The organism is Streptomyces sp. NPDC058457 (assembly GCF_042720695.1).
Taxonomy (GTDB): domain Bacteria; phylum Actinomycetota; class Actinomycetes; order Streptomycetales; family Streptomycetaceae; genus Streptomyces.
On the sequence record NZ_JBHXLU010000076.1, the window covers coordinates 1 to 57,671 of the forward strand.

A 57,671-nucleotide genomic window follows, 5' to 3' on the forward strand; every position below is an offset into this window, starting at 1 on the left:
CCGAGGCGTGCCGGGTCCAGTCGGTGCCGTCCGGTGCGTCCTGCGGCCGGGAGTGGACGGTCAGCGCGCGCCGGCCGCCCTCGCCGGGTCCGGTGACGGAGACCTGGATCCGGACGGCGCCCGTGGCGGGGAGGACGAGCGGGGTCTCGACGACCAGTTCGTCGACCGTGTCGCTGCCGGCCTCGTCGGCGGCCCGGAGAGCCAGTTCCAGCAGGGCGGTGCCCGGTACGACGGCCCGGTCGAGGACGGTGTGGTCGGTGAGCCAGGGCTGGGTCTGCGCGGACAGCCGGCCGGTGAGCAGCAGGCCGTCGCCCTCGGCGGGTCGCAGACTCGCGCCGAGCAGCGGGTGCCGTGCGGGACGCAGTCCGAGACCGGCCGCGTCCACCGCCGTACCGGCGGCCGGCGTGAGCCAGAAGCGCTGCCGCTGGAACGGGTACGTGGGCAGGTCCGCCACGGCCGTCCGGCCCCCGCCCAGCACCGGGCTCCAGTCCGTCTCGACGCCGTGGACGTGTGCCTCGGCGACGGAGGTCAGGAAGCGGAGCGGTCCGCCCTCGTCGCGGCGCAGCGACCCGGTGACGGAGACATGCCCGGCGCCCGCGGCCTCCGCGGTCTCCTGTACGGCGGTGGTCAGCACGGGATGCGGGCTGCTCTCGACGAAGACGTCGTGGCCCTCGGCGAACAGCTTCCGGACGGCCGGTTCGAACAGGACGGTGTGCCGGAGGTTCGTGTACCAGTAGGCGGCGTCCATCGGGGTGGCGCCGAGCCAGTCGCCGGTCACCGTGGACAGGAGGGGGATGCGCGCGGGTCGCGGGGTGACGGGGGCGAGGACGGTCAGCAGCTCGTCGCGGATGCGTTCGACCTGGGGCGAGTGGGAGGCGTAGTCGACCGCGATCCTGCGGGCGCGGGTGCCTTCCCGCTCGCACACGGCGAGCAGCTCGTCCAGGGCCGCCGGCTCTCCCGCGACCACCACCGCGGACGGGCCGTTGACCGTGGCCACCGATATCCGCTCCGCCCACGGGGCGATCGCGTCGGTGGCCTCCTTCAGAGGCAGCGCCAGCGACACCATTGCGCCGCCGCCCGACAGCGCGCCGAGCGCCCGGCTGCGCAGCGCCACCACCCGTGCCGCGTCGTCGAGCGACAGGACACCGGCCACGTGGGCGGCGGCGATCTCGCCCTGGCTGTGCCCGACCACCGCGTCCGGCCGTACCCCGTACGACTCCCACAGCCGCGCGAGGGACACCATCACCGCCCACAGCACGGGCTGTACGACGTCCACCCTGTCGTAGCCGGGTGCGTCCCCGGCGCCGCGCAGGACGTCCGCCAGGGACCAGTCCGTGTGGGGGGCCAGGGCGTCGGCGCAGGCGGCGACGGAGTCGGCGAACACCTTTGAGGTGTCGAGGAGTTCGCGGGCCATGCCGATCCACTGCGAGCCCTGGCCGGGGAAGACGAACACGGTACGCGGGTCGCTCCCGGCGCTTCCGCGCACCAGGCCGGGTGCGGGCTCGCCGGCGGCGAGGGCGTCCAGCCCGGTGAGCAGGGTGTCCGCGTCCGTGCCGACGGCCACCGCGCGCTCCTCGAACGAGGTCCGCCCGCGGACCAGTTCGGCGGCGACGGCCGCGAGGTCGGGGCGGTCGGCGGTGCGCAGGTAGGCGGCGAGCGCGGCCGCCCGGGCGGTGAGCGCGGCCGGGGTGCGGGCGGAGAGGGAGAGGACGAGCGGCGGCGCGGCGGTGTCGTCCGGGCCGTGGGCGGAGTCGTCCGGACCGGTGGAGCCGTCCCGGTCGGTGGAGCCGTCGGTGGCGGCGGGGTCGGGCTCGGGCGGGGCCTGTTCCAGGATGACGTGGGTGTTCGTGCCGCTCATGCCGAACGCGGACACCCCGGCCCTGCGGGGTTGTCCGGTCTGCGGCCAGGCCCGGTGGTCGGTCAGCAGGGAGACGGCGCCGGCGGCCCAGTCGACGTGCGGGGAGGGTTCGTCCACGTGCAGGGTCCTGGGCAGCAGGCCGTGCCGCATGGCCAGCACCATCTTGATGATGCCGGCCGCTCCGGCGGCGGCCTGGGTGTGCGCGATGTTCGACTTCACGGAGCCGAGCCAGAGCGGGCGCCCGTGCTCGCGGTCCTGTCCGTAGGTGGCGAGCAGCGCCTGCGCCTCGATGGGGTCGCCGAGGGTGGTGCCCGTGCCGTGCGCCTCCACGGCGTCGACCTGTGCGGCGGTCAGCCCGGCGTCGGCCAGGGCCTGCCGGATGACCCGTTGCTGGGCGCTGCCGTTCGGGGCGGTCAGACCGTGCGAGGCACCGTCCTGGTTGGCCGCCGTTCCCCTGATGACGGCAAGGACCCGGTGTCCGAGACGGCGGGCGTCGGAGAGCCGCTCGACGAGCAGCAGTCCGGCGCCCTCGGACCAGCCGGTGCCGTCGGCGGCGCGGGCGAAGGCCTTGCAGCGGCCGTCCGCCGACAGGCCGTGCTGCCGGGAGAACTCCACGAAGGTGGCCGGGGTGCTCATCACGGTCACCCCGCCCGCCAGGGCGAGGTCGCACTCCCCCGAGCGCAGCGACCGGACCGCCAGGTGCACGGCCACCGACGACGCGGAGCAGGCCGTGTCGACGGTGACGGCGGGCCCCTCGAACCCGAAGGTGTAGGAGATCCGTCCGGAGGCGACGCTCGCCGCGTTGCCGACGAGGATGTAGCCCTCCAGGTCCTCGGGGACTGCGCCGGGCGGGGGTGCGTAGTCGTTGCCGTTCGTGCCGACGAAGACACCGGTGCCGCTGCCGCGCAGGGTGTCGGGCCGGATGCCCGCTCGTTCGAAGGTCTCCCAGGCGGTCTCCAGGAGCAGCCGCTGCTGGGGGTCGACTGCCAGCGCCTCGCGGGGCGAGATACCGAAGAAGTCGGGGTCGAAGGCGCCGGGTTCGGCGAGGAAGGCGCCGCGCCGGGTGGCGGAGGTACCGGGCCGGTCCGGGTCGGCGTCGAACAGCGTGGACGTGTTCCAGCCCCGGTCGTCCGGGAAGTCGCCCACCACCTCGCCGCCCTCCTGGAGCAGCCGCCACAGATCCTCCGGCGAGTCGATGCCACCGGGGAAGCGGCAGGCCATCCCCACGATGGCGATGGGCTCCCGGCCGCCGTCCTCGGCCTCGCGCAGTTTCCTGCGGGTCTCGTGGAGTTCGGCGGTGACCCGTTCCAGGAGGTGCCGCATCCGGCTGTCGTTCATGAATCCGCCCTTCGTGCGCGTGCCCGGTCCCCCGGGTCAGGAGATGCCGAGTTCCTTGCCGATGAAGTCGATGAGTTCGTCGTCGGTCGCGGTGGACAGCGTCGCCGTGACGTCGTCGTCCGGCCCGGCGTGACCGGCCCTCGGGGCAGGAGCGCCGGCCGCCAGGTCGAGCAACCTGGCCGTGGCGTCCGCCCGTTCGGGGGCGTCGGGCGGCAACGCCGCCAACAGGGCCTCCAAGCGGTCGAGTTGGGCTGCCAGGTCCGCCCGGGCTCCCGCCGCCGGTCCTGGGGCGTCCGAGGCATCCGGCGCGTCCGCCGGGGCGAGCCGTTCATGGAGCAGGTCGGCCAGTGCCTGGGGCGTGGGATGGTCGAACACCACGGTGGTGGGCAGGGTGAGCCCGGTACGCCGGTTGAGCCGGTTGCGCAGTTCGACGGTGGTGAGGGAGTCGAAGCCCTGTTCCTTGAAGCCCCGGTGCACGTCCACGGTGTCGGCGGACCGGCCGCCCTGCACCTCGGCGACCTGCGTCCATACGAAGCGGAGCAGCAGCCGGCGCCGGTCGTGTTCGTTCGCCGCCTTCGCCAACTCCTGCCGGAGGCCGTTCGGTTGGTGGTCAGGGTCGGGAGCGGCGCGGTCGGCCGCGGTGGCGCCGGTGAGGGCTTCGAGGAGGGGGTGGGGCCGCAGTGCCGCCAGGGCGGCCCAGTCGGCGCGGCACACCACCAGCTGGTTCTCGTCCCGGTCGAGGGCCTGCCGCAGGGCGTCGACGGCGAGTTCCGGCGCCATGGGCAGCAGTCCGTGCCGCTCGACCGTACGGGCGGCCCCGTCTCCGGCGATGCCGTCGCCCGCCCACAGCCCCCAGGCGATGGAGGTGGCCGGCAGCCCGGCGGCCCGCCGCCGGCCGGCGAGGGCGTCCAGATAGGCGTTGCCGGGCGCGTAGTTGGCCTGCCCGGGTGCGCCGAGGACGGCGGTGGCCGAGGAGAATAGGACGAACGCGCTCAGGTCGAGATCACGCGTCAGCTCGTCCAGATGGTGTGCGCCGAGCGCCTTCACCCGCAGGACGCGTTCGATCTGCCGGGGTGTGAGCGCGTCCAGCAGGGCGTCGTCGAGGACGGCCGCGGTGTGCACGACGGCCGTCAGAGGGTGTTCCTCGGGCACCGAGGCGATCACCCGGGCGAGCGCCTCGCGGTCCCCGACGTCGCACGCGCTGAACGTCACGCGGGCGCCCAGCGCGGTCAGTTCGTCCCGCAGCGCCTGCGCGACCGGGGCATCGGCGCCGCTTCTGCTGAGCAGCAGCAGGTGGTCGGCGCCGGCGCGGGCCAGCCAGCGCGCGGTGTGCCGGGCCAGCGCTCCGGTCCCGCCGGTGACCAGGACCGTCCCCCGGGGCCTCCATCGGGGCGTCCGCTCCCCGGCGCCGGCCGGGGGCACGGGGGCAGGCACCAGGCGCCGGGCGAGCAGCCCTTCGGGCCGTACGGCCAGTTCGGCCTCCCGGTGGGGGCCGGTGACGGCGGTGAGCACCCGGGCGGCGGCGCCTGTGTCGGCCCGTTCGGGCAGGTCGACGACACCGCCCCAGCCGGACACCTCCGTGGCCGCCACCGCGGCGAGCCCCCAGACCAGCGCCGCGGCCGGGTCGGCGGGCCGGTCGCCGGTGCCGGTGGTCACCGCGCCGCGGGTGAGCACCCACAGCGGGGCGTCGGTGCCCGTGCCGCTCCAGGCCTGGACGAGCGCCGTGGCGGTGGCGAACGCGCCCGGGAGGGCGGGCGGTCCGGGCTCCTGGTCGTCGTCGAGCAACAGCAGGGACAGTGCGCCGGTCACAGGTTCGTCGAGTGCGTGCCCGACCGCCTCGGCGAGCAGGGCGGCGAGGGACGCGCGATCGAGGCGGCCGGCCGGCACGGGGACACGGTCGACCCGTACGCCGAGGTCCGTGAGGCCCGCCGCCAGCAGCAGCGCCCATGCTTCGTGGGGCCCTGCGTGGCTTGTGCCGTCTACACCGTGTGCGCCGTTCGCACCGTCATCGGTCCGCTCGGGCAGCAGGAGGAGCCAACGGCCGCCGCGGACGGTGCCGGGTTCCGGGACGGCCACCGGCTGCCAGCGCACCCGGTGGCGCCAGCTGTCGATCTCGGCAGCCCGGTTCCGCTCTCCGCGCCAGGACGCCAGCGCGGGCAGCACGGAGTCCAGGGCCGTGCGCTGGGCGGATTCGGTGATGCCGAGCGTGCCTGCGAGGGGGCCGGCGTCCCCGCGCTCCACCAGTTCCCAGAACCCGCCGTCGTCGGTCCGGGTCGCCGTGTCCGGCCGGGGTTCGGTCGTGGGCGTCCAGTGGCGGCGGCGCTGGAAGGCGTACGTGGGCAGCGCCACCCGGCCGGGGCCCGACAGGCCGATGACTGCGCTCCAGTCGACGTGGGCGCCCCGCGCATACACCGCGCCGACCGCGGTCAGTAGGGTCTCCGGTTCGGGACGGCCGCGGCGCAGCGTCGCCGCGAGGGCGGGCGCAGGGGTGTCCTCGTCCTCACCGCCGCCGCCCAGACCCTCCTGGGCCAGGGCGGTGAGCACGGCATCGGGGCCCAACTCCAGATACGCGGTGACCCCGACTGCCTCCAGCCGGCGTACGACGTCCAGGAAGCGCACGGTGCCCCGGGCGTGGGCCGCCCAGTGGCCGGGCGGGATCGGCCGCGCGGGGGTGAAGAGGGTGCCGTCGAGGGCGCTCAACAGGGGGATGTCCGGCGGGAGATGAGCGAGTCCGCCGGCGATCAGGTCCAGTTCGGCCGTCATCGGGTCCATGAGCGGGGAGTGGAAGGCGTGGCTGGTGCGGAGCCTGCCGGTCCTGCGGCCCCGGGCACGGAACCGCTCCGCCACCGCGAGGACGGCCGGTTCCGCGCCCGACAGCACCACCGCCGACGGGCCGTTGACGGCCGCTATGCCCACCGACCGTTCCAGTCCGCCGAGTTCGCCGCGCACCTCGTCCTCGGTCGCCTCGACGGCCACCATGGCTCCGCCCTCGGGCAGGGCCTGCATCAGCCGCCCCCGGGCCACCACCAGCGTGGCCGCGTCCGCGAGGCTCAGGACACCCGCGACATGCGCGGCGGCCAGTTCGCCGACGGAGTGTCCGGCCACGACGTCGGGGCGCACGCCCCAGGACTCCAGCAGCCGGAACAGCGCCACCTCCAAGGCGAACAGCGCCGGCTGGGTGTAGCGGGTGCGGCTCAGGTCGGAGTCGGGCGGGGACACCGTGTCCGCGTCCGTGCTCGCGAACACGATCTCCCGCAGCGGGGTGCCCAGGTGCTCGTCCAGTGCGGCGCAGGCCGTGTCGAAGGCGGCGGCGAACGCCGGGTGGGCGGCATACAACTCCCTTCCCATGCCGAGCCGTTGACTGCCCTGCCCGGTGAAGAGGAACGCCAGCCTGCCGAAGGCGGCGGACCGGCCGCGTACGACTGCTGCGGCTCCTGCGACCGCGTCGGCGGTCTCCCCCTGGGACAGGGACCGTACAGCGGCCTGCAGACCGGCCCGGGAACGGCCCACGAGCACGGCGCGGTGGTCGAAGAGCGTCCTGCGGGCGAGGGCGTGCCCCACCTCGGCCTGGTCGGGTTCTCCGGGCGCCGAGGCGTCGAGCGTCGCGGCCAGCCGGGCGGCCTGGTCCCGGAGTGCCCGCGGAGTACGTGCCGACAGGATCCATGGGACGGGGAGGTCCGCGGCGCGATCCGGTCGTTCGGGCCGGGCGGGCTCGGGTGGCGCCTCTTCGAGGATCAGGTGGGCGTTGGTGCCGCTGATGCCGAACGCGGACACGGCGGCGCGGCGCGGGCCGTCGGCGGCCGGCCACGGGGTGTCGCGGACGAGGAGTTCGACGGTGCCCCTGCTCCAGTCGACGTGCGGGGTGGGACGGTCCACGTGGAGGGTGGCGGGCAGCAGGCAGTGGCGCAGGGCCTCGGTCACCTTGATGACCGAGGAGACCCCGGCCGCGGCCTGGGTGTGGCCGATGTGGGACTTCAGGGAGCCGATCCGCAGCGGCTGTCCGGCGGGCCGGCCGCGCCCGTAGGTGTTGATCAGCGCCTGCGCCTCGATGGGGTCGCCGAGGGCGGTGCCCGTGCCGTGCGCCTCCACGGCGTCGATGTCACCCGGGGCCAGGCGGGCGTCCGCCAGTGCCTCGCGGATGACCCGTTCCTGGGCAGGGCCGCTGGGCGCGGTGAGGCCGTTGCTGGCACCGTCCGAGTTGACGGCGCTCCCCCGGATCAGGGCGAGCACCCGGTGGCCGGCCCGGCGGGCGTCCGAGAGCCGCTCAAGGAGCACCAGGCCGACGCCCTCCGACCATGCGGTGCCGTCGGCCGCGGCGGCGAACGGCTTGCACCGGCCGTCCGGGGCCAGTCCGCGCTGCCTGCTGAACTCCGTGAACATGCCGGGGGTCGCCATCACGGCCACGCCGCCGGCCAGCGCGAGGGCGCACTCGCCGGAGCGCACGGACCGGGCCGCGAGATGCAGCGCCACGAGCGACGAGGAGCAGGCGGTGTCCACGGTGAGCGTCGGCCCTTCGAGGCCGAGGGCGTAGGCGATCCGGCCGGAGGCGACGCTGACACCAGCGCCGGTGAGCCGGTACCCCGCCGCGTCGCCGGTGGCCTCGTGCAGCCGGGGCCCGTACTCCTGCTGGGTGGCGCCGACGAAGACACCGGTACGGCTGCCGCGCAGCGCCGCCGGGTCGATGCCGGCCCGCTCCAGCAGTTCCCAGGAGGTCTCCAGCAGCAGCCGCTGCTGCGGGTCCGTCGCCTCGGCCTCGCGGGGCGAGAGCCCGAAGAAGTCGGCGTCGAACCGGTCGGCTTCGTGCAGGAATCCGCCGCGGCGCACGTAGGAGCGGCCGGGCCGGCCCGGTTCGGGGTCGTAGAGGTCCTCGTCCCAGCCACGGTCGACCGGGAAGCCGCTGGTGGCGTCCGTCCCCGACGCCAGCAGGTCCCAGAGCCGCTCCGGCGTGTCGGCGCCGCCGGGCCAGCGGCCGGCCGTGGCGACGACGGCGACCGGGTCGTCCTCGGCCTCGGCCGTCCCCGTCGCCTTCGCCCTCGCCTTCGCCTTCGCCTTCGCCTTCGCCGACCAGGGGGCGGCAGCGCTTCCGGTGCTGGTGCCGGTGCTGGTGGCGCCGGTCTGTGCCGCCAGGTGCCGGGCGAGAGAGAGCGGGGTGGGATGGTCGTAGGTCAGCGTCGGCGGCAGCCATCGCCCGGTCGCCCGGGACAGCCGGTCCGCGAACTCCACCGCGCCCAGCGAGTCCAGACCCAGCTCCCTGAACGTCCGCCCGGGGTCGAGTTCCTGGCCCGGTGTGGCCCCGAGGACGTCGGCGGCGACGGCACGGACGAGCGCGAGCGGGTCGGCGTCCGCCGCCGCACCATCGGGAACGATCTCCGCCGTCGACGGCACGGTCTCCGGCCGAGGGCGGGGGGACCCGGCGCGGGTGGGGGGCGTGCTGTCTGTCGGGACGCTGTCGGCCTCGGGCTCTGCGGGCGGCCGGGCCCCGGCGGCACCGGATCCGACGGCCTCCGGCACTGCGGCCCCACCGCCCGCGGCCCCACCGCCCGTGGGCCCCTCCGCGGTGGCGAACCGGAAGGGCCGGCGCTGGAAGGCGTAGGTCGGCAGCGGCGCCCGCTCGCGGGGCCGTCCCGCGAGGGCGTCCGACCAGTCGATGTCGGCGCCCGCCACGTCGAGTTCGGCGAGTCCGGTGAGCAGGGAGAGCGGCTCGGGCGCCCCCGGGCGCAGCAGCGGGATCACCGCGGCGGGCCGGCCGGCGCTCGACCGGGTCAGAGCGGTGAGGACGTTGCCGGGGCCGAGTTCCGCGTAGGCGGTGACGCCCTGGGCGGCCAGCTGCCGTACCGCGTCGTGGAAGCGCACCGGGCGCCGGATGTGTTCGGCCCAGTAGTCGGGCGAGGTCAGCTCGTCCGGACCGGCGGGCAGGCCGGTGACGTCGGAGATCACGCCGAGGGCCGGGGGGTTGAAGGCGAGCGTCGCGGCGATCCGGCGGAACTCGGCCACAGCGCCGTCCATGTGCGGTGAGTGGAAGGCGTGGCTGACCTTCAGCCGACGCGTCCGGCGGCCACGGTCCGCGAACCGTTCGGCGGCCTCCTCCGCCGCCTCGGCATCGCCGGACACCACCACGGAGCGCGGGCCGTTGACGGCGGCGAGCGCCAGCCGGCCCGCGTAGTCGGCGAGCACTTCTTCCGCTTCACCTGCCGTCGCCTCCACGGCGATCATCGCGCCGCCCGCGCGGGCCTCGGCCATCAGCCGGCCCCTGGCCGCGACGAGGGCGACCGCGTCCGGGAGCGACAGCACACCGGCGACATGCGCGGCGGTGAGCCCGCCGATGGAGTGCCCGAGGACGAAGTCCGGTGCGGGGGCCTGCCGTTCGAGCAGACTGTAGAGCGCCGTGCCCAGCGCGAAGAGGCCCGCCTGGGTGTACTGGGTGCGGTCGAGGAGCTCGGCGTCGGGCGAGCCGGGCTTGGCGAAGAGGATCCCGTGCAGCGGCCGGTCGAGGTGGGCGTCGAACAACGTGCACACCTCGTCCAGCGCATCGGCGAACGCGGGGGCGGTGCGGTGGAGTTCGAGGCCGGCACCGGCTCGCTGGCTGCCCTGGCCGGGGAAGAGGAAGGCGACGGTGGCGGCGGTGCGCACCGGCGCGTGGCCCAGGACGACGCCTGGAGCGGGCGCACCGGCCGCAAGGGCGTCCAGCGTGCCCAGCAGGCTCTCCCGGTCGGCTCCGAGTGCCACTGCGCGGTGGGCGAACCGGGTCCGGGTGGTGGCGAGCGCGTGCCCGAGGGCGCCGGCATCGAGGTCGGGCCGGGCCCGGACGTGCTCCGCGAGCCGCTCGGCCTGCGCCCGCAGCGCGGCGGGCGTGGCACCGGACACGGGCCAGGGTACGACGGCGGCGGCCAACGCGGCACGGGTACGGGCGCGGGTGCTGCCGGCATCGACGGTGTCGGCGGTGCGGACGGCAGCAGTGTCGACGGCGGGCGGTTCGGCCAGCAGCACATGGCAGTTGGTGCCGCCCATGCCGAAGGAACTCACGCCCGCGACCAACCGCCGGTCGGGCCGCGGCCAGGGACCGAGATCGCGCTGTACCCGCAGGCGCAGCGCGTCCAGGGGGATCCGCGGATTGGGCGTCTCGTGGTTCAGGGTCGCGGGCAACTGCCGGTGGCGCAGGCTCAGCACCGTCTTGAAGACGCCCGCGACTCCCGCCGCTCCTTCCAGGTGTCCGACGTTGGCCTTCACCGACCCGACCAGCAGGGGTTCGTCGGCGGAGCGGGCCGCACCGTACGCGGCGCCGAGCGCCTCCGCCTCCACCGGGTCCCCTACCGGGGTTCCGGTGCCGTGCAGTTCGACGTACTGCACCTCGCGCGGGTCGATCCCGGCCTGCCGGGCCGCCCGGAGCAGGACGTCCCGCTGGGCGTCGGCGCTGGGTACGGTCAGTCCCGCGCCGCCTCCGTCGTTGTTGACCGCGCTGCCGAGGATCACGCTGTGCACGGGGTCGCCGTCGGCCAGCGCCCTGGCGAGCGGTTTGAGGAGCAGCAGGCCGGCGCCCTCCCCGCGCACATAGCCGTTGGCGCGGGCGTCGAACGGATACGAACGGCCGTCGGGCGACAGCCCGCCGAAGCGGGCCGCGGCCGAGGTGCTGTCGGGAGCGAGGTTGAGGTTCACCCCGCCGGCGAGCGCGAGCGCGCAGTCCCCGTCGCGCACCGCCCGGTAGGCGAGGTGCAGGGCGACCAGGGCCGACGACTGGGCGGAGTCGACGGTCAGGCTGGGGCCGCGCAGTCCGAGGGTGTAGGACACCCGGTTGGCGAGCAGTCCGCGGTTGAGGCCGGTGAGGGTGTGGCGGGTGAGCGGGGCGGTGTCCGGGCGGTGGCGCAGGGTCGCGTAGTCGTACGCCATGGCACCGACGTAGACGCCGACAGAGGTACCGGCGAGGCGGGCGGGGACGATGCCGGCCTCCTCCAGCGCCTCCCAGGCCAGTTCGAGGACGAGCCGCTGCTGCGGGTCCGCCTCGGCGGCCTCGTGCGGGGAGATCCCGAAGAAATCGGCGTCGAAGTGGTCGACGTCGTCGACGTATCCGCCCGGGAGACCGCTGGGACCGCCGAGACCGCCCGGGAGACCGGTCACACCGCCCGGAAGACCGCGGAGGCCGACCGGCAGATCCGTGGAACCGTCGGCGTGCTCCGTTGGGTCGTCGGCGTGCTCCGTGTCGCGCCGCGTGGGAGTCAGGGGCGGCCGACGGTCCGCGGGTGGCGGGCCGATCGCGCTGCCGCCCCTGCGCAGCAGGTCCCAGAAGGCGTCCGGATCGGGCGCGCCGGGCAGCCTGCACGCTAGTCCGATCACGGCGACGGGAGCGACCGCGTCGAGGCCCGTCCGGGCCGCGTGTGTGTCAGCCTGCCTTGTCATTGTATCCGCCGAACCCCTCTCGAATTCCTCACCGATATCCCTGCGGCACTCTGCACCCGGCGCCATTTCCCGGTTTCCGGGGACAGCAGGAAAGCGACTTGAATTTCCGTCCGCTACCGGCCGACCGCCTCTCACATCCTTGCCCGGCAACGCTTTCCAGACCGACCCCTACCCTCCCCCTAGAACCTCTCCGATCGCTCCCCACCTGCAACTTGAGCAAGCCGCCCGGACCCGGGACGCCGATATTCCGTTGCCCCCCTAGACCGCGGATTTAGGGGTTCCCCAGCGAAATTGACCCCCCATAGCGTTTGCCGTAAACGTTCGACTGTGCCTTGATTCGCATGATCCGAGGGGAATGACAGATGGATGCGTTGACCGATGCGGTTCTCCGCGGAGCCTCCGCGGACGAGCTGGAACGCGCTCCCGTTCCGGCGGATTTCGTCGCCGCGCACATCCGGCAGGAGGACGTCGGCCTCTTCGACGGCGAGGCCGACGCCGACGTCCGGCGCTCGCTGCGGGTGGGCCGGGTGCCGATGCCCGAACTCGCCCCGGACGAGGTGCTGGTGGCCGTGATGGCCAGCTCCGTCAACTACAACACGGTCTGGTCGGCGACCTTCAAGCCGGTGTCGACGTTCAACGCGCTCAAGCGCTTCGCCAGGAGCGGCGGTTACGCCGCCCGGCACGACCAGCCGTTCCAGGTCGTCGGTTCGGACGCGGCCGGAGTGGTCGTGCGGGTGGGGGCGGGCGTCCGCCGCTGGAAGGTCGGCGACCACGTGGCCGTCAACGCGGCCGTCGTGGACGACCAGGACCCCGTCACCCACCACGACGGCATGCTCGGCGCCGACCAGAAGGCCTGGGGGTACGAGACCAACTTCGGCGGCCTGGCGCACTACACCGTCGTGCGGGCCAGCCAGCTCCTGGCCAAACCCGGCCATCTGACCTGGGAGGAGGCCGCCTGTATACCCCTGTGCGGCGGTACCGCCTACCGGATGCTGGTCAGCGACCGGGGCGCCCGTATCAAGCAGGGTGACATCGTTCTGATCTGGGGCGCGACCGGTGGGCTCGGCGCCTTCGCCGTCCAGTTGGTCAAGAACGGCGGGGGCATACCCGTCGGCGTGGTCAACTCCGAGGCGAAGGCGAAGCTGCTGGCGCGGCTCGGCTGCGATGTGGTGATCAATCGCGAGGAGATCGGCATCGGCGGCGAACTCGCAGCCGGCGCGGACACGGTGGAGGCCGCGAAGCGGCTGGGACGGGCCGTCCGGTCACAGGTGGGCGAGGATCCGCACATCGTCTTCGACCACGTGGGCCGGGCCACCTTCGGGATCTCGGTCATCGTGGCACGCCGGGGCGGCACCGTCGTCACCTGCGGGTCGAGCACCGGGTACCAGCACACCTTCGACAACCGCTATTTCTGGATGAACCTCAAGCGCATCGTCGGCAGCCACGGCATGAACCTCAACGAGGCCGCGGAGATGATGCGGCTGCTCAAGCTCGGCAGCGTGGCCCCCGTCCTGTCCGAGGTGTATCCCCTCGCCGAGGTCGGCGAGGCGGCGCGCCTGGTGCAGACGAACGGCCACACCGGCAAGGTCGGTGTGCTCGCACTCGCCCCCACTCCCGGTCTCGGGGTGACGGACCCCCAGGCCCGCGCCGCGCTCGGCGAGGAATGGCTCAGCCCGCTGCGGTCCACCGACCAGCCTGCCCGCGTGGGATGAGCGGGCCGGACCGCCGAACCGCACCACAGCGAGAAGAGGACCGCCGCCCATGACCGCCACCGCCCTCGCCCCTCCGGCGACCGCGCTGCCCACCCTCCCCGAAGTGCTGCGGCTGCGCAGCAGGACCCAGCCCGACGCCGTCGCCTACGTCTTCCTGCACAACGGCGAGACCCCGGCGCAGACCCTGACCTACCGGCAGCTCGACGAGGCCGCGCGCGCCCGGGCCGCCGAGCTGGACGCGGCCGGGCTGCGCGGCGGCGCCGCCATCCTGCTCCACCCGTCCGGTCCCGCCTTCGTCATCACCCTGCTGGCCTGCATGTACGCGGGGATCGCCGCTGCTCCCGTGCAGGTGCCGACCCGGCTTCGGGGGCTGACCCGGCTGCGGCGCATCGCCGACAATGCCGGCACGACCACCGTCCTCACCACGGCGACCGTCCGACGCGACCTGCAGGAGCGCTTCGGCGCCACCCCCGAACTGGGCGGACTCACCCTGCTGGACACCGAGTCGCAGCCATCTCCCACGCCGGGCGCGGAGTGGACCGGCCCGTCGGCCGGGCCCGAGGACACCGCCCTGCTCCAGTACACCTCCGGCTCCACCGGCGACCCGAAGGGCGTGCGGGTCAGCCACGCCAACTTCCGTGCCAACGCGGCCGAGACGGATCTGCTGTGGCCCTGCCGCCCGGACAGTGCCGTGGTCAACTGGCTGCCCCTCTTCCACGACATGGGGATGCTGTTCGGCGTCGTCCTGCCGCTGTGGGCGGGTATCCCGGCCTACCTCATGGCGCCCGAGGCGTTCATCCGCCGGCCCGCCCGGTGGCTGGAGGCGATCTCCCGGTTCCGCGGCAGCCACACCGCGGCGCCGAGCTTCGCCTACGAGCTGTGCGTACGGGACGCGGCCGAGAACGGCGTGCCCGCGCGACTGGATCTGTCCAGCCTGCGGGTGGCCGCGAACGGGGCGGAACCCGTGCGGTGGAGCGTCGTGCGCGCGTTCACCCGGACGTTCGCGGGAGCCGGTTTCCGGCCCGAGGCGATGTGCCCCGGCTACGGGCTGGCGGAGAACACCCTCAAGGTCACCGGGAGCCCGGAGGACCGGGAACCCACCCTGCTCCGGCTCGACGCCGAGGCCCTGCGCGAGGGCCGCGTCGAACCGCTCCCGGCGGGGGAGGACCCTGCGGATCCGGTGGCCGACGTGCGGGTCGTGCACGCGGTCGGATGCGGTACGACGGCTGGCGACACCTCGGTGCGCATCGCCGACCCCGCGACGCTGACCGGGCTTCCGGACGGCAGGGTCGGCGAGATATGGGTCAACGGCCCGTGCGTCGCGGACGGTTACCACGGGCGGCCGGAGGAGAGCCGGGGCACGTTCGCCGTCCGCCTGGCCGGTGCGGAGGAGACCGCCACCTGGCTGCGCACCGGCGACCTCGGCTTCGTCCATGCCGGCGAGCTCTTCGTGACCGGTCGGCTCAAGGACGTCATCATCCGCAAGGGCCGCAACTTCTACCCACAGGACATCGAGGTCTCGGCGGAACACGCCGACCCGGCGCTGCGTCCCAACTGCGCGGCGGCGTTCTCCGTGGACGACGGGGCCGCCGAACGGCTGGTGGTGATCGTCGAGGCCGACGGGCGGGCACTGCGCGACGGCGGCGCCAAAGGCCTGCGCGAGCGGGTCCGGGAGGCGGTGCTGGACGGGCAGCGGCTGACGGCCGACGAGATCCTGGTGGTCAGGAGGGGGGCGCTGCCCAAGACGTCCAGCGGGAAGGTGCAGCGGCGGGAGACGCGCCGGCGCTTTCTGGCCGGTGAGTTCGGGACGCCTGTGGTGCCCGGCGCCGGGGGTCCGCGATGACCGGCGTGCCGGCGCAGACCCGGATGGAGGCCCGGGAGCCGACAGAGGCCCGGGAGCGGACGGAGGCCCGGGAGCGGACGGAGGTGCGGGAGCGGACGGAGGTGCGGGGGCTGCGCGGTCCCGCCGCGGTCCCCGGTTCGAGGATCCTGGGCGTCGGGGCCCACCGGCCCGCGCGGGTGGTGTCCAACGCCGAGGTCGCGGTGGCGATCGATTCCAGCGACGAGTGGATCCGGCGCAGGTCGGGCATCGCCACCCGGCGCTTCGCCGCGCCGGACGAGTCGGTCGTCGAGATGGCCACGGCCGCCTCGCTCAAGGCGCTCGCACAGGCGGGCGTCGCACCCGACGCGGTCGACACCGTGCTGCTCGCCTCCATGTCCCAGCTGGAGCAGTCGCCCCCGGCCGCTCCCCGGGTCGCCCACCGGATCGGAGCCCGTGCGGCCGGCGCGCTGGACGTGGGGGCCGCCTGTGCGGGCTTCGTCCACGCGCTCGCCACGGCGGACTCCCTGATCCGGTCGGGCAACAGCCGGCACGTCGTGGTGGTCGGATCGGAACGGATGTCCGACATCGTCGATCCCACGGACCGTGGCACGGCCTTCCTCTTCGGCGACGGTGCCGGCGCGGTGGTCGTCGGTCCGGCGACGGAGCCGGGGATGGGCCCGGTGGTCTGGGGCTCCGCCGGCGACCGCCACGAGGCCATCGCCCATTCCCGGCCCTGGCCAGTCCCGGGCGCGCCGGTCGCCGCGACGCCCACACTGCGCATGGACGGGCCCGCGGTGTTCCGGTGGGCGGTGGCCACGGTGCCGGCGGTGGCCCGCGCGGCCCTCGGCGCGGCGGGCGTGGCCGCCGCCGATCTCGCCGCGTTCGTCCCGCACCAGGCCAACCTGCGCATCGTCGACACGGCGGCGGCCGCGCTGCGGCTGCCGCCCCATGTGGTGGTGGCCCGTGACATCGTCCGTACGGCCAACACGTCGGCGGCGTCGATTCCGCTGGCCATGGAGGAGTTGCTGGCCCGGGGAGCGGTCCCGCGACGCGGCCTGGCCCTGCTGGTGGGCTTCGGCGCGGGCCTCGGCCACGCGGCCCAAGTGGTGGCGCTGCCTTGAACAGGACGGGCGGGCACGGGACCAGCGGGTACGGGACCGACGCGTCTGGGACCGACGGCCTGGAAACCGGCGATCGACGAGCCGATGGGTCCGGAGCGGACGGTCGAGGAACCGGCGATCGACGAACCAGCGGTCGACGAACCGGCCTGCCGGGGATCCGGTGTTCAGATGAGCCAGGGCCCCGTCACCGCCTGGACCGCCGAACCGTCCAGGTCGGCCAGTTTGATCCCGGCGAGCCCGCGCGCCAGGTCGGACGTCTGGACCCGGAAGGGCGGCTCCTCCGCGGTGAGCACGTCGACGACCGTGGCCGCCGCCTCGGCCGAACTCTGCGCCTGCTCGAAAAGGCCCGCGGTGGTGGCGAAGTACGCCTTGAACGCCGCCTCGTAGGGGCCGGCCTTCTCGATCAGGCCGGGGACGGACGGCTCCAGATGTGCGACGAACTCGCTGGCGACCGGCCCCGGTTCGACCACCGACACCCGTACTCCGGTGCTCGCGGCGACCGGGGCGAGCGACTCCAGAAAGCCTTCGAGGGCGAACTTGGCCGCGCAGTAGGCCTCGTTGAACGGCTGGCCGATGAGGCCGCCGAGACTGGACACGGCGATGAGCCTGCCGCCGACGGCACGCAGCTGCGGCAGCGCGGCCTTCGTCACCTCCACCGCTCCGAAGAAGTTGACCTCCAGCGCGGTCCGGAAGGCCTCGACGCCTATCTGCTCGACGGTGCCGAGCTGCCCGACACCGGCGTTGTTGATCACGGCGTCCAGGCGGCCGTACCCGGTGACCACTTCGGACACGGCGGTGGCGACGGACTCGGAGTCGGTGACGTCGAGGCGGGCCACGCGAAGGCGGTCGGTCACCCCGGCCGCCTCGGCGGCCGCGCGCAACGCGCCGTCGCGGCCGGGTTCGCGGAGGGTGGCGACGACATGCCAGCCGGCCTCGGCGGCCCGGACAGCGGTGGCCAGGCCGATGCCGGAGGAGGTGCCGGTGACAAGGACGGTGCGCAGGGCAGTCATGGGTGTCTCTTCCGGTGAGCGCGGTCGCGCGGGGGGGGCGGGAGCGGGAAGCCACTCCGGTCCCTCCACAAGGGGCGGAACCGGAACTGGCGTCCCGCCCACCGTGACATCGGCTCCGGAACCGGCCAACCCCTATGTTCCCGGCTCCCTTCCCTACCTTTCACGCGCCTGCGCGAACCACTTGACAACACGTCGGCCCGACCGCCCCGCAGTGCCGCCCGGCCCATTGACGCCCCACAGCCCGACAGCCTCACAGCCTCACAGCCCCACCGGACCACAACCCACAGCCTCAAAGCCCCAACAAGGAACAGCACTCCCAAATGATCTCAAATACTTATCAGTTGATGCTAGCGTGCGGTCATGAGACCAGTCTTTGACATCATCGCGCTGCGCAGTCTGGTCGCGGTCGCCGACGAGGGCGGGTTCCGCAGGGCGGCCGAGTCCCTGACGCTCAGCCAGTCGGCGGTGAGCCAGCACGTGCGGCGGCTGGAGAAGACACTCGGGCGGCCGGTGGTGGAGCGGGCCGGCCGCTCCGCCCGGTTCACCGCGGCGGGCAGACTCCTCCTCGACGAGGCCCGCCGGATCCTCGACGTGCACGACGAGGCGGCGCGCCGGCTGCTCGGCTCCGAGTCGGCCACCGTCGTGATCGGTTCCGCCGAGCACATAGCGGACCTGGTCCTGCCGAAGATCACCGCCGCGGTCCACGAGAGGATGCCGAACTGCCAGGTGAGGTTCCGCGTCGACCGCTCGGCCCGACTCGTCGAGGCCGTGGACCGCCGGTCGGTGGACCTGGCCGTGTACGTGACCGAGGCGGTCGCCGTCGAGGGCGTTCCGGTCGGCGGACTGCCCCTGAAGTGGTACGCGGCTCCGGGGTGGACACCGCCACCGGCTCCGGCGGCCTTACCGCTGGCGGCGATCGAGGAGCCGTGCGCGGTCCGCCGTCAGGCCCTGGAGGTGCTCGCCGCGCATGCCGTCCCCGCGTCGGTGATCTGCGAGGCCGGCTATCTGACCGGAGTACTGGAGGCCGCCCGTGCCGGACTCGGCGTGGCACTGCTCGCGGCCACGGGCCGGGGCCACGACGGACTGGTCGAGTACCCCGGTCTGCCGCCGGCTCCCCCCATCCGGATGAGCGCCCACGCCCGCCCGGGCACCGACCCGGCGATGGCCATGAACATCGTCGGCACAGTCCGCTCGCTCCTGGTCGACCTCACCGCGTCCACCCCCGAAGCCACGGCGGACACCGTCGCCGACGCCCATGGCACGGCGTGGGACAGCCTGACCGACGACCAGTGGAAGGCAGTCGTACCGCTGCTCCCGCTCGGCGAGCGCGGCCCGTATCCGGAGGGACTGCGCGATCAGTTCGACGGAGTCATGTGGCACTTCCGCACCGGCAGTTCATGGCGGAACATGCCCGCGCGCTACGGCGCCTGGCAGACCGTCCATCACCGTTTCCAGCAGTGGGCGCTGGCCGGAACCTTCGAGTCGCTGGTCCGTGCCTCCGGGACGACGGTGACCCGGCCGCACCTGCTCGCCCCGCTGCGCAAGGCGGCCGAGGAGGAACGCAGACTCCGCGTCCGCTCCGAACCGCCGGGTCCCGACGACCACGACTGACCGGCCCACCGCCGTCTTCGCACAGGTCGGTCACTCACGCACCGGCGCCCCCGGTCCGACTTGCCTCACAGGCAACCCGACGCATCGGGGCAATCACGCACAGTGAGATCTGCGTAACCCCCGTTTATTCCGGATGACTTCGACCGGAAATGCCGCCTGGCTGAAGTGGAGTCCACAAGCAGCGGCGAGGTGCCACACCTCGGTCCCTCGCATGGAGGACTTCATGCCTGAGCTGTATCTCGACATACCCCGGCCCGACGGCGAGACCCGACGCCGCCACTCCCCTTCCCCCTCCCCCGGGAGCCCGCGATGAGCCCGGCCGTGCGGCTGGCCGGAGCGCACTACCCGGTGGCCGTGATCGGCGGCGGACAGGCGGGGCTCTCCGTCAGCCACTGCCTGCGCGAGCGCGGTGTCGAGCACATCGTGGTCGAGGCGCACCGGGTCGGCCACGAATGGCGTGCGCGCCGCTGGGACTCGTTCTGCCTCGTCACCCCGAACTGGCAGTGCAGACTCCCTGGTCACCCCTATCAGGGGGACGACCCGGACGGCTTCATGGTCCGGGACGAGATCGTGCGCTACCTGGAGGAATACGTCGCCTTCTCCCGGCCCCCGTTGGTGGAGGGCGTCACGGTGACCGGGCTGCGCCGTGCGTCGCACGGGGTCTTCGAACTGTCCACCAGTCACGGCGAGTTCACCGCGGACCAGGTGGTGGTGGCCACCGGCCCGTACCACACCCCGGCGGTCCCGCGGATGGCCGAGCGGCTGCCCGCGCCGGTGGTGCAGGTGCACTCCTCCGGCTACCGCCGCCCGGACCGGCTCCCGCCGGGCGCGGTGCTGGTGGTGGGGTCCGGCCAGTCCGGCTGCCAGATCGCCGAGGACCTGCACCTGGCAGGCCGTCAGGTGCACCTCGCGGTCGGCGGTGCCCCGCGCGTGGCGCGTTTCTACCGGGGCCGGGACTGTGTGGCCTGGCTGGACGACATGGGGCACTACGCCAAGCCGATCGACGCCTTCGACGACGCAGGCGCCGTCCGGATGCGCGTCAACCACTACGTCACCGGCCGCGACGGCGGCCGCGACATCGACCTGCGTGCCTTCGCCCGGGACGGCATGCGCCTGCACGGGCGGCTGACCGGGATCGACGGCGGCAGGCTGGAGTTCGCCGACGACCTGAAAGCGAACCTGGACCATGCGGACGCGGTGGCCGAGGGCATCAAGGACGCCATCGACACGCACATCGCCGCGCACGGCATCACCGCCCCCGAGGAGCCCCGGTACGTGCCGGTCTGGGAGCCGTCCGAGCAGCCGTCCACCCTGGACCTGACGGCCGCCGGCATCACGTCCGTCGTCTGGTCGACCGGCTTCCGCCGTGACCACCGCTGGATCGAGGTGCCCGCCTTCGACGGCCGCGGCTATCCCATGCACTGGCGGGGCGCCAGCAGCGTCCCCGGCCTGTACTTCCTGGGGCTGCCCTGGCAGTACTCATGGGGCTCGGGCCGTTTCGAGGCGGTGGGCAGGGACGCCGAGTTCCTCGCGGGCCACATCGACGCCTCCCGCCGGCTGGCCGACGTGTGCGGCACGCTCACCGGCGCGCCCGCCGAACTCGCCGCCGCCCTCCCGATCGGCTGACGCCCATGGTCTTCGACGCGCACCGCCACATCGGCGTCCTCCCTGCGTACCCCTTCTACGGCGGCCCGCCGGTCCGTCCCGACACCACTTCCCGCGCCACGGTCAAGCAGCTGCTCGCCGACCTGGACGCCGAGGACACCGAACGGGCCCTGGTCATCCCGAACTACGGGGTCCCGGATCCCGCGGTGGCTTTCTCCTTCAACGAGCTGGCGATCGAGGCCGCGCAGACCGACGACCGGCTCCGCGCGGGGCTCTGGGTCTCGCCCCGGCCGGAGGACGCACAACGCACCGAGCAGGCACTGGCGTTGGCCGGTGAACGGGGCGTGAAGGCACTCAAGCTGAGCTTCCTGCTCGGCGGCCGCGCCACCGACCCCGCCTGCCGCCCGCTGCTCGACCGGATATTCGCCACGGCGGCCCGGCACGGCCTGGTGGTGCATGTGCACACCTCGCCCGGCGCCGCCTCCGACATCGACGAGGTCGGCCACCTCGTCGACTGGTACGCCGGCCAGGTGCCGCTCCACCTGGTGCACTTCGGCGGCGGGATGAGCGGTCACATCAAGCTCGCCGGCTCCCGGTTCTTCGACTGGATCGCCGCCGGCAAGCGCGTCTACACCGATCTCTCCTGGGCCATCGGCTTCCTGCCGTACTGGCTGGCCCGGGAGATCGAGCACCGCGGCCTCGGCCACGACCGGGTGCTCTTCGCCAGCGATGAGCCCTGGGGCGACTTCACCGGCGAGTACGCGCGGATGACCACCGCCATCGGCGGGGGCGAACTGGGCGGCCTGGTCTTCCGGGACACCTTCGCCGCGCTCTACGACTGACTCCCCCTCTTCCTCGTTCCTCCTCGTTCCCTCCCGTCAACGCCTCGCACAAGGAGACAGCCATGTCCGAAACCGTCGAACTCACCGAGGTCGAGCAGAAGTCCCTCGACGAGATCCCGCACCCGTCCCTCCCCGAGGGCTCCAGCATCTACGGCTCCACCAAGGTGTTCCCCGACTACCAGGCCGAGAACGGCGAGACCTACTTCACCCTCGTGCACGGGATCGCGCACGAGTCGTCCGTGTCCTTCGTCGCCGTCCTGCAGGCCACCCGCGCCCTGCGCAAGGGCTTCGAGACCGCCATCTACTTCTACGGCCCCGGCTCCCTCAACTGCCTGGCCACCCGCGGCTTCCCGACCACCGGGAACTCCGCGTTCCCCGGCGAGCACAACATCAACAACCAGCTCAAGACGTTCATCGCCGAGGGCGGCAAGGTCTACTGCTGCCGCTTCGGCCTCTCCCTGCACGGCGCCCGCGAGGAGGACCTCATCGAGGGCGTCATCCCGACCCACCCCCTCGACGTCCAGGACGCGTTGATCCACTACGCGCGCAAGGGCGCCATCATCAACTCCACCTACCAGCTGTAAGGGGACCGGCATGAGCGTGGACACCGGCCGCACGGCGGTGGATGTGCGCATCACGACCCGCGCCGAACTCGCCCTGCACGGCGTGGCGATGGACGCCCCCGTACGGCGCCCGGACGGTGCGGGACCCAGCGACGACGGCCATTTCCTGATAGGACACGGTCTCGTCGACGGAGCCGGTGCCGCGCTCCCCCGCAACCCGGACAGCCCCTACTCGGTCCGCGACGGCAGGGTCTGGCTCGGCGACGGGAGCGGACACCTCACGGACACCGGCCTCACCCTCACCGCGGTGCGCCGGCCCAGGTTCTACGACCTCACCACCGCCGACGGCGTCCCGTACGAGCACGTCGCCCGCCTGCACGGCGCCGACGTCCTGGCCACCACCGTCGTCCAGACGTGCATCCGCTACGCCGAGGCCGACCGCTGCCGCTTCTGCACCATCGAGGAGTCCCTGCGCTCCGGCGCCACGGTCGCGGCCAAGACCCCGGCACAGCTCGCCGAGGTCGCCGAGGCCGCCGTACGGCTGGACGGCATCCGGCAGATGGTGCTGACCACCGGCACCACCGCCGGTCCCGACCGGGGCGCCCGCGCCCTCGTCAGGTCCGTGCGCGCCGTGCTGGAGGCGGTGCCCGGCCTCCCCGTCCAGGTCCAGTGCGAGCCCCCCGGCGACCTCGCCTGGATCCGTGCCCTGTACGACGCCGGAGCCACCGCCGTCGGCATCCACGTCGAGTCCCTCGACGACGAGGTGCGCCGGCGCTGGATGCCCGGCAAGTCCACCGTCCAGCTGGCCGAGTACGAGGCCGCCTGGGACGAGGCGGTGCGGGTCTTCGGACCCAACCGGGTCTCCACCTACCTCCTCGTCGGGCTCGGCGAGGACCCGGACGAACTCGTCGCCGGTGCGGGCGGGTTGATCGACCGCGGGGTGTATCCCTTCGTGGTGCCCTTCCGGCCGATGGCCGGCACCCTCGCCGCCCGCGACGGAATCGGCGCCCCCGGTGCGGAGGTGCTGCGGTATGTCACCGAGGGCGTAGCCGCGAAGCTGCTCGCCGCCGGGATGCGCGGCGCCGACCAGAGGGCGGGCTGCGCGGCCTGCGGGGCGTGCAGTGTGCTGCGGACGGCGGGCGGCTGAGATGTATCTCGACGGATCCAAGCCCGGCTCGGTGGTGGCGGAGGCGATCCCCGACATCCTGGCCCTGCTCGGCGACCGCAGCACGCTGGAGCGCCGTGCGCCCGCCTTCCGGATCGAGGAGGCCTGCTCCCGGGCCGACATGACGGCCTACCGGCGGCTGCGCCGGGAGGTCTTCGTGTACGAGCAACGGCTCTTCGCCGGTCATGACCTCGACGACCGCGATGCCGACCCGCGGACGGTGGTGCTGGTCGCCAGGGACCCGGACGGCACGGTCGTCGGCGGGGTACGGCTCGGTCCGGTCACGGACGGCCCGGACATCGGGTGGTGGGCGGGCGGGCGGCTGGTCGTGGCGTCCGGGGCCCGGGGGCCGCAGGGCATCGGCGGGGCATTGGTGCGAGCGGCCTGCGCACGGGCCGAGAGCGAGGGCGCGCTGCGGTTCGACGCGACGGTGCAGACCCGCAACGAGCCGTTGTTCCGGCGGCTCGGCTGGCAACGGGTCCGGTCCGTCACGGTCGCGGACACCCCGCATGTCCTGATGCGCCGGCCGATCGGCCGCATCGAGGCACTCGCGGCAGGCACGAAGTCCCCACTGGGGCCGCTCCTCGCACCCTTCCGCGAACACGCGCTTCGTGCCTCCGCCGCGCACCCGCACGGCGGAGCCCCGGGCACCGGCGCCCGTGCCGTCCTCGGCGGCCCCGGCTTCGTCGGCGACGACGGCGCCCCGGTCCCCGGCACCGATGTGATAGCCGCCTGCGACGCGATCGTGCCCTCCATGGTCGAGCGGGATCCCGACTGGGCGGGCTGGTGCTCGGTACTGGTCAACGTCAACGACCTGGCCGCCATGGGCGCCGCACCGGTCGGACTGCTCGACGCGCTGGGCGCGCGGGACGCCTCGCACGCCGCCCGGGTTCTCACCGGACTGGCGCGTGCGGCCGGGGCGTACGGCGTTCCGGTGCTGGGCGGGCACACCCAACTCGGCGTCCCCGCCGCCCTGTCGGTCACCGCGCTGGGCCGCACCCGCCACCCGGTGCCGGGCGGTGGTGGCCGGCCCGGACACGCCGTCCGGCTCACGGCCGACCTGGGCGGCGGCTGGCGGCCGGGCTACCGGGGCCGCCAGTGGGACTCGACGACCCACCGTCGTACGGACGAACTGCGCGCCATGGCGGGCGCGGTGGCCGCCGCCCGGCCGGCCGCCGCCAAGGACGTGTCGATGGCGGGGATCGCCGGCACCGTCGGCATGCTCGCGGAGGCCGGTGGCTGCCGCGCGGTCCTGGACGTGGCCGCCGTGCCCCGGCCGCACACCGCGACCGCGGGCGACTGGCTGACCTGCTTCCCGGGCTTCGCGATGCTCACCGCCGACCGCCCGGACGCCCCGCCGCTTCCGGCGGGTCCCGCCACCGGTGCCGTGTGCGGCGAACTGACCACAGGAGAAGGCGTCGGGCTGCGCTGGCCCGACGGAGAGATCACCGAAGCGGTCACGTCCACGGTGACCGGGATGGGAGCCGCATGAGCGCCCTGCGCATGGCCGCGGTGGCCGCCGGGTTCGGCCGCGACCTGGAGGAGGACTTCCGGATCGCCGGACGTCTGATCGAGGAGGCCCGGGAACAGGGGGTACGGCTGCTCGCGCTGCCCGAGGCATGCCTGGGCGGGTACCTGCTGAGCCTCGACGACGACGCGGAGCTCGACGAGGGGCCGCCCGCACTCGCCCTGGACGGCCCCGAGATCCGCCGACTGGCCGCCCTGGCCGGGGAGATGACGGTCGTCGCCGGCTACTGCGAGGCCGCCGGAGGCACCCGGTACAACAGCGTCGTCTGCGTCACCGGCGACGGCGTCCTCGGCAACCACCGCAAGGTCCACCAGCCGTTGGGCGAGGACGCCAGCTACGCCTCCGGCGACCGCTTCCACGCCTTCGACACCCCGGTCGGCCGGATCGGCATGATGATCTGCTACGACAAGGCCTTCCCGGAGTCCGCGCGGGCGCTGGCCCTGGACGGCGCCGAGATCGGCGTGTGCGTCTCGGCGTGGCCGGGGGCGCGTACCAACGCGTCGGCCAACCTGGAGGAGGACCGCTGGAAGCGGCGCTTCGACCTGTTCGACCGGGCGCGCGCCCTGGAGAACCAGATCGTCTGGCTCTCCGCCAACCAGTCCGGCACCTTCGGGTCGCTACGCTTCGTCGGCAGTGCCAAGGTCGTCGACCCCGGCGGCGAGATCCTCGCCGACACGGGCGTCACGGCCGGCATCGCCGTCGCCGAACTCGACGTCGTACAGGCCCTTCTCACCGCCCGCCGGTCGATGGGGCACCTGCGCGACCGGCGGCCCGAGACCTACGACCTGTCACCGGGAGCAGTCACCGCATGAGCACGATCCGGATCGCGGCCGCGGCCGCCCACTTCGGCCGCGACCTGGAGTTCGACCTGGCCCGCATCGCCAAGCTGATCGACGACGCGCGCGCCTCCGGAGCCGGACTGCTCGTGCTGCCCGACGCCGCCCTCGGCGGCTACCTCGCCGACCTGCGCCACCCCGACCCCGAGGCCCTGCCGCCCGCGCTGAAGCCCGACGACCCGCTGATCCTCCAAGTGGCCCGCCTGGCCGCCGAGATGGTGGTCTGCCTGGGCTACTGCGAGGACGCCGGCGACGAACGCTACAACGCGGCCGCCTGCGTCAGCGGCGACGGGGTCCTGGGCCGCCACCGCAAGGTGCACCTGCCCGCCGGAGAGGTCGCCGCCTACTCCCCCGGCGACCGGTTCGACGCCTTCGACACCCCGGTGGGCCGCCTCGGCATGCTCATCGACTACGACAAGACCTTCCCCGAGTCCGCCCGCTCCCTGGCCCTGGACGGCGCCGAGGTCCTGGCGTGCCTGTCCGCCTGGCCCACCTCCATCACCAACCGGGCCCCGCGCATGGCCCAGGACCGCCAGGCCAGGCTCTTCGACCTGTACGACCAGGCGCGCGCCGCGGAGAACCAGATCGTGCTCGCCTCCTCCAACCAGACCGGCGCCATGGGCGGTATGCGCTTCCTCGGCCAGGCCAAGGTGGTCGGACCCGGCGGCGACATCCTCGCCCGCACCTGGTCCAAGGCCGGCCTGGCCGTGGCCGAGATCGACGTCGCCGCCGAGACCGACCGGGCCCGCCGGGTCCTGCGCCACCTGGACGAGCGCCGGCCCGGCGCCTACCGGGAGACCCCGTCGTGAAGATCGCGCTGCTCAGCTACTCCACCAAGCCCCGCGGTGGTGTCGTCCACACCCTCGCCCTCGCCGAGGCCCTGGCCGCGCTGGGCGAGGACGTCACCGTGTGGACCCTGGGCCGCGGCGGCGACGCGGGCTTCTTCCGCCCGGTCGCGCCCGCCGTACGGCTGCGGATCGTGCCGTTCCCGGACGGGCCGCCCGAGGAGAGCGTCGGCGCCCGCATCCTGCGCTCCATCGCCGTGCTCCGCGACGCCTTCGACCCGACGCCGTACGACGTCGTCCACGCCCAGGACTGCATCAGCGCCAACGCGGTCGACGGCCGCTGCGTCCGCACGGTCCACCACATCGACCACTTCACCACTCCCGAACTGGCCGCCTGCCACGAGCGGGCCCTCGTCGAGCCGCGGGCCCACATCTGTGTCTCGCGGGCGGTCGCGGACGAACTCGCCACGGGCTGGGGCCTGTCGGCGGAGGTCATCCCCAACGGCGTGGCGTACGACCGCTTCGCCGCCACGGATCCGGCGGCCCGTGCCAACTGGAGCTCCCTGCTGGGCCGTTACGTCCTGACGATCGGCGGCATCGAACCCCGCAAGGGCTCCCTCGACCTGCTGGAGGCCTACGCGCTGCTGCGCACCGCGCACCCGGGCGTACGCCTGGTGATCGCGGGCGGCGAGACCCTCTTCGACTACCGCGACTACCGGGCCCGCTGGGAGGCTCGGGCAGCCGAACTCGACGCACAGCCGGTGGTGTTGGGACAGGTACGTGATGCCGAGCTCCCGTCCCTGGTGGCCGCGGCCGCGGCCTTCGCCTTCCCCTCCGTCAAGGAGGGGTTCGGCCTCGCCGCCATGGAGGCCCTCGCGGCCGGGGTGCCCCTGGTCGTACGCGAACTCCCCGTGCTGCGGGAGGTGTTCGACGGGGCCGCCCGGTTCGCCGCCACCCCTCGGGATCTGGCCGGCGAACTCGACGCCGCCCTCACGCAGGAGAACCCCGCGCACCGGGCGGCGGGCCGGAACCTGGCCGCTCGCCACACCTGGACCTCCGCCGCCCGGCACCACCTGGCGTTCTACCGGTCCCTCGACTGACGGCCCGCCCTCGGCCGACGGACGACCGCCGACCGGGGACCGCCGACCGCCGACCGCCGACCGCCGACCGGGGACCGGATTCCGGGCTCCGGCGCGCGGCCCGGCAGCCGTCTGACGAGCCCGTTCGGCCCGCTAGACTCTGCCAGGTGGCGACGGCGGATGAAGGGTACGAGTTCGGGCTGCTGGGGCCACTGATCGGCCGCCATGACGGGCGTGAACTGGATCTGGGCAGTCCCCTCCAGCGTGCGGTCCTGGTGCGGCTCCTGCTCGGAGAGGGCCGCCAGTGCGGCCTCGACCACCTCGTCGACGCACTGTGGGAGGAGCCCCCCGGCAACGCGGCGCGCTCCGTGCAGACGTACGTCTACCGCATCCGCCTCTCGTTGGGCGAGGGACGTTCCCGGCTGGAGACCACGCAGGGCGGATACCAGCTCGGCGTCCCGGAGCAGGCCGTCGACGCCCTGCGTTTCGAGCAGCTCGTCCGCGAGGGCGAGGAGCTGCGGGCCGCGCGGCAGACCGGCCCCGCCCAGCGTGCGTTCGACGCCGCGCTGGCGCTGTGGTCGGGAGAGCCGCTGTCCGGTGTGCCCGGCCCCTACGCCCAGCGGCACCGCCGACGCTTCGTCGATCTGCGGCTGAACGCCCGGGTGGCACAGCTGGAGTGCGCCGACGAACTGGGCGAGCACGCCCGCGTGGCGACCGAACTGGTCTCACTGATCGCCGACCATCCGCTGCGCGAGGACCTGTACGCGCTGCGCATGCGTGCGCTGTACCAGGCCGGGCGGACGGCGGAGGCCCTGGCGGTCTACGCGGCGGCCCGCGAGACCATGGTGGCCGAACTGGGCATGGATCCGGGGCCCGAGCTGCGCGAGTTGCAGGGCCGCATCCTCAGCGGCGCCGAGCCCGTCCCCGTCGAGTCGCATGCCGGGGGAAGCCGCGCCGGTGCCGTGCCGTCGACCGGTGCCACGGCCTTGCCCCGTGCCACGGCGTCGACCGGTGCCGCGGCCCCAGCACGAGCCGCGGCCTCGACCGGCGCCATGGCGTCCGCCGGTGCTTCCGGTGACACCGCGACACGGTCGGGAGGCCGGGAACAGCGCATCGGACCAGGCGCCGCCGACGCGGCCGCCCGGTCCGCGCCGGCGCAGGCCGGGTCGGACCCGGCCGGCGTCCGCCCGCAGCAACTTCCCCCGGCGCCGGGCGACTTCGTCGGGCGGGAGCGGCTGCAGGAGCGGCTCCGGCTCGCGCTGCGGCCCAGCGGGGAATCGGTCGCGCTCGCGGTACTCAGCGGCATCGGCGGGGTGGGGAAGACAGCGCTCGCGTTGCGCGTCGCCCACGGCATCCGCGGTGACTATCCGGACGGGCAGCTCTATGTGGACCTGCGGGGTGACGGCGGCCAACCCGCCGATCCCGCGGACGTACTGGTCGACTTCCTCCTCGCGCTCGGCATGCCCGCCGCCGCGATCCCCGCGACGCCCACCGCCCGCGCCGGGGCCTATCGCACCCTGACCGCCGACCGCCGGATCCTGGTGCTCCTGGACAACGCGTCCGACACCGCCCAGGTGGCACCGCTGCTCCCGGGCACCCCCGGCAACGCCACGCTGATCACGTCCCGGCACCGGTCGCTCGTACCGCCGGGTGCGACGCGTTTCGAGGTGCCGGTGCCCGATCAGCAGGAGGCGGTGGCCATGCTGGGCCGGTTCACCGGCGACGCCGAGATCGCCGCCGCCCCGGAACTCGCGCTGGAACTGGTGCACGCCTGCGGGCAACTGCCGTTGGCGCTGCGCATCATCGGTGCCCGTACGGCGGCCCGTCCCGGACGCGGGCTCGGCGCGCAGTTGCTGCGGCTGCGCGCCGAGGAGCACCAGCTGGACGAGTTGCGGGCCGGCGGCATGTCGGTGGAGGCCACCTTCCAGGTCGGATACCGGGCCCTCGCGCCCGCTCAGGCGCGGGCGATGCGCCTGTGCGCGCTGCTCGACGCCGCCGACTTCCCGGTCGCGGTCGCGGCGGTGCTGCTCGACCGGCCCGAGCAGGAGACCGAGGAGCAACTCGAGCATCTGCTGGAGGCCGGTCTCCTCGAACCGCATTCGGCCGACCGCTACCGCTTCCACGATCTGGTACGGGCGTTCGCCGCCCGTCGTGCCCACCGCGAGGATCCCGTCGCGGATCGCGAGGCGGCGCTGGTACGGCTGACGATGTTCCTCCAAGCCACCCTGCTCCAGGCCATGAGCGCGACCGAGCGGGCCGGCTCGCTCACCACCCATCTCTTCTCCGTGCCGCTGACCGGACTGCGGTTCGCCGACGCCGCCGAGGCGCGCAACTGGCTGCTGGCCGAACACACGCTGCTGGTCTCGGTGTTCACCCGGGTGCTGCGCGACATCCCGGACGCCGCGCGGATCGTCGTCGCCGCACTCTCGGTCGTCGCGGCGAGCGGGCTGTTCGCCGGGCCCGCGCATCAGCGGGAGCTGGAACGCGTCACGGACCAGGCCGTCGCGGCGGCCGAACTGACCGAAGACCCGGCGTGGCAGGCGCAGACCCGGCACATCCGGGCCTGGCTCGCCTTCATCCGCGGTGATCTGACGGCGGCGGAGACCGATCTGCGCGAGGCGATCCGGCGGGAGCGCGCCGTCGACGACCCGGTGACGTTCTACATGTCGGCCCGGCTCCTGTCGGTCGTACTGGCGGACCAGAGGCGGACCGCGGAGGCCCTCGAGTTCTTCGCCGAGTCGGAGGCCGTCGCCGGCTCCGAGGACGATCCGAAGAGCCCGGCCTACTTCGGCCAGGAGGTGGGCCGCCTGTTCACCGCACTGAGCTCGGACCGGGCCGAGGTGAACATCTCCGCGGCCCAGCATGTGTACGAGGTGAGCGATCGCCTGCGGCAGGAGGCGGCGAGATCGAGAACCTTGCGGCGGAACTCGGGCGGATAGCTGCGGGGCATCACGGCCTCCGAAGGCTGCTGGATCGTCCATTGTCCAGCAACCCGACTCCATCAGAACCGGGGCATACCACCTCCGCCGATCCCGGAGCGGTTCACCCGTCTGCGTACGGCTCCAGGGATCAATCGGACCGTGGCCGGCGCCGAGATTGATCATGGTCCGGTGATGGCCGCAAGGGCGTTGATGCGGTTCGCGTATTCGCGGCGGGCCTTGCCCCCACCACTCGATGCGAGCGGTGGGGCGTGCCTCCTGGGCGGTCCTGCTCTGTCCCGTCCGTCTGTCCGTGGTTGCGTGTGCAGGGGCGGAGACACGACGTCGACTCCACCCCAGTGCGCGATCAGGACCTGACTGCCGTCGGCCTTGGCCAGGCCGCCTGAGGTGGCCGCAGCCGGGGCGGCATCCGCTCGGTCGCCTACAGGTTCTTGGTGAAGAACTCGGCGAGCTTGTCGACGACCTGCGGGACGTATTCGGGCTTCCAGTACAGGTCGATGTGGCTGGCACCGTCGAGGATGAAGAGTTCCTTGGGCTCCTGAGCCCTCTCGATGGCGTCCTGGCTCATGTAGAGCGTGTCGGCCTCGGAGCCGGCGATCAGCAGCAGCGGGCGCGGGGAGATCATCTCGATCCCCTCGAACGGGAAGAACGCCATCTGCTGGCCGAGGCTGGAAAGGGCGAACGTAGCCATGAACCGGGGGTTGGGGTCTATCTCGGAGTAGTACTTGTAGCCCTCCTGGTACATCAGGGGGATGGTGGACGGGTCGTTCATGTCGAACCCGGGGTTGTCAGCGATGAGAGAGAACATCTCGACCTCCCCGCCGGCCGCCTCGCGCGTGCGGGCCTGGGCTGAGCGCTTGAGCAGGTCGGTGCGGTATTCCGCCGACTGCTTGCCGAGGGGGCCGACGCCGTCGCGGCGCGCGGAGCCGATGTCGAAGGTGCTGACCCCCGCGACGGCCTTGATCCGCATCTCGGTCTGCGACACGTTGGCCGTGTAGCCGCCGCCCGCGCAGATACCGAGGGCGCCGATGCGCTCCTTGTCCACGTCAGGGTGGATGCTCAGGAAGTCCACCGCGCGGCGGATGTCCTCGACACGCGCCGAGGGGAACTCCGAGAAGTGCGGCTCGCCGCCGCTCTCCCCCTGGTACGAGGCGTCGAAGACCAGGGCGATGACGCCCTGTTCGGCCAGCAGCTTCGCGTACGTGGTGGGGACCTGCTCCTTGACCGCGCCGAAGGGGTGGGTCACCACGATCGCCGGGTGCTTGGTGCCCTGCGCGAAGCCGGCGGGCTTGAACAGGTTGCCGACTACAGTGTTGCCCTTGTTCTGGAAGGTCACTCGTTCCATGGTCGTTTCCTTGCGCTGTGGGGTGGTGGTGCGGAGCGCCCCGGGCGGGCGTTCCCGTGCTGGGGTGTCCTGGTCAGGGGCGGACGAGGACCTTGAGGGCCTCGCGGTCGTTCATCAGGCGGTAGCCCTCGGCGACGTCGTCCAGGGCCACGGTGCGGTCGAAGACCCGGCCGGGGTGGATGGCGCCGTTGAGGATGTGCGGCATGAGTTCCTCGATGTAGGCGCGGGAGGGGGCGACGCCGCCGGTGAGGGTGATGTTGCGCAGGAACTCGGGGAACCCGAGCGGCACCTCGGGGTACTGCGGGGCGCCGACCCGGCTGATGGTGCCGCCGTCGCGGACCACGCCGGCGGCCTGTACGAGGGCGTCCTTGAGGCCGACGCATTCCAGCACCCGGTCGGTGCCGGTGCCGCCGGTCAGCTCGCGCACGGCGGCGACGCCGTCCTGGCCGCGTCCGGCTACCACGTCACTGGCGCCGAAATCGCGCCCGAGGTCGGTGCGCTTCATGTGGTGGCCCATGAGGATGATCCGCTCGGCACCGAGCAGCTTCGCGGAGATGACCGCGGACAGGCCGACCGCGCCGTCGCCGATGACGGTGACACTGTCGCCTGCCTTCACTCCGGCGGTGCGGGCGGCGTGGTAGCCGGTGCACAGCACATCGGAGAGAGTCAGCAGGTCGGGCAGTAGTTCGGAGTCCTCGCCGACCGGGAGCCTGACCAGGGTGGCGTCGGCGAAGGGGATCCGGGCGGCCTCGCCCTGGCCGCCGTCGACACCACCGACCCCCCAGGGGCCGCCGTGGGCGCAGGAGGTCGTCAGGCCCCGGCGACAGTTCGCGCAGGTGCCGTCCGAGTAGGTGAACGGGGCCACGACCAAGTCACCGGGCTTGAAGCCCTTCACTTCGGTGCCGGTCTCCTCGACCACGCCAATGAACTCATGGCCCATCTGGCGGGGGGTGTCGGTGAGCGGCTGGGACTTGTAGGGCCACAGGTCGCTGCCGCAGATGCAGCCGGCCACGATGCGGATGACCGCGTCGGTGGGCTGCTGGATCCTGGGGTCGGCGATGTCTTCGACGCGGACGTCGCCGGCCTGGTAGAGCAGTGTTGCGCGCATGGGGGGTCTTTCCTTCGGTGCTTTCGGGGTGGTCAGCGGGTGGGGGTTCGCGGTGCCCGGTAGGTGTCATCGGTGACCTGCTCGGCCCAGTCGGTCAGGGGGCGTCGCTGGTGTCGCCCTCCATCAGGACCAAGTGGGCCGTGAAGCGGTCGGTGGCGGCGCCGTGCCAGTCCTCCTCGCCCGGCGCGGTACAGACGGTGTCGCCGGGGCGGGACTCGATGACTGTGCCGTCGCGGCTGCCCAGCAGGGCGATGCCCCCGACGATGTGCGGGGCCTGGCCCAAGCGGCGCACGTGCCAGTGCGAGCGGGCTCCGGGGGCGAACCGGACGACGGCCGGCCGGGCCCGGTCCGGCGCTGCATCGGCGCAGATCCCCTCGACCCACACGTCTCCGGTGAACGTGGTGGCCGGTCCCTTCGCGATGGGTGGTCGGTGGAAGATTTCCATGGTTCCTCGCCTGCTCAGCGGTGGTGGCCGCCTCACTCCTCGGCGATCCCTGTCGAAACCGTGCCCGCTGCGGCGGCCACGTGGCAGGGCGGGACACTCCAGGGAGCGCGAAGGGGGGTGTGGCACGGCCCCCCTCGCCCGCGGCAAGCGCGCCATGCGCGGGCCACACTGGTGTCATGGCACCCGAACGGCAGCAGGACGGCGGAGGTACGGAACTGGGGCGCTTCCTGCGCGCCCGGCGCACCCGGATCACCCCGGCCGAGGTCGGCTTCACCCCAGGCACCGGGGTGCGCCGCACCCCTGGGCTGCGCCGGGAAGAGGTCGCCGCGCTGGCCGGCGTCAGCATCGACTACTACACCAGGCTGGAGCGTGGCAGGGAGACCCGTCCCAGCCTGGCCGTTGTCGTGGCCCTCGGACGCGCGCTCAAGCTGGACGAGGACGAGCAGGGCCACCTGCGCGACCTCGCGATCCGCGCCGCCCACCACGCGCCCGTGCCCCCGGCCGCCCCCAGCCGCACCGTGAGCCCCAAGGTCAAACTGCTGCTGGAGAACCTGCGCCCGAGCCCGGCCTACGTCACCAGCCGCACCCTGGACCTGCTCGCAGCCAACCCCGGCGCGCTCGCGCTGTACGCAGGCATCGAGAAGTGGCGGGTCCGGCAGCGCAATCTCGCCCGCTACCTCTTCCTCCACCCCCAGTCACGTGACCTCTACGCCGACTGGGGCGCCCAGATCCGCGGCTGCGTCGCCCGCCTCCGCGCCCTGGCCGGGACCGACCCCGACGCCCCCGACCTGGCCGGGCTCATCGGCGAACTCCTCCTGAAAAGCCCCGACTTCGCCAAACTCTGGGAACGCTACGACGTCGCCCGAGCCGGCCATGCACAGAAGCCGAAGACCTTCCACCACCCCCAGGTCGGCGAGGTCACCCTTGCCTTCCAGGGCATGCAACTCGAAGGCACTCCCGGCCACCGCCTGGGCATCTACGTTGCCGAACCCGGCACCCCGGATCACGACGCCATGATCCTGCTCGACATGACCGCACCCCACGCCAGCGCACTTCCTCCGCCGGAAAGGCCCGCACCTAGACACGGTCATCCCTGAGGACAACGTAATCCGCCATAGCTCTCACAACAGCAGCCCTGCTCCGACTCGTCCTGATCGGGTGGGAAGGCCACCGGCATGCCGGGATGCGTGAACTGGCAGAACAGGATGCCGACGCCGTCCATCGCTCGCAGACAACCGTGCCCTGTCACACTCATCTGCCTGTTCTCCGGACAGGGTCTCGTGTCCCGGCGCCGGGCCGTGTATCGAAAGTGGATCTTGGGCTGTGAATGATCAGGGTTCATGGTGCGGGGAGATCTCACGGACGGGCAATGGGCGGTGCTGGAGCCGCCGTTACCGAAGGGTGCCAAGGCGGGGCGGCCGCCTGTCCGGCCTCGGCGGCAGCTGATCGACGGCATACGGTTCCGGGTCCGTACCGGTGTTCCGTGGCGGGATGTACCTGTCGAGTACGGGCCGTGGGGCCGGGTCTACGACCTGTTCCGCCGATGGCAGCGGAACGGCACCTGGCACCGGATTTTCACCAGGCTCCAGTCTCTGGCCGATGCGAAGGGTGCGATCACGTGGGACCTGAGCGTCGACTCCACGGTCTGCCGCGCCCACCAGCATGCGGCCGGAGCCCGCAAGCAGGGCGACCTGCAGAAGGAACCTCCAGGAGGCGTGTTCACCGAGCCCCGGAATCACTGGGAAGGCCGCGCGGCGGGTTCGTGCCCCGCCTCGGGCCGGGCCGGCCACGCGTCCGCCCCGATTGCGTGCGGGCGACTACCGCAAGCGCCATGCGGTCGAGTGCGGGATCAACCGCCTCAAGAGACACCACGCTGTCGCCACGCGCTACGACCAGCTCGCGGTCCGCTACGAGACGACCGTCCTCGTCGCTGCCATCAACGAGTGGCTGTGACCCTCGGCCGTCACGCGGTGGGATCCACGTTCCACGCCGCGGGCAGGTCGCTGCCGCAGAAGACGCAGACGAAGTCGTCCTCACGCACGATGTTGTGCTCCTGGCAGTCGGGGCACCGCCGGAACACCACCTCGTGGGTGAAGCCGGAAGGCCGCCGGAGCTCTACAGCGTCCAGAGCACGGGCAACCTCCGCCCAGGAGCTGACGTCCGGGCAGTACCCGGTGGACTGGTTGCTGACCTCGCTCACCGTCCACCGGTCTGCCTCGCGCATGAAGCTGATCTCGCCGGCACTCAGAACCATGTCTCCGCCGGCACAGGCCACGTGCTCGCTTCGCCTCGGCGCCAGCCGAAGCACACCATCCATACCGACCACGAAGGTGAACGGTTCGGCCAGCTCCGCCGCCGATTGCTCCACGATCCAGCCGCCGAAGTCAGCCGCCGAGCCGATCCGACGCCCGCCGTCACCAGGCCGGACCGCAGCCTTCAGCTCGACCGGTCCGACATATCGATAACTCCGCCCCCGCCCACTCACGGCAGCCAACCTAGAGCACTTCCGACACACGCCCTGGACGCCGGTGAACGCCGTACTTCTTCGACACGCCCGGTCCGACAGCTGCTGTTGCCAGTTGTCCCGGCGGATCCGGTCGAACAGCTCTTGCTTGGACAACGACATCCACAGCACCCACCCTCGGCGAACCACACCCACCGTCCCACCGCAAGACCCAGGGTCGGACCACTTCACTTCGCCACTACCCCCGCGTGCCTCCGAACGCCCTTCTCAGTTGGGCCAGTTGGAGTCGCCCCGGGTGGAGCCACATAGCGCCGCCCCAGCCACTGGGCGTCCTCGCCCGTCGAGTCGGCCCCGTTTTCACGCGCCGTCGACCGGATGTCGATCCGTGTGCGGCACGGTGATGCGAGAACGAACCGCAGCACACCCTCGAACAGGTGACAGACATGCTCAAGATCGGTCTGGGCGCTCCCCAGTACGGATTGTTCACCGGCCCCTCCGCGATCTCCGGGTTCGCCGCCTCGGTCGAAGCGATCGGCTTCGACAGCCTGTGGGTGGGCGACCGGGCCCTGGTACCGACGCGGCCCCGTGACCCCTGTCCCGGCGGTGGTCCCGTACCGGAGGGGTTCCGCAACTTCCTGGACCCCATCGCCACCCTGTCCTTCCTGGCCCACGCCACCCGGCGGCTGCGCCTCGGGACCAGCACGCTCAACGCTCCCTTCTACTCGCCGCTCCTGCTGGCCCGTTCCCTGGCGTCCGTCGACATCCTCAGTGAGGGGCGGCTCGACATCGGGTTCGGGCTCGGATGGTCGTCCGACGAGTACGAGGCCATCGGCGTGCCGTGGCGGGGGCGCGGGGCACGGCTGGAGGAGATCCTGGACGTCCTGGAACACGTCTGGTCCGGTTCGTCGGCCGGGTACGAGGGGGCGCTGTGGACGATCCCGGGTGCGCACCTCGAGACACTCCCCGTGCAGCGGCCCCGGCCGCCGGTGCTCCTTGGCGGTTTCACTCCGGCCACCCTGGAACGTGTCGGCCGTCGCGCGGACGGCTGGGCGGGAGTCGCGTTGCCGGTCCCGCAACTGGCCCATGTCATCAGCCAGATCCGGCAGATCGCGGAGGCCAACGGGCGTGACCCCGACGCCCTGCGCACCGTCGTCCGGGTGAACCCCGTGGTGACGGCCGAGGCCGCACCGGGCGACGCCGTTCCGCACCGGGGAACGGTCCTGCAGGTTTCCGACTACCTGCTCGCCGCCCATGCGGCAGGGGGCGACGAGGTGCTCGTCGACCTGCAGCAGACCGCGCGGAGTACGGAAGAGCTGACGGACCTGGCGCGCCGCTTCCACGAACTCCTGCGCAAGGGCTAGGGAGCCCCGGGACACCGCCGGCCGGTTGTCGGCGCAGGCATTCACAGTCGCCATCGCCGGGCTTTGCTGCCCGGCGGTCCCCCCTCGCACACGTCGAACACCCGAATGCCCGAACACGCAGATCAAGGAATACCCGGCCATGCCTGATGCAGTCGGCTCGAAGCCGGATGTCCACGACATGGTGGTGGTGCACCGCGGCTTCCGTCGATCGTGCGCGGATCTGCCGGATCTGGTGCGCGGGCTGCGGCCCGGTGACACCGCGCGGGCCGCGCTGGTCGTCGACGCGGTGCGGTTCATGCTCAGGGGTCTGGAAGCCCACCACGTCAGCGAGGACGAACTCCTCTGGCCCCGGCTCGCGGCACGGACGGCGGGGCAGGCCGAGACGATCGCGCGCATGGCGGAGCAGCACCACCGGCTGGAGAAGCGGGTCACGCAGGTGACGGACGCGCCGGACGAGCTGGCCGCCGATCCCCGGCAGCCGCTCTGTGAGCAGATGGCGGCGCAACTCCCGAGGAGCAGCGAACGCTGCTCGCCAAGGCGCCCCTGCCCGCTCGTCTCCTGTGGCGCCTGTCCGGCCGCCGCTCGCACGCCCGTTGGGAGGCCCGCCTGTACGGGGCGTGAGCCTCGGCGTCTTGACGCACGCCGAAACGGAGGGCACGCTGATCGCGATGGATTCTGATGTTGCGCAAGTCAGCGCCTGAGCATGTCGGTGCAAAGTAGAGACGGTATTTCTCCTTTAGACGGCACAGCGCGCTCACAGCAGAGGCACTGACCAAACGGAACGTCCTGGAACAGGCATCCCCCTTCGCAGGGTCCTCTGCCACGTGCTCGTTTCCCCATTTCCCTCAGGCACAGTGCTTGATAGCGCCGTTGTTCCGATGAGAAAACGTTGTCAGAGTATCTGGAGCGGGTCATGAAGGCGTCCGATGTCCTGATCAGCGGCCTGGGCGCCTTTCTGCCCGACCGGGTGCCCATGGGTTGGGCGGTCGAGCGGGGGCTGATCGACCCGGCCGCCGCGGAGGAATACGGAATCACGAGTGTCACCGTCGCGGGCGATGTTCCGGCGCCGGAGATGGCGGTGCGGGCATGCCGACAGGCGCTCGAAAGGGCCGGCCAGAATCCGGCGTCCTTGAGCTTATTACTCTATGTCAGCGTGTGGTATCAGGGCCCGCACGGCTGGTGTCCCCAGTATTACGTGCAGCGGCACACGGGCGCGGGCCGGGCCACCGCAGCCGAGGTCAGACAGGGCTGCATGGGAATGTTCTCCGCCCTGGAACTCGCGGCGGGTCATCTCATGGCCTCGGCCGAGCACGAAGCGGCGCTGGTCACCTCCGGGGACAACTTCACCTCGGAACTGCTGGAACGCTGGCGTTTCAGTCCGCATTTCGTCATGGGGGACGCGGGCTCCGCCGTCGTCCTGAGCCGGCGAGAGGGTTTCGCCCGGCTCAAGTCCGTCAACGCGGTCACGCTCCCCGAGTACGAGGCCATGCACCGCGGCCCCGAGCCCCTGTTCCCGCCGGGAGCCGGCCGGCCCGGGAAACTCGACTTCGGCGACTCCAAGGACCGCTGGCTGGACGGTCCGGACCGGGATCCGGCGGGCCCGCTGAAACTCGTGGCCGCGCAGGACGAACTCGTCGGCCGGACACTCGACGAGGCCGGCATCACGATGGACGACGTCTCCCGCGTCGCCTATGCCAACGGGTCCCGGGAACGCGTCGAGGGACGCGCGATGGTACCGCTCGGCCTGCCGATGTCCCTTTCGACATGGGAACAGGGGCGCACCGTCGGCCATATCGGCGCCAGTGACCAGGTGGTGGCGCTCGAACAGCTGCTGCTCTCCGGAGAGCTGCGCCGCGGGGACCATTTCCTGATGCTCGGTGTGGGGCCCGGACTGAACATCGCGTGCGCCGTGATCGAGATCATCGAGACTCCGCACTGGTCCTCCGCTCATCCGGCCACCGCTGCGTGAAAGGCGTCTCGTGGATTTCAGCCTGAGCGCTCGTCAGAAGGATCGGAATGCGCGGATGAAAGCTGCCGCGCACGGACTTCCGGCAGTTTCTTCCACCGCCGGAATCCACCGGGATCGCTGGAAGAAACTGGTCTGGAGGAAACTGGCCGGCCTCGGACTGCTCGGCGCGGCCGTCCCCGAGGAGTACGGCGGCGCCGGCCTCGGTGCTCTGGACACGGCCCTTCTGTACGAGGCCGCGAGCGAGGGCGGCGCGGACACCGGACTGCTCTTCGCCGCCGCGGCCCATCTCTTCGCCTGTGTCCGGCCGGTGCTGGAATTCGCGCTCCCGGAGACCCGGAAGGCGCTGCTGCCCGCCCTGTGCGCGGGAGAACTGGTCGCGGGGAACGCCATGACGGAACCGGAATCGGGATCGGATGTCACCCGATTGACGACCCGGGCGACCAAGGTGGACGGCGGATATCTCCTCGACGGGGTCAAGAGCTTCGTCAGCAACGGCCCGGTGGCCGATCTCTACGTCACCTATGCGACCACGGATCCGGAAGGCGGCTATTTCGGTTCCACCGCCTTCGCCGTCGACCGCGACTCCCCCGGTCTGGACGCCGGAGCGCCGCTGGAGAAGTCCGGGCTGACGGCCTGCCAGGCCGGCGAGGTGGTGTTCACCCGGTGCTTCGTGCCGGACGACCGGGTGCTGGGCAGTCCCGGTCAGGGGCAGCCGGTGTTCGGGACGTCGATGCAGTGGGAACGGTCCTGCCTGTTCGCGATCTACCTGGGCCAGCAGGAGCGGCTCGTCCGACGATGCGTGCAACACGTGCAAGAACGGCGGCAGTTCGGGAAGCGGCTCGCCGACCTCCAGCCGGTCGCGGACCGGATGGCGGACATGAAGGTGCGGCTGGAGAGCGGACGGCTCCTGCTCTACCGGGCCTGTGCCGAGATCGACGACGGCCAGGACCCCTCCCTGTGGGTCGCCATGGCGAAGCTGGCCGTGTCCGAGGCCGCGGTCGCCACCGCGCTGGACGCCGCCCGGATCTTCGGGGGCCGTGCCTTCCTGGCGGAGTACGGGATCGAGGAGCAGGTGCGCGACGCCCTTCCCGCCACGACCTTCTCCGGTACGTCCGAGATCCAGCGTCAGCTGATCGCGCGGGGGATGGGACTGTGAGCCTCTACAGCCTGGTGGTCGACGCCGCCGCCCGGACGCCGGACGCGCTCGCGGTCCACGACCTCGTCACCGGCCTCAGCTACGGCGCGCTCGACGCACGCGCGGACACCTACCTCGCGGCGCTGCGCGGACGCGGGGTCCGGCCGGGCGACCGCGTCCTGGTGTGGACGGACAAGACCGCCGAGGCGGTGGCCGTCGCCCAGGCGGTGTTACGGTGCGGCGCGATCCATGTACCCGTCCCGCGCGGCAATCCCCGGGAGCGGGTCGTCCGGATCGCCGCCGACGCCCGCCCGGCGCTCATCGTCACGGACCACGCCGATCACGTCCCCGGCACCGACTGCGTACCCTGCCCGGATCTCCTCCGGGAAGCGGATCTCCTCCGGGAGATGACGTACGGCCAGGCCACCGCGCATCATCCGGTCCGCCTGTCCGACCCGGCGTACATCCTCTACACCTCCGGGTCGACGGGGACGCCGAAGGGTGTCTGCCTGAGCCACGGGAACGCGCTCGCGTTCGTCGACTGGGCCTGCCGGGAGCTGGATCTCAGGGCGGCAGACCGGCTGGCGAACCACGCCGCGTTCGGCTTCGACCTGTCGGTCCTCGACCTCTACGGCGCCTTCCGGGCCGGCGCGTCGGTGCACCTCGTCGGCGAGACCCTCGCCCACGCCGCGGGACCACTGGTCGACTTCCTGCTGGAGCACCGGATCACGGTCTGGTATTCGGTGCCGTCCGCACTGGTGCTCATGGCCGAGTACGGCGAACTACTGGAGCGCGGACCGGGGGCGCTGCGCGTGTGCGTCTTCGCCGGCGAACCCTTTCCGCCGAAGCGGCTGAAGGACCTGCGCGGCGCGTGGCCCGGCGTCCGGCTGCTCAACTGGTACGGCCCGACGGAGACCAACGTGTGCACCTCGTACGAGGTGACGGCCGCCGACCTCGCGCGCACCACGCCCGTCCCGATCGGATCGCCCGTCGCCGGCGACGAGGTCTGGCTGGACGACGACGGCGAGATCCTGGTCAGCGGCCCGACCGTCATGCTCGGCTACTGGGGCGGGGAACCGCAGACCGGCCCGTACCGCACCGGTGATCTCGGCCGGTACGACACCGAAGGCCTGCTGGAGTACCGGGGCCGGGCCGACGACCTGGCCAAGGTCCGCGGCTACCGGATCGAACCGGCCGAGGTGGCCGGCGTGCTCGTCGCGCACGAGGCGGTGCGCGACGCGGTGGTGCTCGTCGCGGGCACCGGTCTGGACGCTCGATTACACGCCTTCGTGGTCCCCGAGCCCGGCCGGACACCCGAACTCGCGGAGCTGCGACGGCACTGCGCGGTCTTCCTGCCGTCGTACATGACCATCGATGCCCTACACGTGGTCGACGGCTTTCCCCGCACCCCGAACGGGAAGGTCGACCGCGCCGCGCTCGGCGGCCTGGTGACGCGGGGAGTCCGCGCATGACCGGGATGACCGGCGGCACGGCCTGGGACGCCTTCTGGTCGGCGCTCCCGGCCGAGCCCGGAGCGGCCCTGTGGGACTCGTCGCCCCGGCTGACCGCGGAGCGGCATCTGCCGCTGTTCCGTGACCATGCCGACCCCTCGCTGCCGCTGGTCGACATCGGGTGCGGCAGCGGCCGCCAGACGCAGTGGCTGGCGCGGCACTTCCGGCGGGTCGTCGGAGTCGACATCGCCGAGGCCGCGGTGGAGCTGGCCGCCGCGTCGCACCCGGCGCCCAACGTCGCCTACCGCCGCGCCGACCTGCTCGACCGGGACACCGCGGCGGCGCTGCACGCGGAACTCGGCGACGTCAACGTCTACATGCGCGGGGTACTGCACCAGCTCGCCCCGGCCGACCGCGGAAGGTTGCTGGCGACGATCAGGCGCCTGCTCGGCGGGTCCGGGGTCCTGTTCGCCCAGGAGCTGACCGAGCGCACCGGCTGGTACGTCGCCGAGTTGCTCGCCGGAGGTGCGCACCTGCCGAAGACGGCCGGTCTCGCGGCCCACTTCGACTTCGGCGCCCGGGTCGCCCCCGCGCACGACGGGCGGCTGCGGCTGCTGTTCGAAGGAGACGGATTCGACGTCGTCGCCGACGGCGACCTGCCCCTGCACACCACGGAGCGCACGTCCGACGGACGGCCGCTGGAACTGCCGACGAGGTACCTCGTGGCGCGCGCACCGGCACGGCTCTCACCCCCGGAGGAAACATGACGGACCTTGATCGCGCGGCGCTGCTCGACCAGTTGCTCCGCTATGTGCGCGAGGAGCTCGAAGCGGGCGTGCCCTCCGACCTGATCACCCCCGACAGCCCGCTGCTGGAGATGGGGGTGCTGGACTCGGTCCGCACCGCACGCCTGCTGGCACACATCCGGACCGCGTACGACGTCCGGGTGCCGCCCGTGCACATGACCGGTGCGCACTTCCGCACGCCAGGGACGATCACCGACCTGATCCTGCTGCTCCGCTCGCAGGCCGCCTCCCTCTGACTGGCTGACTGGAGAACAGATGATTCACGACTACGACATCGGCGTCATCGGCGGCGGCCCGGCCGGTTCCACCGCCGCGTCCTACCTGGCCAGGGCCGGTCTGTCGGTCGCGGTCTTCGAAAGCGAGTTCTTCCCGCGGGAGCACGTGGGCGAGTCGCTGGTGCCTGCCACCACGCCGGTGCTGCTGGAGATCGGCGCCATGGAGAAGATCGAGGCGGCGGGTTTTCCCCGTAAGTACGGCGCCGCGTGGACGTCGGCCAACGCGGACGGGGTGGACCCGCTCGGCTTCCAGGTCCACGACCACGGTCTGGGGGCGGCCGACGTGCTGTTCAACGAACGCGACCAGTTGGGCGTCGACCGCGACTACACCTTCCATGTCGACCGCGGCCGGTTCGACCACATCCTGCTCAAGCACGCGGAGAGCCTGGGGGCGAAGGTGTTCTCCGGGGTACGGGTGCGCGGCGTGGACTTCGCCGACCCCGCCCGCCCCGTGCTGCGGGTCGGACTCGGCGGGACGACCGCGGAGGTGGCGGTGCGGATGGTCGTCGACGCCAGCGGGCGCGGCACGCTGATGGGGCGGCAGCTCAAGGTCAAGGTGCCCGACCCGGTGTTCAACCAGTACGCCGTGCACAGCTGGTTCGAGGGACTCGACCGGGAGGCCCTGGCGAACGACGAGAACCAGGCCGAGTACATCTTCATCCACTTCCTGCCGCTCAGCGACACCTGGGTGTGGCAGATCCCGATCACCGACACGATCACGTCGGTCGGGGTGGTCACCCAGAAGGCGCGGTTCAGGGAGGGCAAGGACGATCTGGAGGGCTTCTTCTGGGACTCGGTGGCCAGCAGGCCCCTGCTGCACGACGCGCTGAAGAACACCGTGCGGGTCCGCCCGTTCAAGGCCGAGGGCGACTACAGCTACGGCATGACCAAGGTGTGCGGCGACGGCATGGTCATGATCGGCGACGCGGCCCGGTTCGTCGACCCCATCTTCTCCAGCGGTGTCAGCGTGGCCATGAACAGCGCCCGGCTGGCCTGCGCCGACATCATCGCCGCGGCGGAGGCCGGCGACTTCGGCGCCGCCCGGTTCGAGAACTACGTGACGAAGCTGCGGCGCGGCGTGTCCAGCTGGTACGAGTTCATCTCCATCTACTACCGCCTGAACATCCTGTTCACCGCCTTCGTCCAGGACCCCCGCTACCGGATCGACGTCCTGAAGCTGCTCCAGGGCGACGTCTACGACGAGCAGGAACCGGCCGCGCTGACGGCGATGCGCGAGTTCATCGCCGCCGTCGAGGCGGACCCCGGCCACCTCTGGCACCCGCTGCTGGGCAAGATGAAGGTGTCCCTCAGCTCCCGGGCGCTGTTCTGACCCCGCCGTGGGCGGTGCTGTTCGACATGGACGGCACCCTCGTCGACACCGAACCGCTCCTGCACGACGCCCTGCTGGCGGTGCTCGGCGCGGCGGGCGTGCCGGCCGCCGAGATCCGGCCCGAGGAACTGCGCGGGCGCGGCGTCGCCGAGAACCTGACCCGGCTCAGCGGCCTCGCGCGGCCCCCGATGAACACGCAGGAGCTGTACGCGCGCGTCAGCGGCCGCCTGCTCGACCGGCTGCGCCTCGGCATCGTTCCGCTGCCCGGAGCGGTCGGCCTGCTCCGGTCGCTGCGGCGGGCGCGGGTTCCGTGCGCGCTGGTCTCGTCCTCGTACCGGGCGCTGGTGGACGCCGTCCTGCCCTCGCTCGGCCGGGCGGAGTTCGCCGTGACCCTGGCGGGCGACGAGGTACGGCGCCCGAAACCGGATCCCGAGTCGTACCGCACCGCCGCGGCCCGGCTCGGCATGGCGCCAGGGCGCTGCGTGGTCGTCGAGGACTCGTCCGCCGGACTCCGTTCGGGGCATGCCGCGGGGTGTGTGACGGTCGCGGTCGCGCCGACACCGGAACCGGTGGCCCTCAGCGTACGGGGCCTGTCCGAGCTGACCGTCGAACGGCTGGTACGCCTGGTGGACACCGCCGTTCCCTTCCGACCCGCCACAGAAAGTGACGCATCGACATGAACGAGCCCCGGCCTCCGCACGTCGAACAGGGCAGGACGCCCATGAGTCCCGGCCAGGGACCGGCATGAAGCCGCCGAACGTGTTCCTCAGCGGCCTCGGTTGCTGGCTGCCGACCGCCTACGCCGCGTCCGAGGCGGTCGCCGCGGGCCTGTACGACGCCACGGTCTTCGCCGAGAGCGGTCTGCGCAGTGTGCTGATCGCCGGGTCGGAGTCGCCGCCCGAGATGGCCGTGCGGGCCGCGCGGACGGCACTGGACCGCTCCCCCGGCGGCGCCGCCGCGATCGGCACGGTGCTGCACGGCTCGACGTTCTACCAGGGGCCCGAGATGTGGTCGCCGTCGGCGTACATCATGCGGGAGCTCGGCATCTCGGGAGCCGGCAGCAGCGAGATCCGCAACGGGTGCAACAGCATGCTCACCGGTGTCGAGCTGGCCGCCGGCCTGCTGTCGTACCAGTCGGCCGAGCGGCCGGACATCCTGCTGACCACGGCGGACAACTTCAACTCGCCGTTGTTCAACCGGTGGGACAGCGGTCCGATGGGCGTGATCGCGGCCGACGCGGCCAGCTCCGTCGTGGTAAGCCCGACGGCGGGCTTCGCGCGCGTCGACGCGGTCGTCTCCCGGGTCTATCCGGAGTTCGAGGCGATGGCACGCGGCGACGAGCCGCTGTTCCCGCCCACCGGATCCGCGGGCCGGCGGATCGACACCGTCGAACGCGCCCAGCAGTTCAACGAGCGGGTGCGGGAGATCGGCGGGGTGAGCGTCGCCGACGGCATAGCGAAGGCCTGCTCCGAGACGGCGCTCGCGGCCGTGGACGAGGCCGGCATCGAAGCCGGTGACCTGCGCTGGGTCCTCGTGCCCAACGGCGACGAGGCGACCACCCGGAACTGCATGATGGACCCGCTGGGCCTGGACGTCTCCCGCTCGCAGTGGGAGTTCGGCCGCGGGATCGGACACGCCTCGTCCAGCGACCAGTTCATCGCCCTCGACCATCTGCTGCGCACCGGACGGATCGACGCGGGCGACCACGTCCTGCTCTTCGGCGGCGCTCCCGGCTGGTCGGCCGTGGCCGTGATCCTCACCATCACCGAACCGCCGTCCTGGATCTAGGGGTTGACGATGCCGACAGGACGACGCCAACCGGACCGATGCCGACAGGACCGATGCCGACAGGAGGAAGTCGCATGACGGCGCAGCAGCAGGACCCGGCCGCCGGGCAGCCGATCGCCATCGTGGGCATGGCCTGCGAGTTCCCCGGCGCGGACGGCGTCCCGGCGTTCTGGAGCATGCAGCTCGACGGGGTGGACGCCACCGCGGACGTCCCGGCCGACCGGTTCCCCGTCGACGTGTTCCACGACCCCCGGCCGCGGACACCCGGCCGGATCGTCAGCCGCCGCGGCGGCTTCCTGCCCGGCATCCGGGGCTTCGACGCCCACTACTTCGGGGTGTCAGGCCGCGAGGCGAGCCACATGGACCCGCAGCAGCGGCTGCTCCTGCAGACCGCCGCGGCGGCCGTGCAGGACGCCGGCCTGACACCGCAGCAGCTCGCGGGCAGCCGGACCGCGGTCGTCGTCGGGCAGCGCACCGCCGAGTACTGGGACCTGCTGCGCGCCGCCGGGGCGCTGGACATCTACGCCAACACCGGTACGTCGCGCAGCGTCCTGTCCGGCCGGCTGTCGTTCTTCTTCGATCTGCGCGGCCCGAGCACCTCCGTGGACACCGCCTGCTCGTCGTCGCTGGTGGCCGTGCACCAGGCGTGCGCGGCGCTGCGCGCCGGGGAGGCGACCCTCGCCCTGGCCGCGGGGGTCAACCTGGTGCTGACGCCGGAGGAGAGCATCTCCTTCTCCCAGGCGGACATGCTGTCCGCGGACGGCCGGTGCAAGTTCGGCGCGGCCGACGCCGACGGCTTCGTCCGCAGTGACGGCGTCGGCGTCGTCGTCCTCAAGCCGCTGGCGCAGGCCGAGGCGGACGGCGACCGCATCCACGCCGTCATCCACGGCTCGGCGGTCGAGAACGAGGGCCGCAGCAGCGGATACCTGATGACCCCGTCCCAGACCGCCCAGATCGACACCATGCGGCACGCCTGCGCGCGCGGCGGCATCTACCCGCGCGCCGTCGGCTTCGTGGAGGCGCACGGCACCGGCACGCCCACCGGCGACCCGATCGAACTGCGCGGCCTGGACGCGGTGTACGGCACCGGCGCGGGCCGGTCGGCGGCGGACCCCCTGCTGGTCGGCTCCGTGAAGACGAACATCGGCCACACCGAGGCGGCCGCCGGTATCGCGGCGGTCATCAAGGCGGCGCTGTGCGTCGCACACGGCATCGTGCCGCCGAGTCTGCACAGCGCCCGGCTGACCGACGCGGTGGACTGGGACCGCATGGCGCTGGAGATACCGCAGAGCGCCCGCGACTGGGGCCGGGACGGCACCCCCCGGTACGCCGCCGTCAGCTCGTTCGGCATCTCCGGCACCAACGCCCACGTCGTGCTCGGCGAGCACCGCCCCGCGCCCGTGCCGCCGCCCGCCGAGCCGCGGCCGTACCTGCTCGCCCTGTCCGCGCAGACGCCCGCCGCGCTGCGCGAACTGGCCGACGCCTACGCCGACTTCCTCGGGCCCGACGGGGAGGGGCGCCGGCACGAGCTGCGCGACGTGAGTTTCAGCGCGCTGACCCGCAGCACCCATCACCGGCACCGCATGACCGTGCTCGCCCAGGAACACGACCAGGTCGTCCGGCAGCTGCGCAAGGGCCGGCCGATCGTCGCCGCCAGGTCAGGCGCGCGCTGGAAGACCGTCTTCGTGTTCCCCGGACAGGGTTCCCAGTGGGCCGGAATGGGGCGCCGGCTCCTGCGTACCTCCACGGTCTTCCGGGAGACGATCGAAGAGTGCGACCGGTACGTCCGCGCCGAGCGCGGGTGGTCGGTGGTCGAACGGCTGACCGGCGACGACGAGCCGGACTGGCCGATCGACGTGGTGCAACCACTGCTCTGGGCGATGGAGGTCGCACTGGCCGCGCTCTGGCGGTCGTGGGGAGTCGAGCCCGACGTCGTGATCGGGCACAGCATGGGCGAGGTCGCGGCCGCCTGCGCCGCCGGCGCCCTCACCCTGGCCGACGGCGCGGCGGTGATCTGCCGTCGCAGCGCCCTGCTCAGGGAGATCGCCGGCGCCGGGGCGATGGCCGCGGTCGATCTGCCCGCCGACGAGGTGCGGCGGGAACTCGCCGACGTGCCGGACGTCGACGTGGCGGTGAGCAACGGCCCGCGGCGCACCATCATCTCGGGCCGTACCCCGGCGGTGGAGAAGGTCCTGGCCGAACTGGCCGAGCGGGACGTCCTGGCCAGGATCGTGAAGGTGGACGTCGCCTCGCACAGCAGCCAGGTCGACCCCCTGCTGGACGCGCTGCGCAGCGCCCTGGAGCCGGTCCGGCCCCGCAAGGGTCACGTGCCGCTGCGCTCGACGGTGACCGGGGACCTGCTGACCGGCGAGGAGTTGGACGCCGACTACTGGGTGCGCAACCTCCGCGACGAGGTCCGCTTCCACGCGGCCGTCGACGCCGAGACCGCGGGCCCCGAGGCGGCGGCCGTCGTCGAGATCAGCCCGCACCCCGTGCTCAGCGCGGCGGTGAGGGAGTGCCTGCCCGAGGAGCGCACCGACGACCAGGTGGTGCCGTCGCTGCTGCGCGACACCGACGACCTCACCGCACTGCTGACCTCCGTCGGACAGCTGCATCAGGCCGGATATCCGGTGCGGCACCGCGCCCTGTTCGACGGGCCGGCCGCCTATGTGGGGCTGCCCGCGTATCCCTGGCAGCGCGCCGAGTTCTGGCTGGAACCGGCTGCCGGGACGGCCGCCACGGCTACGGCCACGGTCACGGCCACGCCGGACCTCCCGGGCGGGCACCCGCTGCTCGGCACGCACACCGTCCTCGACGACGGCGCGCACCGATGGGAGGGCCCCATCGACCTGGAGCGCAACGCCTACCTCCTGGACCACCAGGTGCAGGGCCTGGTCATCCTGCCCGGCACCGCGTATCTGGAGCTGGCGGTGGCCGCCGCCACCGGGACCGTCGGCGCCGGTGCCGTCGTCGAGGACGTCCGCTACGACAAGGCGCTCTTCTTCACCGCCGAGGCCCCGCCGCTGCTCCGGGTGACGCTGCGGCCGGCCGGGCGGCGGTGGACCTTCGACGTCGACACTTCCGACGGCACCGACTGGACCCGGCACGCACACGGCCGGGTCGAACGGACGCCCTCCGACGCACCCGCCGCCGGTGTCCCCGAGGGCACGCCCCAGCAGATCGCCGCGCGCGTCCCCGATCACCTCACCGGCGCCGAGTTCTACCGCCGGTTCGCGGCCCGCGGCAACGACTGGCGCGGCGTCTTCCAGGGCATCGGGCAGGTGTGGCGCGGCGACGCCGAGGCGCTGGCCGAGGTCGTCGTCCCGGCCGGTCTCGCCGAGTACGAGCGGCACCACGTCCATCCGGCGGTCCTCGACGCCTGCGGACAGGTGCTCGCGGCCACCCTGCCCGACACCGCGGTCCCCGGCGAGGAGCACGCCTTCATCCTGGGCTCCATCGACGCGTTCCGCCGGTACGGGCCGCTGACCGGGACCCTGTACAGCCACGTGGTGCAACGTGACCTGACGGCCGAGTCGTTCAGCGGCGACATCGCCGTCCGCGACGAACGGGGCACTCTGCTGGCCGAGTTCCGCGGCCTCCGGATCCGCTGGCTGCTGCGCCGGGAACTGCCCGGCCCGCCGACCGACTGGCTCTACCGGCCGCGGTGGACGCCGGCCGCCGCACCCACGCCCGTACCGAGGTCCGCCGCCGGCGCCTGGCTGGTGTTCGAGGACGAGGAGCTCGGGCCGCGGCTGGCACCGGCGAACGGCGCGCGGATCTCCGTACTGCCCGGGGAGAGGTACGAGCGCACCGGCGACGGGACGTATCGCATCGACCCGTCCCGCCTCGACGACTACGCCCGCCTCCTCTACGAGGTCGGCCGCGACCGTCCCGAGGGGGTCGCCGCGGTGGTGCACCTGTGGAGCATGCGGGCGCCGCGGCCGGTGGGGGCGGTGCCGCTCGGGCTCGGCAGCGCGCTGCTGCTGGACCGGGCGCTGTCCACCGCGCGGTGGGCCGGACCGCTCCCGCGGCTGGTGCTCGTCACCCGTGGCGCCGAGACGGTCACGGACCCGGACGGGGCACCGGACCCGGAGCAGTCCGCCGTGTGGGGCTTCGGACGCACGGCGGCGAGCGAGCTGTCCGACGTCCCGCACACGCTCGTCGACCTTGACGCGGATGCCGGTGCGGCGCAGGCGGAAGCGCTGGCCCGGGAGATCATGGCCGCCGACGCGGCCGAGGACCAGATCGCGCTGCGGGCGGGTGCCCGTTACGTCCTGCGGCTGCGCCGCGCAGCAGCGGCGCCCGAGGCCGACGACGTCACCGAGATCGTGCCGACCGCCGACCGCCGCGGCGGCCCGGTGCGCGCGACGGTCGAGGTGCGGCCCCCGGCCGCCGGCGAGGTGCAGATCGCCGCGGCCTACGGCGGGGTCGGCTTCCGTGACGTGCTCCAGGCCGCCGGGGCGCACCCGGACCGGGACGACGACGGCCGGCTGGGCTGGGAGACCGCCGGCGTGGTGACGGCCACCGGCGCCGGCGTACGGGGGCTGGACGTGGGCGACCGGGTGGTCGCCGTCGTCCGTCCCGGACTGGCCACGCGGGTCCTCGCGGACCGCCGGCTGACGCACCGCGTCCCCGACGGTCTCGGTCTCGCGGAGGCCGCCACCGTGCCGATCTCCTATCTGACCGCCTGGTACGGCCTGTTGGAGCTGGCCGCGCTGCGCGAAGGCGAAAGGGTCCTCGTCCACTCGGCCACCGGTGGTGTGGGACTCGCCGCGATCCAGGTGGCCCGGTGGCGGGGCGCCGAGATCTACGCCACCGCCGGCAGCGAGAAGCGGCGGGCCCTCCTGCGGGCGATGGGCGTCGCCCATGTCGCCGACTCCCGGGCCGACTTCGCCGGTCCGCTGCTGGACGCGACCCGGGGAGAGGGGATGGACGTCATCCTCAACTCGCTGACGGGGACGGCCGTCGACCAGAACCTCGGCATGCTCGCCCCGTACGGGCGCTATGTGGAACTGGCCGGGCGGGACCTGGCGGACAGCCGCCCGACCGGTCTTGGCGGCCTGCTTCCCAACGGATCCTTCCGGGTCCTCGACATCGCCGCCCTCTGCCGCGAGCACCCCGGGCGGGCCGGCGCGCTGCTCGGCCGCGTGCTGCGCCTGATCGCGGCCGGCGAACTCGCGCCGCTGCCCGCCGAGGTCTACCCGCTGGACGCCGTCGGCTCGGCGTTCGACGACATGATCGAGGCCCGGCACGTCGGAAAGGTGCTCATCGACCTGCGTACCGCCCCGGTGGAGGCGCCGACGCCCGCGCCCACCCGGATGCGGCCGGACGCCACGTACCTCGTGACCGGCGGTACCGGCGGCATCGGCTCCGGTCTGGCCCGCTGGCTCGTCGCGCGCGGCGCCCGGCATCTGCTGCTCACCGGCCGCTCCGTACCGGACCCGGCGTCGCCGTCCGGAGGTGCCATCGCGGCCCTGCTGGCGGAGTTGCGCGGCCTGGACGTCGAGGTGCAGTACGCCCCGGTGGACGCGGCGGACGAGCGGTCGATGCGGCGGCTGGTGGAGAACCGCCGTGCCGCCGGCCGTCCGGCGGTCCGGGGCGTCTTCCACACCGCCGGTGTCTTCATGTACCAGCCGATCGGCGACACCACGCTGCGGGATCTGGAAGCCGTGCTGCGGCCGAAGCTGGAGGGCGGCCGGGTCCTCGACCGCGTCTTCGAGGACGACGATCTCGACCACTTCGTGCTGTTCTCCTCCGGGAACGCCCTGCTGGCGTCACCCCAGGTCGCGGCCGGCGCCGCCGCCAATGCGGGCCTCGACGCGATCGCCCGTGGCCGGCGCAGCCGGGGCCGCAGAGCGCTCGCGGTGAACTGGGGCTTCTGGACCGACCGGGGCATGGCCGCGAGGGCGGGCACCGAACTCGGCCGGAACCTGATCCCGCGGGGCATGACGGGCTTCACCTCCGCGGCGGGCTTCGCGGTGCTGGACCACCTCCTGGCCACGGGTGCCGGGGACACTGTGGTCATGCCGGTGGACTGGGCGCAGTGGCGGGCCGCGTACCCGGTCGCGGCCGCCTCCCCGTTCCTGCGGGACGTCGTGGACGACGTGCCGCGTGTCGCACGGCCGGAGTCGCTCACGTCCCCCGTCCGGCGCCCGGAAATCCCGGCGCCGCGCCCGCAGGCGTCACCCGCGTACGAGCCCGCGCGGGGTGCAGGGGCCGCGTACGGTAACCAGGCAGCGCAGCAGGAGGAGGCGGCACCCGCCGAGGACCGGGCAGGGCTGTTCCTGGCCGAGGTCGCCGCCATCCTGCGCGTCGACTCCGCGCACCTCGACCCGGACCGGGACCTGACCAGCCAGGGACTCGACTCGCTGATGGCGGCCCAGCTCCGGCAGGAGGTGCACCGCTCGCACGGGGTGCTGCTGCCGATCGGCAAGATCCTCAGCCGGGCGACGCTCAGTGAGCTGACGGAGCAGCTCAACACCGGGGAACGACCGGAAGGCGAGTGATCGGGGACCGGGCGGCGGAGGACGTGAGGAGATCACCGGTGAGATCTCAGTGCCCCCTATGATCCAACTCATGTCCGAGGGTGTCGTGTTGTGGGACTTCGACGGAACGCCGGCGTTCCGGGAGGCCATACGGAAACGTACGCATGTCGCCCTCACCGATCCGCGGGCAGGAGTTCGTCTTCGAGGCAGCGGTCAAGGAAGTCCAGTGCCTGCCCGGCCCGGGACTCCACGGCGCGGGCATTGTGCGCGAGGCCGTAATGCTGGAGAGCATTGCGGTCCGATCCCAGGCTCTTGAGGACGTCCTGATCGTCGGCACTGAGCGTGACCTGGGCGATCTCCCTGAGCCGGATCACGGTGTCACTGATGGTGCAGCTCGTGAAGTTCCCCGAGGGCAGACCACTGTGAGTCCGGGCGTGGACCTTCCGACGCCGGTCGGAGTGGCCGACCATCACTGCGCTTGACTTCTCCGTTGGGAACCCGGAGAAGTCCGGAAGCCCGCCGGTTAGCGGTCAGTGCTCAACGGTGGTCGGCCCTTTTCCCGAGGGATGGTTGGCCACCGCGGTCTCGGCTCCGGTGCCGAGACCGTGCGAGGAGTGCGGCCTGAGCCCGGGTTCAGAGGCTGGCGAGCAGTTGCAGGCGCTCGGCGCTGGGTGAGCCCTGGTCGGCGTGGTAGACGACGAGTAGTTGCCGTGCCTCTGGCCGGAGCAGCTTCTCGTAGCGCAGTTCCAGCTGCCCGACCAAGGGGTGGTTGAACCGGGTGTAGCCGGCGGCGCGGCGGCGCACCTCCCGTTTGGCCCACAGTGTGCGGAAGCGTTCGCTGGCGACAGTCAGCTCGCCGATGGTCTCCAGGAGCTCGGGGTCGGCGTCGTCGATGCCGAGGGTCGCGCGAAGTCCGGAGACGGCTTTGGCGGTCACGTCGTCCCACTGGGGATAGAGGCTGCGCATCTCGGGCTCAAGGAACACGGCTCGCAGGGGGTTGCTCCCCACGGCGAAGAACGGACACAGGGCCACAGCCAGGCGGTTGGCGGCGACGACGCGGCCGGCTGTCCCCTGTGCGTAGGCGGGCATGAGGGGCCAGCCGTCGAGCAGGGGCTGGAGGTCGGCTTGGCCCGTCTGGGGGCGGGGACGGCGTCGCCGTGCCGGGGGCGTGGGGTGGGCGAGGCGGTGCAGGTAGGCGACGGCATCGTCGTCGAGTTGCAGCGCCGCGGCCAGGCTTTCGAGGATCTGGTCGGAGGGGTGCTGGTTGCGGCCCTGCTCCAGGCGCAGGTAGTACTCGGGGCTGATGCCGGCCAGATGGGCGACCTCCTCGCGGCGCAGCCCCGGGACGCGACGGCGTTCGCCGGCGGGCAGGCCGGCCTGCTGGGGGCCGAGCTGTTCCCGCCGGGCCCGTAGGAAGTCGCCGAGGGTGTCCGCCATGTCGTGCATCCTTCGACGTTAGTCGGCGAGCAGGCCGAGCCGCACCAGACTGCGTGCGCTCGCGACGACATTCTCCTCGTTCGAGCGCGGTGCCCAGCCCAGCTGCTCACGGGCCTTGGCGTTGCCGGCCCGGCGGACCACGCCCAGCTGCGGCACGGTCTCGCGCAGCTGCGGGCTGAACGTGGACAGCAACCGCAGCAGCCAGGCGGGGGCCGACCGGGTGGGGGCCTTCGCGGCCGCTTCGCCCAGCTGGGAGCGGAGGGCGAGAGCGATCTGCTCGAAGGAGATCGGCTCGCCTGCCAGGGCCAGATACCGCTGCCCGGCGGCGGCCGGCGAGGTCATCGCCTTGATGTGCAGGTCGGCGACATCCCGGACGTCGACCGTATTGGTCCAGATCGGCGGCGCGGCGCGCATGGCACCGGTGAGCATCGCGTGGATGATGCGGATCGAGCTGGAGTAGTCGGGACCGAGCACGGGACCGAAGATCCCGACCGGATTGATCGTGGTGAGTTCCAGGCCGTTGCCCTCGGCGGCGCTGAAATCCCACGCCGCGCGCTCGGCGACGGTCTTCGACTTGATGTACGGGGCCACACCGGGCCCGTCAAGGTTCGTCCAGTCGGCTTCCGTGAAGACCCGGTCCGCCGGACCGTGGCCGTAGCCGACCGCAGCGAACGAGGACGTCAGGACCACCCGCCTGACATCGGCGTCCCGCGCGGCCCGCAGCACCCGCAGCGCACCGTCGCGCGCCGGAATGATCAGTTCGTTCTCGTCCTTCGGACGGGAGCCGGGGAACGGCGAGGCGATGTGCAGAACATAGTCGGCCCCCGCTGTGGCGTGGTCCCAGCCGACGTCGGAGGTCAGGTCCGCCTCGACGTAGGAGACCCCCTCCCACCCCGGTGCCTCGGCCATGGAGAGCATCTTCTCGACGTCGGGTTGCCGCTTCAGCGAGCGCAGTGTGGTCGTGACCGTGTGCCCCGATGCCAAGAGCCGCGCGATGGTGTGGGAGCCCAGGAAGCCGGTCCCACCAGTAACGAGTACGTGTGCCATGACGCCAGCATCACCGCGCACCATCGCTCGGCTCCAGATCCTGCCGATACTGGTACCCGCATGGACAGGCATGGCCGCCCCGCGTCGTCAGCGCCGTCCCGACCCGCTTTCCGACCTGTGCCTTCGCCTCGCCTTGGTCGCGCCAACTGCCACCAGTTGGTCGAGATTTTCGTCACCCAGGGTGGCCTGGCAAGTCCGAGGGCGATCGGATCACGGCGGGCCGCCGGGCTGGAACGTCGGGGACGGCTTGTCGGATCCCCACCAGAGGTATTCGGATCCCCACCAGAGGTATGCAGTCACCGCCTGTCCGAGCAGCCAGAGGTACGCCCCCGTGCTCACGCAGATCCCGGCAGGGGCGATCCACCACGCCCATGGGGACCAGACCAGCGACAGAGCATGCGGGGGCGCCGACGCCAGGCGGGGCCCCGGTCAGCGGGAGACCGTGGGTGGGGCACGGGGGCAGTGGTTCGGTGCCTCGCCGCCAGCGGACGAGGTCACCGTTCGGGCACGCACAGCGCCGGAAGGCGTGAGTGTCTGATCCAGGAGAAACCGCGTGCGTCGTTGCCGCGACTGGCGGGACGTCACACGCGTCCTGACGCCATCGCGCTGACGATCGCCGCGGTCGGAATCTTGGGCATCGCATGTGGGGTACAGGCTTACGGGCGACCGGCTGGCGCTGCGCCAAGCGATGGAACTGCTGCGGCGCGGCGCCGCCCGCGGCGGTGGCCGGTACCGCGCCGCACTTCTGGGGACGTAGAGCCAGGCTCTGACCGAGGAGTTCCGGCTGGCGGCGGATCTCGCACTGCCGGCCGAAGGACTCGACGCGGCCCGGGCGTCGGTGGCGATGACCCCGCCGGGCACCGCTACCGGGCCCCCGCTACCGAACCCCCGCCACCTGCGGCATTCCAGGGGGCCGGCTCTCCATACGCATGTCGCGCGAGCAGTCTGGTCTTGGCGTGGATGCTCTGGGTGGGGTCGTTGCTGCGAGAGCGCCGCGATTCGCGCAGCGGTGGGGTCGAAGTGAGCCGAGTCGGGCTCGTCGTCACGGCCGTGTCGGCCACGCTGCTCGGCACCACCTGAAATCGCGCTCGGCGACGTGCGAGCCGGGCTTACGGCGCGAGAGGGCGGCGTTGTGGTTACAGCCAGTCCGAGTCACCGTGAGTGAGGTGCCATAACCGTACGCGATCAGATGGTGTTTCAATCCGGCTCGGCCGCCGCTGGAGCGCCGGGGCTCGTCAGAGCTTCCCGCCGATCTCGCAGGCCCGGCACGGCGGTCGCCCGCAGATGCACTGCATGATGGCGTCGAGGACCTCGCGGTCGTGGTACAGGCACTCGTCCTTGCAGGTGTGGCGCGGAATGAATCCTGCCGGGATCTCGCCGGGCCACGGCTCGTGGCCGTCCCGGCAGCGGATGAACCGCTCGGGGTCGGCGGAGTGCAGTTCGTGCATGCTCGACCGTGCCTCGTCCTCCAGCTCACGCACTCGCTCCACCAGAGCCTTGAGCTCGGCGGCGATGCCGGAGTACCGGTCGGCACCGGTCCTTACGTGTGCGGCCCGCAGCGCCATCGCTGCGTTGCCCAGAAACCTGCCGGCGTCCTGAAGGTCGGTCACGTGGTGCATCTGAATGCCGGTCACGCCCCGGACCCACACTGCGTCCGTGCTCACTGATCCGCCTTCCCGGCGTTCGCCTGGTTTTCTTATGAGAGATTAGCGCGGCGCCGGTATCTCTACATAATGAAAAACAATCTATTTATGGACGCTAAGGGTTTCGCTCGTGCTCGTCCAGTAAATCGTGGGTGAATCGGCTCACAGCCGGGGTGATGGATCTTCTATTCAATCTGCGGCGGATTTCGTGCCCGTCGGGCGTCTCTCACCGCCCGTGTCGGTCATCCGGCGACCGTGTAGGAACTCGCTCCCGTCCCGGCGAGCCCACCGCCTTCGACTATCAGGTACTCCGGGCGGATGGGGCGACCGTCGAGCCAGCACTCCAGGATCTCCCGCGTACCGGCGGCGTAGCGTGCCTGCGCCGAGAGGGTCGACCCGGACACGTGCGGCGTCATCGCCTCGTAGGGCATGGTGCGCCAGGGGTGGTCGGGCGGTGGCGGCTGCGGGTACCAGACGTCGCCGGCGTAACCGGCAAGTTGGCCGCTGTTGAGGGCCCGCACGACGGCGTCCCGGTTGACGATGAGCGCCCGTGCGGTGTTGACGATGTACGAACCGCGCTTCATGGCCCCGATCAGCTCGTCGCCGAAGAGGTTCTGCGTCTGCGGATGCAGTGGAGTGTGGATCGAGAGCACGTCGACGGAGGAGGCCAGCGAACGGGCGTCGGGATGCCGGGTCAGCTCCAGTTCCTCCTCGGCTTCCTTGAGCAACGGGTGCACGTCGCAGTAGTGCAGCGTGACGTCGAACGGCTTGAGGCGGCGCAGTACCGCCTGACCGATGCGGCCGGCGCCGAGGACGCCGACGTCCATGCCTTCGAGGTCGTAGGCGCGCGAGACACTGTCGGCGATGTTCCAGCCCTTCTCGGTGGTCACCCACTCGTGAGCCGGCATGTAGTTGTGCACCAGGGTGAGAATCTGCATCACGGCATGCTCCGACACACTGATGCTGTTGCTGAACGTCACCTCGGCCACGGTCATGCCGTGGGCGATGGCGCTCGGCAGGTCGACGTGGTCCGACCCGATCCCCGCGGTGATCGCGAGTCTGAGCCGGGGAGCTGCGGCGATGCGTTCGGGGGTCAGATAGGCGGGCCAGAACGGCTGTGAGACGACCACGTCGGCGTCGGGAAGCTCACGGTCCAGGGTGGAGTCCGCCCCTTCCTTGTCGCTGGTGACGACGAGGGTGTGCCCCCGGTCTTCCAGGAACCGGCGCAGTCCCAGTTCTCCTGAGACGCAGCCGAGGAGGTGCCCCGGGGTGAAATCGACGGCCTGCGGGGTCGGCGCGGTCTGACCGCCCGGATAGCGGCTGATGGTGGGGATCTCGTCGCGGGCGTAGTCGGGGGGATAACCGCCCACGGGGTCC

The 57,671-nt window shown here is 72.6% G+C and carries 37 protein-coding genes and 1 pseudogene (1 of these 38 running past the window's edge); 26 read left to right on the forward strand and 12 right to left on the reverse strand.

Features of this window, described 5'->3' with window-relative positions; all coding sequences use genetic code 11:
• Both ACFWPS_RS40130 and ACFWPS_RS40135 read right to left on the reverse strand, forming a co-directional pair.
• Positions 1 to 3,196, reverse strand: a 3,196-nt coding sequence (locus ACFWPS_RS40130) for a type I polyketide synthase (protein ID WP_383715103.1), incomplete at its 3' end; no start/stop codon positions are given.
• Between the two features lie 36 nt (positions 3,197 to 3,232).
• On the reverse strand, positions 3,233 to 11,587 hold the full coding sequence (locus ACFWPS_RS40135; RefSeq protein WP_383715107.1) for a type I polyketide synthase: 8,355 nt from the start codon (positions 11,585 to 11,587) through the stop codon (positions 3,233 to 3,235).
• A 362-nt stretch (positions 11,588 to 11,949) separates the two neighbouring features.
• On the opposite strand from ACFWPS_RS40135, the gene ccrA reads away from it, so the two are divergent.
• From ccrA to ACFWPS_RS40150, 3 genes are read left to right on the forward strand one after another with little or no spacing between them, the layout of a single operon-like run.
• Positions 11,950 to 13,299: a crotonyl-CoA carboxylase/reductase gene (gene ccrA / locus ACFWPS_RS40140; protein WP_383715109.1), complete on the forward strand. Its 1,350-nt coding sequence runs from the start codon at positions 11,950 to 11,952 to the stop codon at positions 13,297 to 13,299.
• Positions 13,300 to 13,348: 49 nt separating this feature from the next.
• Positions 13,349 to 15,142: a fatty acyl-AMP ligase gene (locus tag ACFWPS_RS40145; RefSeq protein WP_383715112.1), complete on the forward strand. Its 1,794-nt coding sequence runs from the start codon at positions 13,349 to 13,351 to the stop codon at positions 15,140 to 15,142.
• Positions 15,139 to 16,242: a beta-ketoacyl-ACP synthase III gene (locus tag ACFWPS_RS40150; RefSeq protein ID WP_383715115.1), complete on the forward strand. Its 1,104-nt coding sequence runs from the start codon at positions 15,139 to 15,141 to the stop codon at positions 16,240 to 16,242. The genes ACFWPS_RS40145 and ACFWPS_RS40150 overlap by 4 nt, the downstream gene beginning before the upstream one ends.
• A gap of 164 nt (positions 16,243 to 16,406) precedes the next feature.
• On the opposite strand, the gene ACFWPS_RS40155 is transcribed toward ACFWPS_RS40150, so the two are convergent.
• On the reverse strand, positions 16,407 to 17,252 hold the full coding sequence (locus ACFWPS_RS40155; protein ID WP_383715118.1) for an SDR family oxidoreductase: 846 nt from the start codon (positions 17,250 to 17,252) through the stop codon (positions 16,407 to 16,409).
• Between the two features lie 360 nt (positions 17,253 to 17,612).
• On the opposite strand from ACFWPS_RS40155, the gene ACFWPS_RS40160 reads away from it, so the two are divergent.
• The 10 genes from ACFWPS_RS40160 to ACFWPS_RS40205 all read left to right on the forward strand — a co-directional run bounded on the left by ACFWPS_RS40160 (position 17,613) and on the right by ACFWPS_RS40205 (position 30,205).
• Complete coding sequence (locus tag ACFWPS_RS40160) at positions 17,613 to 18,863, forward strand: transposase (protein WP_383715120.1); 1,251 nt, start codon at positions 17,613 to 17,615, stop codon at positions 18,861 to 18,863.
• Between the two features lie 309 nt (positions 18,864 to 19,172).
• Complete coding sequence (locus ACFWPS_RS40165) at positions 19,173 to 20,489, forward strand: MSMEG_0569 family flavin-dependent oxidoreductase (RefSeq protein ID WP_383715122.1); 1,317 nt, start codon at positions 19,173 to 19,175, stop codon at positions 20,487 to 20,489.
• A 5-nt stretch (positions 20,490 to 20,494) separates the two neighbouring features.
• Positions 20,495 to 21,310: an amidohydrolase family protein gene (locus ACFWPS_RS40170; protein WP_383715125.1), complete on the forward strand. Its 816-nt coding sequence runs from the start codon at positions 20,495 to 20,497 to the stop codon at positions 21,308 to 21,310.
• Positions 21,311 to 21,372: 62 nt separating this feature from the next.
• Complete coding sequence (locus tag ACFWPS_RS40175; RefSeq protein WP_089104900.1) at positions 21,373 to 21,894, forward strand: MSMEG_0572/Sll0783 family nitrogen starvation response protein; 522 nt, start codon at positions 21,373 to 21,375, stop codon at positions 21,892 to 21,894.
• 10 nt (positions 21,895 to 21,904) lie between these two features.
• On the forward strand, positions 21,905 to 23,020 hold the full coding sequence (locus ACFWPS_RS40180; RefSeq protein ID WP_383715127.1) for an MSMEG_0568 family radical SAM protein: 1,116 nt from the start codon (positions 21,905 to 21,907) through the stop codon (positions 23,018 to 23,020).
• Position 23,021: 1 nt separating this feature from the next.
• The gene (locus tag ACFWPS_RS40185; RefSeq protein ID WP_383715130.1) at positions 23,022 to 24,530 is read left to right on the forward strand and encodes an MSMEG_0567/sll0787 family protein; all 1,509 of its coding nucleotides are present in this window, start codon (positions 23,022 to 23,024) and stop codon (positions 24,528 to 24,530) included.
• Positions 24,527 to 25,378, forward strand: coding sequence for a carbon-nitrogen hydrolase family protein (locus ACFWPS_RS40190; RefSeq protein WP_383715134.1), 852 nt, complete (start codon positions 24,527 to 24,529; stop codon positions 25,376 to 25,378). Before ACFWPS_RS40185 ends, ACFWPS_RS40190 begins: the two co-directional genes overlap by 4 nt.
• Positions 25,375 to 26,211, forward strand: a complete 837-nt coding sequence (locus tag ACFWPS_RS40195) for a carbon-nitrogen hydrolase family protein (RefSeq protein WP_383715136.1) — start codon at positions 25,375 to 25,377, stop codon at positions 26,209 to 26,211. The genes ACFWPS_RS40190 and ACFWPS_RS40195 overlap by 4 nt, the downstream gene beginning before the upstream one ends.
• On the forward strand, positions 26,208 to 27,287 hold the full coding sequence (locus ACFWPS_RS40200; protein ID WP_383715139.1) for an MSMEG_0565 family glycosyltransferase: 1,080 nt from the start codon (positions 26,208 to 26,210) through the stop codon (positions 27,285 to 27,287). Before ACFWPS_RS40195 ends, ACFWPS_RS40200 begins: the two co-directional genes overlap by 4 nt.
• 146 nt (positions 27,288 to 27,433) lie before the next feature.
• Positions 27,434 to 30,205 (forward strand): BTAD domain-containing putative transcriptional regulator, encoded by a 2,772-nt coding sequence (locus ACFWPS_RS40205; protein ID WP_383715142.1) that lies wholly within the window; start codon positions 27,434 to 27,436, stop codon positions 30,203 to 30,205.
• A gap of 421 nt (positions 30,206 to 30,626) precedes the next feature.
• On the opposite strand, the gene ACFWPS_RS40210 is transcribed toward ACFWPS_RS40205, so the two are convergent.
• The 3 genes from ACFWPS_RS40210 to ACFWPS_RS40220 all read right to left on the reverse strand — a co-directional run bounded on the left by ACFWPS_RS40210 (position 30,627) and on the right by ACFWPS_RS40220 (position 33,103).
• Positions 30,627 to 31,550: an alpha/beta hydrolase gene (locus tag ACFWPS_RS40210; RefSeq protein WP_383715145.1), complete on the reverse strand. Its 924-nt coding sequence runs from the start codon at positions 31,548 to 31,550 to the stop codon at positions 30,627 to 30,629.
• A 73-nt stretch (positions 31,551 to 31,623) separates the two neighbouring features.
• The gene (locus tag ACFWPS_RS40215; protein ID WP_383715148.1) at positions 31,624 to 32,658 is read right to left on the reverse strand and encodes an alcohol dehydrogenase catalytic domain-containing protein; all 1,035 of its coding nucleotides are present in this window, start codon (positions 32,656 to 32,658) and stop codon (positions 31,624 to 31,626) included.
• Between the two features lie 94 nt (positions 32,659 to 32,752).
• On the reverse strand, positions 32,753 to 33,103 hold the full coding sequence (locus tag ACFWPS_RS40220; protein WP_383715150.1) for a cupin domain-containing protein: 351 nt from the start codon (positions 33,101 to 33,103) through the stop codon (positions 32,753 to 32,755).
• A gap of 176 nt (positions 33,104 to 33,279) precedes the next feature.
• On the opposite strand from ACFWPS_RS40220, the gene ACFWPS_RS40225 reads away from it, so the two are divergent.
• Positions 33,280 to 34,200 (forward strand): helix-turn-helix transcriptional regulator, encoded by a 921-nt coding sequence (locus ACFWPS_RS40225; RefSeq protein WP_383715153.1) that lies wholly within the window; start codon positions 33,280 to 33,282, stop codon positions 34,198 to 34,200.
• Positions 34,201 to 34,443: 243 nt separating this feature from the next.
• A pseudogene (locus tag ACFWPS_RS40230) lies at positions 34,444 to 35,056 on the forward strand (IS5 family transposase).
• A 10-nt stretch (positions 35,057 to 35,066) separates the two neighbouring features.
• On the opposite strand, the gene ACFWPS_RS40235 reads toward ACFWPS_RS40230, so the two are convergent.
• The gene (locus tag ACFWPS_RS40235; RefSeq protein ID WP_383715199.1) at positions 35,067 to 35,588 is read right to left on the reverse strand and encodes a hypothetical protein; all 522 of its coding nucleotides are present in this window, start codon (positions 35,586 to 35,588) and stop codon (positions 35,067 to 35,069) included.
• A gap of 422 nt (positions 35,589 to 36,010) precedes the next feature.
• On the opposite strand from ACFWPS_RS40235, the gene ACFWPS_RS40240 reads away from it, so the two are divergent.
• The 11 genes from ACFWPS_RS40240 (at position 36,011) to ACFWPS_RS40290 (ending at position 52,188) form a co-directional block, all read left to right on the forward strand.
• Complete coding sequence (locus ACFWPS_RS40240) at positions 36,011 to 36,928, forward strand: TIGR03619 family F420-dependent LLM class oxidoreductase (RefSeq protein ID WP_383715201.1); 918 nt, start codon at positions 36,011 to 36,013, stop codon at positions 36,926 to 36,928.
• 139 nt (positions 36,929 to 37,067) lie between these two features.
• The gene (locus tag ACFWPS_RS40245) at positions 37,068 to 37,607 is read left to right on the forward strand and encodes a hemerythrin domain-containing protein (protein ID WP_383715154.1); all 540 of its coding nucleotides are present in this window, start codon (positions 37,068 to 37,070) and stop codon (positions 37,605 to 37,607) included.
• 234 nt (positions 37,608 to 37,841) lie between these two features.
• Positions 37,842 to 38,897 (forward strand): ketoacyl-ACP synthase III family protein, encoded by a 1,056-nt coding sequence (locus ACFWPS_RS40250; protein ID WP_383715156.1) that lies wholly within the window; start codon positions 37,842 to 37,844, stop codon positions 38,895 to 38,897.
• A gap of 55 nt (positions 38,898 to 38,952) precedes the next feature.
• Entirely contained in the window at positions 38,953 to 40,053 is a 1,101-nt protein-coding gene (locus tag ACFWPS_RS40255) for an acyl-CoA dehydrogenase family protein (RefSeq protein ID WP_383715159.1), read from the forward strand.
• Entirely contained in the window at positions 40,050 to 41,504 is a 1,455-nt protein-coding gene (locus ACFWPS_RS40260) for an AMP-binding protein (RefSeq protein ID WP_383715162.1), read from the forward strand. The genes ACFWPS_RS40255 and ACFWPS_RS40260 overlap by 4 nt, the downstream gene beginning before the upstream one ends.
• Positions 41,501 to 42,250 carry a class I SAM-dependent methyltransferase gene (locus ACFWPS_RS40265; protein ID WP_383715164.1) on the forward strand — a complete coding sequence of 250 codons (750 nt, stop codon included), beginning with the start codon at positions 41,501 to 41,503 and terminating at the stop codon, positions 42,248 to 42,250. Before ACFWPS_RS40260 ends, ACFWPS_RS40265 begins: the two co-directional genes overlap by 4 nt.
• A complete protein-coding gene (locus tag ACFWPS_RS40270; protein ID WP_383715167.1) occupies positions 42,247 to 42,525 on the forward strand; it encodes an acyl carrier protein in 279 nt (92 codons plus the stop codon). Before ACFWPS_RS40265 ends, ACFWPS_RS40270 begins: the two co-directional genes overlap by 4 nt.
• Positions 42,526 to 42,544: 19 nt before the next feature.
• Positions 42,545 to 43,894, forward strand: a complete 1,350-nt coding sequence (locus ACFWPS_RS40275) for an NAD(P)/FAD-dependent oxidoreductase (protein ID WP_383715170.1) — start codon at positions 42,545 to 42,547, stop codon at positions 43,892 to 43,894.
• A gap of 14 nt (positions 43,895 to 43,908) precedes the next feature.
• Positions 43,909 to 44,574: an HAD family hydrolase gene (locus ACFWPS_RS40280; protein WP_383715172.1), complete on the forward strand. Its 666-nt coding sequence runs from the start codon at positions 43,909 to 43,911 to the stop codon at positions 44,572 to 44,574.
• A 64-nt stretch (positions 44,575 to 44,638) separates the two neighbouring features.
• Positions 44,639 to 45,682 (forward strand): ketoacyl-ACP synthase III family protein, encoded by a 1,044-nt coding sequence (locus tag ACFWPS_RS40285; protein WP_383715175.1) that lies wholly within the window; start codon positions 44,639 to 44,641, stop codon positions 45,680 to 45,682.
• Between the two features lie 74 nt (positions 45,683 to 45,756).
• A complete protein-coding gene (locus tag ACFWPS_RS40290) occupies positions 45,757 to 52,188 on the forward strand; it encodes an SDR family NAD(P)-dependent oxidoreductase (RefSeq protein ID WP_383715178.1) in 6,432 nt (2,143 codons plus the stop codon).
• A 152-nt stretch (positions 52,189 to 52,340) separates the two neighbouring features.
• Here the strand turns inward: ACFWPS_RS40290 and ACFWPS_RS40295 are convergent, their stop codons facing one another.
• The 5 genes from ACFWPS_RS40295 to ACFWPS_RS40315 form a co-directional block, all read right to left on the reverse strand.
• Positions 52,341 to 52,541, reverse strand: coding sequence for a hypothetical protein (locus ACFWPS_RS40295; protein WP_383715181.1), 201 nt, complete (start codon positions 52,539 to 52,541; stop codon positions 52,341 to 52,343).
• 259 nt (positions 52,542 to 52,800) lie between these two features.
• Positions 52,801 to 53,604: a helix-turn-helix transcriptional regulator gene (locus ACFWPS_RS40300; protein WP_383715184.1), complete on the reverse strand. Its 804-nt coding sequence runs from the start codon at positions 53,602 to 53,604 to the stop codon at positions 52,801 to 52,803.
• Positions 53,605 to 53,622: 18 nt separating this feature from the next.
• Positions 53,623 to 54,651: an SDR family oxidoreductase gene (locus tag ACFWPS_RS40305; protein WP_383715187.1), complete on the reverse strand. Its 1,029-nt coding sequence runs from the start codon at positions 54,649 to 54,651 to the stop codon at positions 53,623 to 53,625.
• Positions 54,652 to 55,886: 1,235 nt separating this feature from the next.
• The gene (locus ACFWPS_RS40310) at positions 55,887 to 56,270 is read right to left on the reverse strand and encodes a hypothetical protein (protein WP_383715204.1); all 384 of its coding nucleotides are present in this window, start codon (positions 56,268 to 56,270) and stop codon (positions 55,887 to 55,889) included.
• 266 nt (positions 56,271 to 56,536) lie between these two features.
• A protein-coding gene (locus ACFWPS_RS40315) for an NAD-dependent formate dehydrogenase (RefSeq protein WP_383715190.1) crosses the window boundary here: on the reverse strand, positions 56,537 to 57,671 show its 3' portion. It continues 29 nt past the right edge of the window; the window shows 1,135 of its 1,164 coding nt (coding positions 30–1,164); the start codon falls outside the window, past its right edge — the gene reads right to left on this strand; it ends in the stop codon at positions 56,537 to 56,539.

Bases quoted from the DNA above. Each gene is read 5' to 3' on its own strand.
- ACFWPS_RS40135 (WP_383715107.1), bottom strand. From the start codon at position 11,587: ATGACAAGGCAGGCTGACACACACGCGGCCCGGACGGGCCTCGACGCG.
- ccrA (WP_383715109.1), top strand. From the start codon at position 11,950: ATGGATGCGTTGACCGATGCGGTTCTCCGCGGAGCCTCCGCGGACGAG.
- ACFWPS_RS40145 (WP_383715112.1), top strand. From the start codon at position 13,349: ATGACCGCCACCGCCCTCGCCCCTCCGGCGACCGCGCTGCCCACCCTC.
- ACFWPS_RS40150 (WP_383715115.1), top strand. From the start codon at position 15,139: ATGACCGGCGTGCCGGCGCAGACCCGGATGGAGGCCCGGGAGCCGACA.
- ACFWPS_RS40155 (WP_383715118.1), bottom strand. From the start codon at position 17,252: ATGACTGCCCTGCGCACCGTCCTTGTCACCGGCACCTCCTCCGGCATC.
- ACFWPS_RS40160 (WP_383715120.1), top strand. From the start codon at position 17,613: ATGAGACCAGTCTTTGACATCATCGCGCTGCGCAGTCTGGTCGCGGTC.
- ACFWPS_RS40165 (WP_383715122.1), top strand. From the start codon at position 19,173: ATGAGCCCGGCCGTGCGGCTGGCCGGAGCGCACTACCCGGTGGCCGTG.
- ACFWPS_RS40170 (WP_383715125.1), top strand. From the start codon at position 20,495: ATGGTCTTCGACGCGCACCGCCACATCGGCGTCCTCCCTGCGTACCCC.
- ACFWPS_RS40175 (WP_089104900.1), top strand. From the start codon at position 21,373: ATGTCCGAAACCGTCGAACTCACCGAGGTCGAGCAGAAGTCCCTCGAC.
- ACFWPS_RS40180 (WP_383715127.1), top strand. From the start codon at position 21,905: ATGAGCGTGGACACCGGCCGCACGGCGGTGGATGTGCGCATCACGACC.
- ACFWPS_RS40185 (WP_383715130.1), top strand. From the start codon at position 23,022: ATGTATCTCGACGGATCCAAGCCCGGCTCGGTGGTGGCGGAGGCGATC.
- ACFWPS_RS40190 (WP_383715134.1), top strand. From the start codon at position 24,527: ATGAGCGCCCTGCGCATGGCCGCGGTGGCCGCCGGGTTCGGCCGCGAC.
- ACFWPS_RS40195 (WP_383715136.1), top strand. From the start codon at position 25,375: ATGAGCACGATCCGGATCGCGGCCGCGGCCGCCCACTTCGGCCGCGAC.
- ACFWPS_RS40210 (WP_383715145.1), bottom strand. From the start codon at position 31,550: ATGGAACGAGTGACCTTCCAGAACAAGGGCAACACTGTAGTCGGCAAC.
- ACFWPS_RS40215 (WP_383715148.1), bottom strand. From the start codon at position 32,658: ATGCGCGCAACACTGCTCTACCAGGCCGGCGACGTCCGCGTCGAAGAC.
- ACFWPS_RS40220 (WP_383715150.1), bottom strand. From the start codon at position 33,103: ATGGAAATCTTCCACCGACCACCCATCGCGAAGGGACCGGCCACCACG.
- ACFWPS_RS40225 (WP_383715153.1), top strand. From the start codon at position 33,280: ATGGCACCCGAACGGCAGCAGGACGGCGGAGGTACGGAACTGGGGCGC.
- ACFWPS_RS40240 (WP_383715201.1), top strand. From the start codon at position 36,011: ATGCTCAAGATCGGTCTGGGCGCTCCCCAGTACGGATTGTTCACCGGC.
- ACFWPS_RS40245 (WP_383715154.1), top strand. From the start codon at position 37,068: ATGCCTGATGCAGTCGGCTCGAAGCCGGATGTCCACGACATGGTGGTG.
- ACFWPS_RS40250 (WP_383715156.1), top strand. From the start codon at position 37,842: ATGAAGGCGTCCGATGTCCTGATCAGCGGCCTGGGCGCCTTTCTGCCC.
- ACFWPS_RS40255 (WP_383715159.1), top strand. From the start codon at position 38,953: ATGAAAGCTGCCGCGCACGGACTTCCGGCAGTTTCTTCCACCGCCGGA.
- ACFWPS_RS40265 (WP_383715164.1), top strand. From the start codon at position 41,501: ATGACCGGGATGACCGGCGGCACGGCCTGGGACGCCTTCTGGTCGGCG.
- ACFWPS_RS40270 (WP_383715167.1), top strand. From the start codon at position 42,247: ATGACGGACCTTGATCGCGCGGCGCTGCTCGACCAGTTGCTCCGCTAT.
- ACFWPS_RS40275 (WP_383715170.1), top strand. From the start codon at position 42,545: ATGATTCACGACTACGACATCGGCGTCATCGGCGGCGGCCCGGCCGGT.
- ACFWPS_RS40285 (WP_383715175.1), top strand. From the start codon at position 44,639: ATGAAGCCGCCGAACGTGTTCCTCAGCGGCCTCGGTTGCTGGCTGCCG.
- ACFWPS_RS40290 (WP_383715178.1), top strand. From the start codon at position 45,757: ATGACGGCGCAGCAGCAGGACCCGGCCGCCGGGCAGCCGATCGCCATC.
- ACFWPS_RS40300 (WP_383715184.1), bottom strand. From the start codon at position 53,604: ATGGCGGACACCCTCGGCGACTTCCTACGGGCCCGGCGGGAACAGCTC.
- ACFWPS_RS40305 (WP_383715187.1), bottom strand. From the start codon at position 54,651: ATGGCACACGTACTCGTTACTGGTGGGACCGGCTTCCTGGGCTCCCAC.
- ACFWPS_RS40310 (WP_383715204.1), bottom strand. From the start codon at position 56,270: ATGCACCACGTGACCGACCTTCAGGACGCCGGCAGGTTTCTGGGCAAC.